47 protein-coding genes (2 of these 47 only partly in view) are annotated in these 57,671 nt (G+C 65.3%); 27 read left to right on the top strand and 20 right to left on the bottom strand.

Translation table 11 applies throughout. The features are described 5' to 3' along the window. Positions 1-190 carry the end of a Ppx/GppA phosphatase family protein gene (locus LG299_RS14335; RefSeq protein ID WP_404431394.1) on the top strand. The gene continues 737 nt to the left of window position 1, outside the view, so 190 of the gene's 927 nt are visible here — the last part of the coding sequence; its start codon lies beyond the left edge, outside the window; it ends in the stop codon at positions 188-190. Between the two features lie 36 nt (positions 191-226). Here the strand turns inward: LG299_RS14335 and LG299_RS14330 are convergent, their stop codons facing one another. From LG299_RS14330 to LG299_RS14310, 5 genes are all read right to left on the bottom strand, one after another. Further along, positions 227-1,177 (bottom strand): family 43 glycosylhydrolase, encoded by a 951-nt coding sequence (locus LG299_RS14330; protein WP_404431392.1) that lies wholly within the window; start codon positions 1,175-1,177, stop codon positions 227-229. A gap of 59 nt (positions 1,178-1,236) precedes the next feature. Beyond that, positions 1,237-2,187, bottom strand: coding sequence for a carbohydrate ABC transporter permease (locus LG299_RS14325; RefSeq protein WP_404431390.1), 951 nt, complete (start codon positions 2,185-2,187; stop codon positions 1,237-1,239). A gap of 3 nt (positions 2,188-2,190) precedes the next feature. Continuing rightward, positions 2,191-3,132: a carbohydrate ABC transporter permease gene (locus tag LG299_RS14320; RefSeq protein ID WP_404431388.1), complete on the bottom strand. Its 942-nt coding sequence runs from the start codon at positions 3,130-3,132 to the stop codon at positions 2,191-2,193. A 63-nt stretch (positions 3,133-3,195) separates the two neighbouring features. After that, positions 3,196-4,485: an extracellular solute-binding protein gene (locus LG299_RS14315; RefSeq protein ID WP_404431386.1), complete on the bottom strand. Its 1,290-nt coding sequence runs from the start codon at positions 4,483-4,485 to the stop codon at positions 3,196-3,198. Positions 4,486-4,553: 68 nt separating this feature from the next. Further along, a complete protein-coding gene (locus tag LG299_RS14310) occupies positions 4,554-5,612 on the bottom strand; it encodes a LacI family DNA-binding transcriptional regulator (RefSeq protein WP_404431384.1) in 1,059 nt (352 codons plus the stop codon). Positions 5,613-5,782: 170 nt separating this feature from the next. Here LG299_RS14310 and LG299_RS14305 point away from each other — a divergent pair, with 170 nt between their 5' ends. Continuing rightward, the gene (locus LG299_RS14305; protein ID WP_404431382.1) at positions 5,783-6,004 is read left to right on the top strand and encodes a hypothetical protein; all 222 of its coding nucleotides are present in this window, start codon (positions 5,783-5,785) and stop codon (positions 6,002-6,004) included. 9 nt (positions 6,005-6,013) lie between these two features. Here LG299_RS14305 and glmM read toward each other — a convergent pair whose 3' ends face one another. The 5 genes from glmM to LG299_RS14280 all read right to left on the bottom strand — a co-directional run bounded on the left by glmM (position 6,014) and on the right by LG299_RS14280 (position 11,424). Next, complete coding sequence (glmM, locus tag LG299_RS14300) at positions 6,014-7,375, bottom strand: phosphoglucosamine mutase (protein ID WP_404431380.1); 1,362 nt, start codon at positions 7,373-7,375, stop codon at positions 6,014-6,016. A 14-nt stretch (positions 7,376-7,389) separates the two neighbouring features. Next, the gene (gene rpsI, locus LG299_RS14295) at positions 7,390-7,869 is read right to left on the bottom strand and encodes a 30S ribosomal protein S9 (RefSeq protein WP_404431378.1); all 480 of its coding nucleotides are present in this window, start codon (positions 7,867-7,869) and stop codon (positions 7,390-7,392) included. Between the two features lie 35 nt (positions 7,870-7,904). Further along, the gene (gene rplM, locus LG299_RS14290) at positions 7,905-8,351 is read right to left on the bottom strand and encodes a 50S ribosomal protein L13 (protein ID WP_404431376.1); all 447 of its coding nucleotides are present in this window, start codon (positions 8,349-8,351) and stop codon (positions 7,905-7,907) included. Positions 8,352-8,544: 193 nt separating this feature from the next. Further along, the gene (locus LG299_RS14285) at positions 8,545-10,470 is read right to left on the bottom strand and encodes a hypothetical protein (protein ID WP_404431374.1); all 1,926 of its coding nucleotides are present in this window, start codon (positions 10,468-10,470) and stop codon (positions 8,545-8,547) included. Between the two features lie 75 nt (positions 10,471-10,545). Beyond that, on the bottom strand, positions 10,546-11,424 hold the full coding sequence (locus LG299_RS14280) for a lysostaphin resistance A-like protein (protein WP_404431372.1): 879 nt from the start codon (positions 11,422-11,424) through the stop codon (positions 10,546-10,548). Between the two features lie 68 nt (positions 11,425-11,492). On the opposite strand from LG299_RS14280, the gene LG299_RS14275 reads away from it, so the two are divergent. Continuing rightward, complete coding sequence (locus LG299_RS14275; RefSeq protein ID WP_404431370.1) at positions 11,493-12,092, top strand: low molecular weight phosphatase family protein; 600 nt, start codon at positions 11,493-11,495, stop codon at positions 12,090-12,092. Between the two features lie 128 nt (positions 12,093-12,220). Then, positions 12,221-13,672: a polysaccharide biosynthesis tyrosine autokinase gene (locus tag LG299_RS14270; RefSeq protein ID WP_404431368.1), complete on the top strand. Its 1,452-nt coding sequence runs from the start codon at positions 12,221-12,223 to the stop codon at positions 13,670-13,672. A gap of 96 nt (positions 13,673-13,768) precedes the next feature. On the opposite strand, the gene LG299_RS14265 is transcribed toward LG299_RS14270, so the two are convergent. From LG299_RS14265 to LG299_RS14255, 3 genes are all read right to left on the bottom strand, one after another. Next, positions 13,769-15,328, bottom strand: coding sequence for a M28 family metallopeptidase (locus tag LG299_RS14265; protein ID WP_404431366.1), 1,560 nt, complete (start codon positions 15,326-15,328; stop codon positions 13,769-13,771). Positions 15,329-15,533: 205 nt separating this feature from the next. Next, complete coding sequence (locus tag LG299_RS14260; RefSeq protein WP_404431364.1) at positions 15,534-17,423, bottom strand: RNA polymerase sigma factor; 1,890 nt, start codon at positions 17,421-17,423, stop codon at positions 15,534-15,536. Between the two features lie 371 nt (positions 17,424-17,794). After that, positions 17,795-19,330, bottom strand: a complete 1,536-nt coding sequence (locus tag LG299_RS14255) for an HNH endonuclease signature motif containing protein (RefSeq protein WP_404431362.1) — start codon at positions 19,328-19,330, stop codon at positions 17,795-17,797. Between the two features lie 193 nt (positions 19,331-19,523). Here LG299_RS14255 and LG299_RS14250 point away from each other — a divergent pair, with 193 nt between their 5' ends. Continuing rightward, positions 19,524-21,623 carry a hypothetical protein gene (locus LG299_RS14250; protein WP_404431360.1) on the top strand — a complete coding sequence of 700 codons (2,100 nt, stop codon included), beginning with the start codon at positions 19,524-19,526 and terminating at the stop codon, positions 21,621-21,623. A gap of 172 nt (positions 21,624-21,795) precedes the next feature. Here LG299_RS14250 and LG299_RS14245 read toward each other — a convergent pair whose 3' ends face one another. After that, positions 21,796-22,653: a DUF2142 domain-containing protein gene (locus tag LG299_RS14245; protein ID WP_404431358.1), complete on the bottom strand. Its 858-nt coding sequence runs from the start codon at positions 22,651-22,653 to the stop codon at positions 21,796-21,798. Positions 22,654-22,838: 185 nt separating this feature from the next. On the opposite strand from LG299_RS14245, the gene LG299_RS14240 reads away from it, so the two are divergent. The 4 genes from LG299_RS14240 to LG299_RS14225 all read left to right on the top strand — a co-directional run bounded on the left by LG299_RS14240 (position 22,839) and on the right by LG299_RS14225 (position 27,770). Beyond that, on the top strand, positions 22,839-24,092 hold the full coding sequence (locus LG299_RS14240; protein WP_404431356.1) for an ATP-binding protein: 1,254 nt from the start codon (positions 22,839-22,841) through the stop codon (positions 24,090-24,092). A 177-nt stretch (positions 24,093-24,269) separates the two neighbouring features. Beyond that, the gene (locus tag LG299_RS14235; protein ID WP_404431354.1) at positions 24,270-24,692 is read left to right on the top strand and encodes a hypothetical protein; all 423 of its coding nucleotides are present in this window, start codon (positions 24,270-24,272) and stop codon (positions 24,690-24,692) included. Positions 24,693-24,776: 84 nt separating this feature from the next. Beyond that, positions 24,777-26,363: a hypothetical protein gene (locus tag LG299_RS14230; RefSeq protein ID WP_404431352.1), complete on the top strand. Its 1,587-nt coding sequence runs from the start codon at positions 24,777-24,779 to the stop codon at positions 26,361-26,363. Positions 26,364-26,498: 135 nt separating this feature from the next. Beyond that, entirely contained in the window at positions 26,499-27,770 is a 1,272-nt protein-coding gene (locus tag LG299_RS14225; protein WP_404431350.1) for a hypothetical protein, read from the top strand. 61 nt (positions 27,771-27,831) lie between these two features. Here the strand turns inward: LG299_RS14225 and LG299_RS14220 are convergent, their stop codons facing one another. Next, positions 27,832-27,981 (bottom strand): hypothetical protein, encoded by a 150-nt coding sequence (locus tag LG299_RS14220; protein ID WP_404431348.1) that lies wholly within the window; start codon positions 27,979-27,981, stop codon positions 27,832-27,834. Positions 27,982-28,322: 341 nt separating this feature from the next. On the opposite strand from LG299_RS14220, the gene LG299_RS14215 reads away from it, so the two are divergent. From LG299_RS14215 to LG299_RS14185, 7 genes are all read left to right on the top strand, one after another. After that, positions 28,323-29,741 carry a sugar transferase gene (locus LG299_RS14215; protein WP_404434900.1) on the top strand — a complete coding sequence of 473 codons (1,419 nt, stop codon included), beginning with the start codon at positions 28,323-28,325 and terminating at the stop codon, positions 29,739-29,741. 284 nt (positions 29,742-30,025) lie between these two features. Further along, positions 30,026-30,562 (top strand): WecB/TagA/CpsF family glycosyltransferase, encoded by a 537-nt coding sequence (locus LG299_RS14210; protein ID WP_404434899.1) that lies wholly within the window; start codon positions 30,026-30,028, stop codon positions 30,560-30,562. A gap of 1,443 nt (positions 30,563-32,005) precedes the next feature. Beyond that, positions 32,006-33,049 (top strand): hypothetical protein, encoded by a 1,044-nt coding sequence (locus LG299_RS14205; RefSeq protein WP_404431346.1) that lies wholly within the window; start codon positions 32,006-32,008, stop codon positions 33,047-33,049. After that, a complete protein-coding gene (locus LG299_RS14200; protein ID WP_404431344.1) occupies positions 33,039-33,986 on the top strand; it encodes a polysaccharide pyruvyl transferase family protein in 948 nt (315 codons plus the stop codon). The genes LG299_RS14205 and LG299_RS14200 overlap by 11 nt, the downstream gene beginning before the upstream one ends. Further along, on the top strand, positions 33,979-34,500 hold the full coding sequence (locus LG299_RS14195; RefSeq protein WP_404431342.1) for a serine acetyltransferase: 522 nt from the start codon (positions 33,979-33,981) through the stop codon (positions 34,498-34,500). Before LG299_RS14200 ends, LG299_RS14195 begins: the two co-directional genes overlap by 8 nt. Positions 34,501-34,615: 115 nt before the next feature. Next, the gene (locus LG299_RS14190; protein ID WP_404431340.1) at positions 34,616-35,785 is read left to right on the top strand and encodes an O-antigen ligase family protein; all 1,170 of its coding nucleotides are present in this window, start codon (positions 34,616-34,618) and stop codon (positions 35,783-35,785) included. Between the two features lie 302 nt (positions 35,786-36,087). Further along, on the top strand, positions 36,088-37,392 hold the full coding sequence (locus LG299_RS14185; RefSeq protein WP_404431338.1) for a UDP-glucose dehydrogenase family protein: 1,305 nt from the start codon (positions 36,088-36,090) through the stop codon (positions 37,390-37,392). A 10-nt stretch (positions 37,393-37,402) separates the two neighbouring features. Here the strand turns inward: LG299_RS14185 and LG299_RS14180 are convergent, their stop codons facing one another. After that, entirely contained in the window at positions 37,403-37,897 is a 495-nt protein-coding gene (locus LG299_RS14180) for a VanZ family protein (RefSeq protein ID WP_404431336.1), read from the bottom strand. A 105-nt stretch (positions 37,898-38,002) separates the two neighbouring features. Here LG299_RS14180 and LG299_RS14175 point away from each other — a divergent pair, with 105 nt between their 5' ends. From LG299_RS14175 to LG299_RS14140, 8 genes are all read left to right on the top strand, one after another. Next, positions 38,003-38,968: a nucleotidyltransferase family protein gene (locus LG299_RS14175; protein WP_404431334.1), complete on the top strand. Its 966-nt coding sequence runs from the start codon at positions 38,003-38,005 to the stop codon at positions 38,966-38,968. Between the two features lie 150 nt (positions 38,969-39,118). After that, on the top strand, positions 39,119-39,592 hold the full coding sequence (locus tag LG299_RS14170) for a hypothetical protein (RefSeq protein ID WP_404431332.1): 474 nt from the start codon (positions 39,119-39,121) through the stop codon (positions 39,590-39,592). Positions 39,593-39,654: 62 nt separating this feature from the next. After that, complete coding sequence (locus LG299_RS14165; RefSeq protein ID WP_404431330.1) at positions 39,655-41,055, top strand: polysaccharide biosynthesis tyrosine autokinase; 1,401 nt, start codon at positions 39,655-39,657, stop codon at positions 41,053-41,055. 43 nt (positions 41,056-41,098) lie between these two features. Continuing rightward, positions 41,099-42,883 (top strand): DUF4012 domain-containing protein, encoded by a 1,785-nt coding sequence (locus LG299_RS14160; RefSeq protein ID WP_404431328.1) that lies wholly within the window; start codon positions 41,099-41,101, stop codon positions 42,881-42,883. Positions 42,884-43,037: 154 nt separating this feature from the next. Continuing rightward, positions 43,038-43,583, top strand: a complete 546-nt coding sequence (locus tag LG299_RS14155; RefSeq protein WP_404431326.1) for an LPXTG cell wall anchor domain-containing protein — start codon at positions 43,038-43,040, stop codon at positions 43,581-43,583. Between the two features lie 153 nt (positions 43,584-43,736). Further along, positions 43,737-44,012, top strand: coding sequence for a helix-turn-helix domain-containing protein (locus LG299_RS14150; protein WP_404431324.1), 276 nt, complete (start codon positions 43,737-43,739; stop codon positions 44,010-44,012). After that, positions 44,005-45,267, top strand: coding sequence for a type II toxin-antitoxin system HipA family toxin (locus LG299_RS14145; RefSeq protein ID WP_404431322.1), 1,263 nt, complete (start codon positions 44,005-44,007; stop codon positions 45,265-45,267). Before LG299_RS14150 ends, LG299_RS14145 begins: the two co-directional genes overlap by 8 nt. Before the next feature lie 246 nt (positions 45,268-45,513). Then, positions 45,514-46,332, top strand: a complete 819-nt coding sequence (locus LG299_RS14140) for a hypothetical protein (RefSeq protein ID WP_404431320.1) — start codon at positions 45,514-45,516, stop codon at positions 46,330-46,332. 20 nt (positions 46,333-46,352) lie between these two features. Here the strand turns inward: LG299_RS14140 and LG299_RS14135 are convergent, their stop codons facing one another. Beyond that, positions 46,353-49,532: a hypothetical protein gene (locus LG299_RS14135; protein WP_404431318.1), complete on the bottom strand. Its 3,180-nt coding sequence runs from the start codon at positions 49,530-49,532 to the stop codon at positions 46,353-46,355. A gap of 307 nt (positions 49,533-49,839) precedes the next feature. Between LG299_RS14135 and lepB the strand changes: the two genes are divergently transcribed. Further along, positions 49,840-50,541: a signal peptidase I gene (gene lepB / locus LG299_RS14130; RefSeq protein ID WP_404431316.1), complete on the top strand. Its 702-nt coding sequence runs from the start codon at positions 49,840-49,842 to the stop codon at positions 50,539-50,541. Between the two features lie 53 nt (positions 50,542-50,594). After that, positions 50,595-51,929: a DUF222 domain-containing protein gene (locus tag LG299_RS14125; protein ID WP_404431314.1), complete on the top strand. Its 1,335-nt coding sequence runs from the start codon at positions 50,595-50,597 to the stop codon at positions 51,927-51,929. Positions 51,930-51,956: 27 nt separating this feature from the next. Here the strand turns inward: LG299_RS14125 and LG299_RS14120 are convergent, their stop codons facing one another. The 3 genes from LG299_RS14120 to LG299_RS14110 are packed head-to-tail and all read right to left on the bottom strand — an operon-like array spanning position 51,957 to position 57,001. Continuing rightward, entirely contained in the window at positions 51,957-52,679 is a 723-nt protein-coding gene (locus LG299_RS14120) for an endonuclease/exonuclease/phosphatase family protein (protein WP_404431312.1), read from the bottom strand. A 12-nt stretch (positions 52,680-52,691) separates the two neighbouring features. After that, positions 52,692-54,137 carry an ATP-binding protein gene (locus LG299_RS14115; RefSeq protein WP_404431310.1) on the bottom strand — a complete coding sequence of 482 codons (1,446 nt, stop codon included), beginning with the start codon at positions 54,135-54,137 and terminating at the stop codon, positions 52,692-52,694. Between the two features lie 47 nt (positions 54,138-54,184). After that, on the bottom strand, positions 54,185-57,001 hold the full coding sequence (locus LG299_RS14110; RefSeq protein WP_404431308.1) for a cell wall-binding repeat-containing protein: 2,817 nt from the start codon (positions 56,999-57,001) through the stop codon (positions 54,185-54,187). Positions 57,002-57,271: 270 nt separating this feature from the next. Here LG299_RS14110 and LG299_RS14105 point away from each other — a divergent pair, with 270 nt between their 5' ends. Then, positions 57,272-57,671, top strand: the 5' portion of a protein-coding gene (locus LG299_RS14105) for a hypothetical protein (protein ID WP_404431306.1). 80 nt of this gene lie beyond the right edge of the window; 400 of the gene's 480 nt are visible here — the first part of the coding sequence; the start codon lies at positions 57,272-57,274; its stop codon lies off the right edge, out of view.

The following is a 57,671-nucleotide window of genomic DNA, read 5'->3' as shown; positions in this document are numbered from 1 at the left end:
CATGGCCGCGATGCCGGCCGAGGCACGCCAGCAGCTGCCGGGCATCACTCCCGAGCGGACGTTCCAGATCGTCGGCGGTGCGGTCGTGCTGCACGCGGCGATGAAGGCGCTCGGGGTTGACGCGCTCGAGGTGAGTCCCTGGGCGCTGCGCGAGGGAGTTCTGCTGCGCTACCTCGAGACCGTGGACTGAGGTTCGCCCTCAGCCTGCCGGGGCCTGCTGCCCGAGCTACGCCCCCTGGACGACGAGGCGGTCACCCTCCCACGCCACCGGCATCGGATCGATGATTCCCCCGAGGAAGGCGCCGTGCTCGTCCGCGTGCCGGAATGCGAAGAGCAACCACTGGCCGTCCGACCGCCGTTGCAAGAGGCGACCGACGTACAGACTCTCGTCGGTGAGCGGGTAGGCCGCGTCGATGTCGAACGGACCGGTGAGGCTCTGCGCCGGGACCGCCCAGGTTCCGCCGGCCTGCCCCCGACGGGACTCCATGGCGTGCTCGTCGAGGCAAGAGAAGATGAGCACCGGACGCCCGTCGATGACCTCGACCTGAGTCACTTCCAACTGCCCGAATCCGTGCACGGTGGGCACACTCAACGGCGGGCGCAGCTCCCACTCGCGCAGGTCCGCCGACCACGCATGGCCGATCACTCCCCGCCCGTTGATCGGGCCGTGCGGCGCGCGCGCGGTGATCAGCATGTGCCAGCCGTTGCCCTCCGGATCGGCGAACACCCACGGGTCGCGGAACGCCTCGTCTTGCCAGTCCCCACTGTCGAGGGTCTCGTACCAGGGCCCCGCGGCCTCGAGAATGGGTTCGCCGGTCTTGAACCACCTCTCGGCGTCGGAAGAGGTGGCGTAGCCGATGCGCTGTACGTTCTTGCCGTTCGGGGCGAGCGAAGACCCCGTGTAGAACATGAACCACGTGCCGTCAGGATGCCGGACGACCGAACCAGTCCAGGTGGCGAGATCGTCGAAGGCCGGCGCATCGCTGCGCACGAGCGCGTCGGCGACCTGTGTCCACTCGACCAGATCGGTCGAGATGGCATGGCCGATCGAGGCCCGGTAGTGCCGCGCATCGGGGTCGTGCAGTGCGCGCGAGGCGTAGAGGAAGAACAGGTGGTACTGGTCGCCGTCGTCAGCGAACCAGAAGTCCCATACCCACGATCCGGGCAGGTCGAACATCGGTGATCCTTCGGGTCGGGGGTGAGCGGACGAAGATGCGGGTACGGGATGCTGCGGCGTCATCCCTTCACTCCGCTCGAGGCGATGCTGCTGACGAATGCCCGCTGGAAGATCAGGAACACGATCAGCACCGGCAGAGTGATCAGCGACGTGTACGCCATGACTTCGCCCCACGCAGTGTTGAGCTGGAAGAAGTACTGCATGCCGACCATGACCGGCCGCAGCTCTTCCTTCTGTACGACCATCAACGGCCAGAGGTACTGATTCCACGCGGGCAGGAACGTCAGGATCGCCACGGTCGCGAACGCGGGTCCCGACAGGGGCACCAGGATGCGGCGATAGATCGTGAACCAACTCGCGCCGTCGATCCGCGCCGCTTCGTCGAGCGACTTCGGGATGGTCGAGAAGTACTGCGTGAACAGGAAGATCGAGAACGCGTTCGCGATGAACGGCACGATCTGCACTTCGTAGGTGTTGAGCCAGCCGAAGTCGTACTTGACCATTCCGCCTTCCAGAACGAGCGTCGGCAGTTGCGCGACCCAGTAGACCATCGGCACGGCGATGGTCTCGAACGGAACGATGAGCGTCGCGATGACGACGGCCAGAACGATGAACCGGCCCTTCCATGCCAACCGCGAGAGCGCGAACCCGGCCATGGAGTTCACGATCAATCCGAGGCCCACGGTGAGTACGGTGACGAACACCGAGTTGAACAGGAACTGCGCAACAGGCACGCGGTCGAAGACTCCGAAGTAGTTGTCGAGGCTGATGTCGCCGACCGGGAGGAAGGCCATCGGCGAGTCGATGTCCTGCAGGATCTGCGCGTCGGGTTTGAGACTCGAGACGAACATGAACACGAGCGGGAAGAGGAAAATGATGCCGAACAGCGACATGCCGAGGTAGAGCAGTACCTTGCCGCGTAGGCGGTGCGCCTTCTCGCTCTGCGGTGTCGCGGGTCGGCGACCACGACGGGAGCCTCCGGCGGTGGTGAGGGTTTTCGTAGTGGACATCTCTCAGTCCTTCTCTCGCGTCAGGCGACGCTGGATGAGCGCGATGGCGAGCACGGCGACGAAGAAGATGAGCGAGATGGCGGCTGCGTAGCCGATCTCCTGCTGTTCGTAGCCCTTGCGCACCGCGTGGAAGACGATGGTTGAGGTCGAGCCGTTCGGGCCGCCCTGGGTCATGACGTCGACCTGAACGAACAATCCGAGGGCGGCGATGGTGATGGTCACCAGGACGAACACCATCGTGGGACGCAGGCCCGGCCAGGTGACGTTGGTGAACTGGCGCCAGGGGCTGGCGCCATCCATTCGGGCTGCTTCATACAGCTCTTCGGGAATCGTCTGCAGGCCCGACAGCCAGATGATCATGTGGAAGCCGACGGCTTGCCAGATCGACAGGACGATGATGGCGCCCAGGGCCGTGTCCGGGTTGTTGAGCCAGTCGGTCCCCTCCCACGCACCGAAGGTGACCGCGTCGATCATCGAGTTGATGAGGCCGTCCTTCTGGTACATGAACTTCCACAGAATCGACACCACGACGATCGAGGTGACGACGGGAATGAAGAAGATCACGCGAAAGGCGGTGACCCCTCGCATGCGCCGGTTCACCAGCACCGCCAGGAGCAGTCCCAGGCCCGCCTGAACGGGAACGACGACGAGCGCGAAGAGCACCGTGTTGCCGATCGACTGGACGAACACGGGGTCGGCGGTGAAGGCGCGGATGAAGTTGTCGAAGCCCACGAACCGCGGCGGGTTCGGCGAGATCAGCCGCGCGTTGGTGAACGACAGGGTGAAAGCGAGGATCACCGGGATGATGAGGAACAGGATGAGGAGTGCCGCAGCGGGTGCGATCATTCCCAGTCCTGCCCAGGTCTCACGGCCCCGGATGGAGCGGAAGCGACGGGAGGCGCGCCGAGGTTGTTCGGCTGCGACCGTCGGAGGTGTGACAGTCATGGCATGTCTCTCTGAGAGATGATGCGCCGGCGGGGACGGATGAGCCCCCGCCGGCGCAGCGGGTTACTGGAAGCCGTAGCCGTCGTTCGACGCGATGTTCGCATCGATCTCGGAGACGGCACGGTCGAGCGTCTGCTGCACGTCGGAGCCGTTCATGATGTCTTTCGCGGCCGTTTCGAAGGTGCTCGAGATGACCGCGTAGGCCGGTGTCTCGGGACGCAAGACGGCGTACTCCTGCGAGAACTCGACGAACGGGCGCAGCGCGCCGTTGTCACCGAAGTACTGCGAGGCTTGCGCAGCAGCCTCGGTCGCGGGAATCACGACCTGCTTGTCGGCGAACTCGGTGATGTACTCGTCCTGGAAGCTGAACTCCAGGTAGGCGCGGGCACCGTCGGCGTCGTTGCACTCCGACGAGATGCCCCACTGCCACGAGCCGCCGCCGATCTTGGGACCGTTGCCCAGGTCCGGCGGGGGCAGGATCAGCAGGTCGTCGCCGACCGCGTCGAGCGCAGTGACGGCGTTCCAGACACCCGTGTAGCTCAGCGCGACTTCGTCGTCGATGAACTCCTGGTTGCCGATCGTTCCACTGTTGCTCGCGAATCCGTCGGCGAAGAGTCCGGCGAACCATTCCCCCCATGCGACTGCGTCCTCACCGTTGAGCGCACCGTCGGAGGTGAGCATGGTCGAGCGGTCGATGAGGTCGCCGCCGAAGCTCTGCAGGAACGGCGAGTAGGCGTAGGGCCACCACTCTCCGGCGTCTTCGGCGCCGATGTCGAGGGGCGTCTCGTAACCGGCGGACTTCAGTGTGGCGAGTGCTGAGTTGAACTCATCGGCCGTCCACGGCTCTTCGACCGTCGGGACCCGGATGCTGTTTGCCTCGAGCACCGACTCGCGGGCGAAGATCGACAGCGCGGCGTCCCAGTATCCGGCCGAGTAGATCTCGCCGTCCCATACTCCGACGGCGGTCGGCAGCAACGAGTCGGTGAGTTCAGTCGGCAACTCGAGCGGCTGAAGATAGCCGGCCCATGCCCAGTTCGGCATGATCGGGCCGTCCAGGTCGAGAAGGCAGGGAAGATCGCCGGATGCCGCGGCCGCCACGATCGCGTCGTTGTAGGCGCCCTGCGGGAACGACTCGTTCACGACTTCGTACTCGTCCTGCGAGGCGTTGAAGTCCGAGATGATACGTTCATAGACCTCGAGCTCGGCCGGGTTACCGGCGGAGTGGGTCCACATGGTGAGCGGGATTCGACCGTCGGCAGTCGTGGACTCGCCCTGCCCGGCCTGGCCGCATCCGGTCAGGGCCAACGCCCCGACCACTCCCATCGATACGAGTATCGGCGTTGTTCTGCGCATTTTCTGTGGTTTCCTTTTGTTGGTGACCGACGCGCGCGGCGGTCACTTTCGGAGACTGCCTATGGCAGTCATTCGGTGTGTGAAGCCCGTCGCCGGTTCGGTTTGGCGACTTGCGCCGGCGGCGGGCCTACGGAGTCTCGCCTGATGACGGGACACTTCATTTGGTGGGCGGCGTCCTCATCCCCCTCTGCGCGGACGCCGAGCGCAACCTCCATCGCCCATCGACCCATGTCGTAGTGCGGTAGCGCGATGGTGGTGAGGGGAGGATCCTGCTCCGCGGCGATCAGCTGTTGGTCGTCGTAGCCGATGACGGACAGGTCGCGCGGAATCTCGAGGCCGCGACGGTGGGCGGCGATGTATACGCCGACGGCCATGCGGTCGTTGAAGCAGAAGATGGCGGTGGGTCGCTGATCTTCGGGAAGGCCGAGCAGCTGCTCGAAAGCGGCGCGCCCACCGCGAGCGGTCGTCGCCCCGTGCACGTGGAGCGCCGGATCCACGGGGATCCCGGCCTCGGTGAGAACTTCGAGGTAGCCCTCGTGCCGCAGGGTGGAGGCGATGGGGTTGTCGTCTGTGTCGATGTAGGCGATGCGCCGATGCCCCGCAGCGACCAGCTCGCGCACGGCCGCGGCGCCCCCGGCGCGATCGTCGGGCACAACCGAGCGGAAACCCCCGTTCTCGGGCCGGCAGTCGAGAAAGACCGAGCCTTCGGGCAGTCCGACCGGTGCCGGCACCACCTGGTGCCACATGCACGCGTAGATGAGCGCGTCGACCTGCTGCGCCTGGAGCGCGCGGATGGCGTCTGCTTCGATCGCGGTATCCCCACCGGTGTCGATGAGAAAGAGGAGGTGCCCGTTCTCTCGCGCTGCGTCCTGCGCGCCAGCGAGCATGTCGCCCGCGAACGGGGTCGTCGCGATCTGGTCAGAGATGAGCCCGACAGTGCGCGTCTGTTGCGTGCGCAGCCCCCGCGCGACCGAGCTCGGCGCGTAGCCGACAGCTCGCGCCGCTTCGCGCACTCGCTTGCGGGTCTCTTCAGAAATGCGGGACTCGACGTCGTTCATCACAAGCGACACGGTCGTGACCGACACGCCTGCCGCCGCGGCGACGTCGGAGATCCGGGCCCTGACCATTTCTCACATCCTTGTGATAAATCGATTTATCTCGTGTGAGAGATTATCGTCCCGACGTCGGGGCCGCGTCAAGACCAAGTTTGAATTCTCCCCGCACTCCGCCTGTAGCACGCCGGGGTCCTCGGCGCCACCCACTGTCACGAACCGCGGCCGGTGCCTAAAGTCGAGGCATGACTGACAGCACAGTGCACGGCGACGACGACGCATCCTTCGAGGGTCCCGACATCGAGACCCCGACGGGCGAGGGCTCCGACACCGACGCAGCCACCGATCCGGACGGCGAAGAGAAGCCCGGCGGGCTCGGCAAGGACGGCACGATCCCGAACCATCCCGACGGCGTGGCCGCCGGCCACACGGGCGAGCAGTCCACGTTCGAGCCCGAAGAGGGCTGAAGAGCCCCGCTACAGCGCGAGACGCTCGCGCACGACGGCCGCGAGTTCGTCGGCGTGCCGCTGGGCGACGTCGGCGGAGGATGCCTCGACCATCACCCGCACCATTTCTTCGGTGCCGCTCGGGCGGAGCAACACACGCCCCGAGTCGCCGAGCTCGGCTGAGACCGCGGCGACAGCCTCAGCGACACCCGGGTCAGTAGAAGCCAAGGTCCGATCAACTCCGCGCACGTTGATGAGCACCTGCGGGTACACGGTCATGATCGAGGCCAGCTCGGTCAGCGTCTTACCCGTGCGGGCCATCTCGGCCATGATGTGCAGGCCGGTGAGCAGGCCGTCGCCGGTCGTGGCGAACTCGCTCATGATCACGTGACCGGATTGCTCGCCCCCGAGCGAATAGCCGCCCTCGTCCATGGATTCGAGCACATAGCGGTCACCGACCGCGGTCTGCAACACGGTGATGCCGTGATCGGCCATCGCCCGGTGCAGTCCGAGGTTGCTCATGACGGTCGCGACCAGGGTGTCTTTCGCGAGCGCTCCACGCTGCTTCATCGCCACCGCGAGGATCGCCATGATCTGGTCTCCGTCGACGATGTTGCCCGAGGCATCCACCGCCAGACAGCGGTCGGCGTCGCCATCGTGAGCGATCCCGACGTCTGCGCCGGCCGCAACCACGGCTTCGGCGAGAAGGTCGAGGTGGGTCGAGCCCACACCGTCGTTGATGTTGAGACCGTCGGGGTCGGCGCCGATGACGGTGACCTGAGCGCCCGCGTCGCGGAAGGTTTCGGGAGAGACTCCGGATGCTGCGCCGTGCGCGCAGTCCAACACCACATGCAGGCCTTCCAGGCGATGCGGCAGGGATCCGAGGAGATGCAGGACGTAGCGGTCTTCGGCGTCGGCGAAGCGCGAGATGCGTCCGACGTCGGCGCCGGTCGGCTGGAGCTTGGGCCCCGCCATCGCGGCTTCGATGCGCTGCTCGACGATGTCGGGCAGCTTCACTCCCCCGCGGGCGAAGATCTTGATGCCGTTGTCGGGCGCCGGGTTGTGCGAGGCCGAGATCATCACACCGAAGTCGGCGTCACGATCGGCGATGAGGTACGCCGTGGCCGGGGTCGGCAGCGTGCCCGCGTCGAGCACGTCCACCCCGGACGAGGCAAGCCCCGCTTCGACGGCAGCGCTGAGGAAGTGCCCCGACACGCGGGGGTCGCGGGCAACGACTGCGGTGAGTCGCTTGCCCGAGGCCTTGCGGGCCTCGGCAGTACGGCCCTGGCCCAGGACGACAGCAGTCGCCTGGGCCAGGGTGAGTGCGAGATCGGCGGTGAGGACCGGCCCATTGGCGAGGCCCCGCACACCGTCCGTGCCAAAAAGCGGCATCGGAGCGGAGCCGATCAGCGCTTCGAGTACTGAGGAGCCTTGCGGGCCTTCTTCAGCCCTGCCTTCTTGCGCTCCTTGATGCGTGCGTCACGCGAGAGGAAGCCGGCCTTCTTCAGGGTCGGGCGGTTGTTCTCCTCGTCGATGCCGTTCAGCGAACGAGCGATGCCGAGGCGCAGCGCGCCGGCCTGACCCGAGGGGCCACCACCCGAGATGCGGGCGATGACGTCGTACGCGTCAGTGAGGTTGAGCACGGTGAAGGGGTCCTTCACGAGCTGCTGGTGCAGCTTGTTCGGGAAGTAGTCCTCGAACGTGCGGCCGTTGATGGTGATGACGCCCGTGCCGGGGACGATGCGCACGCGGGCGATCGCCTCCTTGCGGCGGCCGACGGCTGCACCCGGAACCGAGAGCACGGGGCGCTCGGCAACGGCTGCTGCGGTCTGGTCGACGGGGGTCTCGGTTGAGTAGTTGTCGGGGGTCTCTTCGATGTTCGCCACGAGTGTGTCCTTAGTCTTCGGAGTCTGAGCGGCGCTTACTGGGCGACCTGGTCGAGGGTGTACGTCTTCGGCGTCTGCGCGGCGTGGGGGTGCTCGGCACCGCGGTACACCTTGAGCTTGCGCAGCTGGTCAGCGCCCAGGCTGTTCTTGGGGAGCATGCCGCGGACGGCCTTCTCGACGGCGCGCTCGGGGTTCTTCGTCAGGAGCTCGTCGTAGGTGACCGACTTGAGTCCACCCGGGTAACCGGAGTGACGGTAGGCCTTCTTCTTGGTCAGCTTCTGACCGGTGAGGGCGACCTTTTCGGCGTTGATGATGATGACGAAGTCACCCATGTCCATGTGGGGGGTGAAGGTCGCCTTGTGCTTGCCGCGGAGCAGGGTTGCCGCGTGGCTCGCGAGCCGGCCGAGAACGACGTCGGTGGCGTCGATGACCAGCCACTCACGCTGAGCTTCGCCAGCCTTGGGGGTGTATGTGCGCGTCACAATAGTGCTGCTTTCTTGATTCGAACGGAGATGTTCGTGAATCCCACTCCGGGGTGGTTCGCTCTTCGACGAAGGTCGAACACGCCAGTGGAGGGCTCACGTTCGCGGTGCCCAGCCAGCAGGGCGCAGGCACCAAGGATCCAGCATACGGCATGCGGATGCTGCGCCCAAAACGCGCGCGGCGGTGTGACTGCTACGGGGTATCGCCCGGCGGCGTGGTTCCGTCGCCCGGCGGGGTCGTGCCGTCACCAGGAGGTGTCCCGCTGTCCGGCGGAGTTGTCTCGGGCGGCGCCGGATCCGTCGTCGGGGTGGGAAGCGGCGCGGGGCCCACCGGTGGGCGGTAGGCGTTGCGGGCCTCTTCGACGGCGCGCTCCTGGTCGGCACGCAGGGCGGTGACCGCTCCGGCGTAGGCCTGAAGCTCAGCATCCCCCGACGCACCCGTGGCCTGTGCTGCGCCGACAGCGAGCGCGGCGCCGGTGACAGCATCCCGGAAGCTCTGCTCAGCCTCATCGTTCTCTTCGACGATGCCGGCGGCGGTCGCAGGCAGAGAGGCGCCGAGCGCCTGCTGTGCGGCGGCGAGCGCGGTCACTTTCGCGGTGATGCCGGCGGTCGCTGCTTCGACGGCAGCCACGGCGCTCTGCACCTCCATCATGTATGCCTCAGCGGCTTCGGCCGCGGCGGCGATCGAAGAAATGTCATCGGCAGTGGCATCCGAGAAGTCGGGGCTGTCGAACTCTTCGGGAAGGACCGGCGGCGGTGCGGCGGCGAGCGTCGCGACGAGGTCGGCGTGGGCCGCGTTCGCCGGGTCGAGGGTGACGGGGTCTGCCATGCCGGCGACCGAGGCGAGGGCCGGGCCCGCGCTGTCGGCAGCCGCCTGTGCTGAGACGAGTGCTTCGTCGTATGCCGCGACGGCGGTGTCGAGCCGCCCCTGCGCGCCAGAGATTCCCGACGTCGCGTCGGTGAAACCTGCGACAGCGGCGGTGACGCGGTTGTTCGCGGCGATGTTCTGCGAGACCACGACGGATCCGACGACGACGCCGGCGATGAGGACGACGGATGCCGCGACCGCCCACCACGTGCGCTGTGACCAGCCCGCCATGCCGCGGCGCGGCGCGGGGGCGAACTCTCCGCGGACCGGTCCTGCCGCGCGCGATTCTTTCGGAGCTTTCGCGGGCTTGGGTTCTTTCGGCTGCTTCGGTTCTTTCGGCTGCTTCGCGGGCTTCGACTCAGACGCAGGGGCGAAGGCTTGGGTAGCGGCCGTGGCGGCGACGGCCGCAGCCGGGAGAGCAACGGTGGGCGCGACGGGTGCGGGCTGGTCGTCGACCTGGTGACCGCGCAGCAGGAGTTCCCAGTCCGACGGACCCTCGGCCAGTGGGGCCGAAGCAGGTGCGGGCGAAGCAGGTGCGGGCGAAGCAGGTACGGGCGTCTCGAAGGACTCGGCGGACGGTGCCGGGACTGGCGAGAAGGGTTCGAACGCCAGTTCTTGGAAGTCCCCCGTGGGTGCGGATGACTCAGGGACGACGGATGCTGCCGCCACCCCGAAGGCCAGCGCCGCGGTCGGCTCGGCCGCACTGTCGGGTTCTTCGAGCGGGGGTTCCCAGACCGGCACGAAGATGTCGTCGACGGGCTCGGCGACCTCGAACCGCGATCCAGGAGCGGGGGTTGCGGCGTGCTCGACCGGGGGCACCTCGGCGGCCTCGGCGGCAGCGGCGCGCTGCGCCCGCATCGGCGCGAAGACGGCTGCTGCCGGTGAGGGCTCGGGCGCAGGCTCCGCCACGGGCTGCGGCTCCGCCACGGGTGCAGGCTCCGCCACGGGCGCAGGCTCTGCCACCGGCGCAGCCTCGACCACCGGTGCGGGCCGCGGCGCGGGCGCGGGCACCGAAGTGCCTGCGGCGGCGCGTCCGAAGAGGGCCGCGAGGCCGTCGTCGATGGGCGGGCGGGCGGTACCCGCGGGCGCAGGGGTGGTCGCAGCATCCGGAGCAGTGAAGATCGACTCGGAGGCCTTCGAGGTTCCGAAGAAGGCGGCGAGCGCGTCAGCACGCTCTTGCTCGGGGGTGCGCGAAGCACCGTCGACGCTGTCCTTCGCGCCGTCGGCGTCGGGTGCGGGGACGGGTTTCATGCTCGCCATTCCTCACGTCGCGGCAGGGGCGGCGCTCAGTTTACACGGGCGAGTTTCTGCCCGGCCATGCGCGCGCTACCCCGCGTAGGTGCCGATCAGGGCGAGCACGACGTACGTGCCGTTGTAGACCACGTGGGCGAGGACCGCCGGCCAGATACGGCCCGTGAGCAGCACGAGCGAGGCGCAGACGAGGCCGACCACCGTGAGCGAGATCACCTGATCCACCGCGAGCGCACCGCCGAGGGCGTGCACGAGTACGAAGATCCCGGTGCTGGCCACGGCCGCGACGGCGGCCGCGACGATCTTGCCGACGGGCCGGCGCAGCAGGGTGTACAGCGCGACGAGGATGACCCCGCGGAAGAAGAACTCCTCGATCACCGGAGCGATCAGCACGGTGGCGATGACGTCGTTGAACAGCCACCCGTTCGGCAGGCTCCCGCCGATGGTGGGGTACGACGGGAAGGCTCCGGTGCCGCCGGTCGCGGCATCCACCCACCCTTGCACCAGGCGAAGAAGCAGTCCGATTCCGAGACCGAAGACGAGGTCTTGTGCGCGAAAGCCCAGGAGTCCCGCGGGGCGCGAGCGCACGAACGCGTAGACGATGGCGATGAGCATCGCGACCCACAGCAGGACGGTCGCGACGAGCGGTGCCCAGGACGCGCTGACGAAGGTGACGAGGGCTGTTCCGCCGAGAACTCCGACGCCGAGGGCGATGAGCGCGAGCGCGAGGACGCGCTCCCGCCACCGAGCGACCGTGCGTCCACCCAGGCGCCAGTCGCGTCGGCGCGTGCGCTCGGGCGACTCCCCCGCCTCAGGCTCGGCCGCACCGCCGACGGCGGACTCGCCATCCACCGATTCGCCATGCATCGAAGCATCCGACGCAACGGCAGAATCGCCGAACTCACCCCGCCGCGTTCGTCTCAGCGGAGCATCCGCCGCGTCGGGGGTGCTCACAGGGGGCTCCGCGGCATCGATAGAATTGGGCGACACGCGCCCCACGCTACCGCCGAGAGGTTACGTCCGTGTTCCAGATCCTCACCGTCTGCACGGGCAACATCTGCCGATCCCCCCTGGCAGAGTTGCTGCTGCACACGCGCCTCGCCGACCTCGATCCGACCGTGTCGAGCGCGGGGACGCGCAGTTTGGCGGCTGCGCCGATGACTCCCGAAGCGCAGCGGTTGGCCGCACAGCTCGGCGTGGCCGACAAAGACATCCCCACTCACCGCTCGCGCTATCTCACCGAGGGGCACCTTGCCACGCCCGACCTGATCCTCACGATGACGCGCGATCACCGGCGTCATGTGGCCGAGCTCGCCCCGACGCGGCTGCGGTCGACGTTCACGGTGCGCGAGTTCGCGCGCCTGGCCGAAGGCCTCTCTGATGACGCGGTGCGCGAGACCGTGGCATCCGTCGCCGATTCTGATGCGGATGCTTCCACCCGCCTGCGCGCGGCCGTCAGTGCGGTGGCCGCCCGGCGCGGAATGGTGCAGCCTCCGGCCTCCCCCGACGACGACGACGTCATCGACCCGTATCGCCGATCGTGGGCGACCTATGAACTTTCAGCCCAGCAGATGGCACCGGGTTTGACAGAAGTAGAGCGCATCGTCCGTGCGGCTTGCTGACCGACTTCTTAACACGCTCGTCACGCCGTGGCGAGCAGGGCGTAACCGTTTACTAGCAGGATAGAAACCAAGCTCGGGTTCCCCCACCGTTCACGCACCTCGAACGTAGCCCGCAAGCGAGAGGCATCATGGAGCTCACTGACTACATCCGGATCCTGCGTAAAAACTGGATCATCATTCTCGTCGCCACGGCGCTGGGGCTTGCCCTGGCAGCGCTGTTCACCTGGACTCGCACCCCCGTGTACCAGGCGCAGTCGACCGTGTTCGTCTCGACGCAGGCCGGTGGCACGGTCGCCGAAATGCAGCAGGGCCAGAACTTCACGCAGTCGCGTGTGACGACCTACGCAAACCTCGTGACGACCCCGATCGTGATGAACCCCGTCATCGCGCAGCTCGATCTCGAGACGACGGCGAGCCGCCTGGCGACGTCGATATCGGCGTCGAGCCCATTGAACACGACGCTGATCACAATCACGGTCGAAGACACCGACGCCCTGCGCGCGGCCGAAATCGCCAACGCCCTCGCGGCGAGCCTGACGAACGCCGTCGAGTCGATCGAGACTCCGAACGACTCTGACACGTCGCCCGTGCGGCTGACGCGCGTGAAGGATGCGCTGCCGCCGTTGGCTCCGTCGAGCCCGAACCCTCCGCTCAACCTCGTGTTGGGTGGCCTGATCGGTCTCGCTCTCGGTATCGGTATCGCCGTGCTGCGCGCCGTGCTCGACACGCGCGTGCGCACGCCTCAGGACGTCGAGGTCGTGACCGATGCCCCGCTGATCGGTGCGATCGCGTTCGACCCGAAGGCCAAGGATCGCCCGCTCATCGTGCACGCCGACCCGCTGTCGCCGCGCGCCGAGTCGTTCCGTGCGTTGCGGACGAACCTGCAGTTCCTCGACATGGGCGGCCGCTCGTCGTTCGTTGTGACGTCGTCGGTGCCCAGCGAGGGCAAGTCGACGACCACGATCAACCTCGCGATCGCGCTGGCCGATGCCGGCAAGAAGGTTGCGCTGCTTGACACCGACCTGCGCAAGCCGAAGGTCGCCGAGTATCTCGGCATCGAGGGCGGCGCGGGTCTGACTGACGTACTGATCGGTCGCGTGCGCGTGGGCGATGTCATGCTCCCGTGGGGTGATCGGTCGCTGTATGTGCTTCCGGCGGGAAAGATTCCGCCCAACCCGAGCGAACTGCTGGGCTCTACGCAGATGGCCTCGCTTCTCGAGGTGCTCGAGCGCGACTTCGACGTGGTGCTCTGTGACGCTCCGCCGCTTCTGCCGGTGACGGATGCTGCGATCCTTGCCCGAGCAACGTCCGGAGCGCTTGTCGTGGTGTCGGCCGGTCGCACGAACCGCCACCAGTTGTCGGGTGCGATTGACGCGTTGCAGACCGTGGGGGCGAAGGTCGCCGGCGTCGTGCTGTCGATGGTGCCGACGCGGGGTCCGGATGCTTACGCCTATTCGTACGGCTATGGCTACGGCGGTACCGGCCACTACGGGTACACCCAGACGCGCGCGGCCCGCAAGGGTCGCGCGGCGAAGGCTGCGGCTGCGCCGAAGGCTCCGTCCGAGACCGCGGGGCTCTGAGCGACATCCCATCCGGGTTCGAGTAGCACCACCCCAACACAAGAGGCGGGCGGAGCGCATCAGCGCCCCGCCCGCCTCTTTGGTTGAGGCTGAGCCCTACTCGGCGTCGGCCTCGTGGTCGTGATCGTGGTTGTGGTCGAGTCCGCCGTCAGAGCCGAAGGTGCCCTCCGGGCCTGCAGCATCCGGAAGATTCAACCCACCGGGGATCGAGCGACCGACGACGCCATTGACGAGCTCTGTCGAGTACGAGTACGCGAGCACCGCGAGGGCGATCGCGTCGGAGTTGACCTCGAGCGCGTGCGCGTTGACATTGCCGATCGTGTCGCACACCAGGTGGTAGCAGGGGTCGAAGGACGCGCCTTCGGTGCCACCCCAGATCGATGCCTGTTCTTCCGACTTGACGGCTTCCGCTCCGGTGAACAGGCCGCCCGAGGGGATGCCCGCCGCGATGAATGCGGAGTAGTCGCTGCGACCCGAGAACTCGGCGTCTTCGTACGGTTCGCCGACGCTCGTGAAGTAGCGCTCGAAGAGGTCCTCGATCTGGATGGATCCTTCGGGAACTGCGACCGGGGCGTCGAAGCCCGACTCGTCGCCGTCGTAGATCATGAAGATGTAGTTCGGCGAGGCGATCATGTCGAAGTTCAGGTAGAGCCCGATGCGATCGCGTTCTGCCTGCGGGAGGCGCTGAACGTACGAGTCCGAGCCGACGAGGCCGACCTCTTCAGCGGCCCACCAGGCGAGGCGGATCGTGTTCTGCGGCTTGAGCTTCGAGAGGTTCTGTCCGATTTCGAGCAGGGCCGCGGAGCCCGAGCCGTTGTCGTTGATGCCGGGTCCTGCGGGCACCGAGTCGAGGTGCGCGCCGGCCATGACGACGTTGTTGTCGTTGCGTCCGGGCAGCTCAGCGATGATGTTGCGCTGCGGACGGTTCACGGGCGCCGCGACCGCGACGCGTGCGACCGAGTTGGCCTGGAGCAACGAGGTGCCGATGTCAGGGCTGACGCCGAGCGCGGGGATCGTGATTCCCGTTCCGACGTTGGGGAACAGCACGTCGGCGACGTTGTTCACGATGACCACGGCGCTCGCGCCGGCAGCCTGGGCATTTGTCGCCTTGAGGGCGAAGGGGCACGTTCCACGCTGGACCAACGCGATAGACCCGGCCGGGAATCCGGCGAAGTCGGCCGGTTCGCACCCGCTGTTGCCGCTGTCGTAGTCGACAGGCACCACGTTTGCGGTGACATTGCCGAAGCCGGTGCCTGAGGCGGCGTAGGAGAAGAACGACGCCGAGATCGGCTCGATCTGCTGCAGGATCGGCGGGGCGATGTAGTTGTAGTCGAAGACGTCTTCGGTGACGGTCCATCCGGCTTTGCGCATCGTGTCGATGACGTAGTCGGCGGATGCTTCGTAGCCGGGCTGGCCTACCGCACGGTTGCCACCGTTGGCATCGGCGATGGCCTGGAACGCTTCGAGGTGGTCGGTTACTCCGTCGGCGCTCACGCACTCGAGCAGATTCGCGATGGTGTTGTTGTTGCGGTTTTCACAGGCCTTTGCTGCGGGTGCTGCGAAAGCGCCGGTGGGGATAGCGGTGAGCGCGAGCGCGACCACTGCTCCGGCTGCGATGGCCGTGGCGCGGAGCCTCGGCTTTGCGGATGAATACATCGTTCTCCTTACGGCGTCGTCATCGACGTCGATAGGGCGATCGGATTTGTGGCCGATCGCGGTGGGGGACCGAAAGTCGCGGGTGGCGACATCCAGTGCTGACGTTAGGGGCGTGCGGCGCGGATCGCGAGGATTACGTTGGTCAGACGCGCAACTCTCACCATTCCCTCATCTTCGAGTGCTCGCTCCACCCTTCGCACCGGTCTCACCCCGCGGCGACAAGGGTCACGCGGGTGGTCGTCTCGACGCCTCGCGCGCCGGTGAGCGGGTCGACGTAGGCGAGGGTGATTTCGTGCGAACCGAGTCGCAGTTCGGGCACCGTGAGTTCGCCCACGCCGTCGGTGAGAGTGGTGCTGTACACCGTCGGGTCGTCATCGATCCGCATGTCGATCGTGTGCCCGCCGAGCCCTTCGAGAGCGAACGCGACGGACCCCATGGATCGCGAGTGTTCGGTCGACACGTTGTCTCCCGGGGCGCCGCCGACGACCGCCGGCACGGCGAAGGTCATCGCGCCGAGCGTCACGACCTCGTCGACCGCGCCGTCACGGCTGTGCACGACGAGCAGCTCCATGCCCTGCCGTGCAGCGACCCGAGCCGCGCTGAGACCGAAAGCGCCCACCTCATCGACGATCGATTCGGCAAGGGTGGTTCCGTGCTCATCTTCGAGACGGATGCGGGCACCCGGCGTGCCTGTTCCCTCGAGCGTGGGCAGCACGGCCAGCGGCGAACTGAGCACTGTGGTGACCGCGAACGCGGGGGCGATCGGTGCCGAAGGGGTGTTCTCGCGCGGCCCGATCGGCTCGGTCTCACCCACCACGGGTGGGGCGGGTGCGGTCGATACGCGTTCGACGACAGCAGGCTCGACAGGCACACCGGGAACGACCGGAACGACAGGTGCAACCGGCTCAACCGGAGGCGCGACCGGTTCGACAGCAGCCTCAACGACAGGCTCCGCGACGACCGGGGCGAGTTCGACGACCGCGGGCGCAGCGCCGGCGGCCGATTCGGCGTTCGACCTCTCCTGACTCGGCTCGACAGCTCCGATCAGCGCGAACACGGCGGTGGCGAGCACGACGGCCGAGGTCACCAGTCCCGAGCTCACCGCGATGGCGAGTCCCGTCGACTTCGCGGGGGTCGTGACGGCAAGCGCGTCACCCGTGTGCAGTGCGGCTTCGAGAGCGTGCGCGGCGGGGGCGGAAGCATCCGTCGACGAAAGGATGTGGGCACCCGCTTCGGGACCGGTCGATCCGATCGCAGAGACTCCATCGCCCGCACCGAAACCAGCAGCGACGGCTGTGCCCGTCTCTGCGCCGAACATCGCGGCCGCGCCGGCACTGCCGAGGACGACGGGCAGAAGGATCGCGCGCAGTCGCGTCGAGACCTGCTCGATGTCGGCGGCGACGATGCGGCAGGCGGCACACGACGAGAGGTGGGCGCTGAAGCGCGGGCGGTCGGCGCGGGCGAGCGCTTTCTTGCCCTGCGTGACGACGCGTGTGCACACCCAGCGGCACTCTTCGGGGCGCGAGGGGTCGGCGATGTGAGCTTCGAGCCAGGCATTGCGAAGTCCGTCGCGCGCACGATAGATCAAAGCCGACACGGCGTTCGCAGTCATTCCCATGAGGGGGGCGATCTCGCGGGGCTTCATTCCTTCGACTTCGGTGTACCAGAGCAGTGTGCGCCAGCGTTCGGGCAGCGTGCGGAAGGATTGCGCGAGTGTGGATCGTTCGTCGATCTGCTCGAACGGGTCATCGGCGACGATAGTGGCGGCGCGTTCGTCGAGGTAGTCAACGGTGACGTCGGTGGCCTTGCGCCCCCAGGTGGCGGCCAGGTTGCGGATGGTGGCGTAGAGGTAGGGGCGGAACAACTCGGTCGGGCCACCGCCTGCCTGCAGGGTGCGGAGGATCGACACGAATGCCTCGCTGACGATGTCGTCGGCATCGAACTTCGAGGTGATCGCGCGTGCAGCGGCCAGGCCAGCCCGTTCGTGGCGCTGCCACAGCACTCCGTAGGCGCGGCCGTCGCCGTCGCGGACGGCCTGGAGGAGGTTGTGGTCAGACAGCTCGTCGGTGTCGTCGAGCGCGTTGATCAGCGTCATCTCGGGTCCCTTCTCGCGGGTTCGTGAACCCCTACGGCGAAGAGACGCAGAAATGGTCGCATCATTACGCGATGTGACCATTTCGTAATTTTCGGATGCTGCGGCGCACACCCGCGCGGGCTGGTTGCTGCGGGGCACACAGCCGCGCGGGCTGGTCGCTGCGGGGCACACACCCGCGCGGGCTGGTCGCTGCGGCGCAACCACCCGCGCGGGCTGGTCGCTGCGGCGCACACACCCGCGCGGGCTGGTTGGTTGCGTCGGACTGCCGCCACCGCGGTCAGGGACGAGTCCGGGAATTTCGCTGTTGCACCCAGATGCAACGGCGAATGGCTGGCCGCGACGCCAACCCGGAACATCACGTGGTTGAGGTTTTATGACGCGGTCGCAAGACTTTCTTGAGAATTTCTCCATCCGACCCGCGACAGAGCGTCGGGCGGTGTCGGCGGCGGCGGATCCCACGCCCACGCGATCGCCGATTTCGACGCCAGAATCACTGACGAAACAGGCGAGTCGGGCGGCGGCTCAAGGACAAACGCCCCTTTGCCTTCTCGCGTGATCCGGAAGCCTTGGTTGTGCAGCGCCATGTGGTGAAACCGGCAGAGCAGTATTCCGCGGTCGATGTCGGTGCGGCCGTTGTGTTCGCACCAGTGGTCGATGTGGTGTGCTTCGCAGTACGAGGCGGGGACGCGGCATCCGGTCCACATGCATCCGCCGTCGCGTGCGGCCAACGCGATGCGCTGTGAGGTCGAGTAGAGGCGCAGTTCGCGTCCGACGTCGAGCGGGTTGCCGCCGGCGTCGACGGTGATGTCGCGGTAGCCGGTGTTGCAGAGCGCTCGGTCGATCTGCGATCCGGCGATGGCGTTGCCGCCGTCGTCGTAGTGCCCGACGGCGAGCAGTCGGCCGAAGTGGTCGCGGGGTCCGACGAGGTCTTTGACGATGACCATGCGCACGCCGGGTTGGCGCGCTCCGAAGACGGCGGATGCTTCAGCCAGCGCCCCCGCCATGAACATGCCCATCACCAGGTCGTAGGCCAGTTGTTCGTTGGTGCGGGGGTCCGAGGCCAGAGCGGAAGCGGCGGCGACCTCTGCGGAGTCGACGAACCGCGGCCCACCGCGGCGCGGCCGCAGAGCGGATGCCTCCACCGAGGCAACCCACTCCCCGCCTTCGTCGTCGCACACGATCGTGATCCGGCGCACGCCGTCGGCGTCGACCCAGGTGCGGAACGATCGCCCGAGGTACCGCCGCTGGTGCCGCTCCTCTGCCCCGACCGCGTCGAGCGAGTCGCGCATCTGCCGGGCCGCGCGCCCGAGCTCTTCGACAGCCACCTCACCCGCGAGGCGGATCAGCTGCTCGCCCGCGATTCCCCACGCCTCGACAGCTTCAGAGTCGGGCTCCGAGCCACCCACAGGCACAGGAGGTTCGCCGAGCCCGCGTCGGATCGCGTCGTGCTGGGCAGTGGTCAACGTCCCCCTCAACAGCGCATCAGACACAACCGCAAACCAAGACCGCATTGGCTCAGAAGAAGTAAGCGTCGCAGCATCCGCCACCGAAGACTCATCGACGACACCCTGAACCAGCGATTCACCCACGCGCACCGCGCGCACGGCGTCGGCGCGCGTGCCGCCCGAGACCGATTGCACAAGGTCGACGGCCGTCCGGTGCCCCCGCACGGCGGCCGCGCCGGTGTGCCCGAGATCGCGCGTCGAGCGCTCGGCGATCACGCCCGCACCGACCGCGACGAGGCACTGCAGAGCGTTGATGACGCGGGATGCCTCAGCCACCCCCTCAACGACAGCATCAGTGTCGGATGCCCTGAGAACACTGGGCAGATCTGCCACCTCGACGTCGAGCAGAGAGCGCCCGCAGCGCGTCTCGAAGTGCTCGAGGAGGGTGAGCAAAGTTGCCATACTTGATCCTCGCAGAGGCCTCCGACATTCCGACATAGTTACCACGCAGATGTGAACAACTCGCGAAATCCGCTCCCTGTGGAGGAACCGACAACACCGCCAAGAAACAACCCACGCAGCTCAGCCCCTTGACCCCCTTCCCCACCACCGCCACGATGAGCGCAGGGGACAGACATCCAGCAGGGGAGCTGCGATGACGAACGAAGGTATTGCGCCTACCGAGAAGCCCGCGCCGAAGATCGCGGTCGGGCCGGTGATCGTGCTGTTCCTGGGCTTTGCGTTCGCGATCCTCGCCTTTGCCCTCTGGGCGGCCACACCCGTCAGCAGCCCTGAGCCAACCCCGTCACCGACGACCAGCGAGTCCGCCACCCCGACCCCAACCCCGACCCCAACCCCAACCCCGACCCCGACCCCAACCCCGACCCCGACCCCAACCCCAACCCCGACCCCGGGCGCGGGCGAGATCGCTACGTCCGCTGAGACCACACCCACACCCACACCGAGCCCTACTCCCACCGCGACTCCCCACCCGACGAAGGCTTTCGGACTGTCGTGGGATGCGTTCTGGACCGACGGCCTGCTTCCCCTTGCAGGCGTGCTCGCCTTCGCGACGGGCGCCGCCCTTGCCTTCTTCGTGCTCGCGCGGCTCTTGATGGAGCTTCCGGTCATCCGCACGCGACGGTCGTCAGCGTCAGAGCGCAGCATGCTCGCCTGGGCAGGCTGGATCCTTCTGCTGGGATCGCCGCTCGCGATAGCCGCCCTCGGCTCCCAGACCGCGAAGCCCACGACCGAAACCCCCGACGGTCGCGAATTCAACCTGCTCGTCATCCTCTGCCTGATCGGCATGGGTGTCATGGGCGCTCTTGCCGTTGCCCTCTGGCTTGCGGCCCGACTGCGCCTCGACATCACTGTGACCGCTCAGAAAGAGACGGCCCTCGAAGAGCCTGGTGAAGTGCTCGAACGGGCCGACGTCGTCGCGCAGGTGTTCCGGCTTACGACCCCATCCCGCCGGGTCGAGGTGCCGTCGGGGATGGATATCCCCAACCTCACGAAGTCCCTCGGCGAACTCTCGAGCCACCCTGTGATGAAGGGCCTTCAAGCCATCGTGCTCTTTGTGACCGGCACCGTTCCGTGGAAGGTCACGGTGACTCAGCATTCGCCGGCGGAGGCATCCGTTCTCATCTCGCGACATGGCCGCCTTACCGAAGAGAAGCGCGTCTCGATGCTGCGATCGCCGTACGCGTCGGTACCCGTTATTGGAGCAGTCTTCGGCCTCCCGCCCGAAGAGCCCGATTCCCAGGGTGGCATCGCGAGACTCACCCAAGACCTTCCCTCACCGGCGTCGACGGATGCCTCACCGTCCGCTGAGACGACGCCGAAGCCGCGCGACCTGCTCGCGACCGCAATCGCCGCCGAGATTGTGATGGCGTTGCGGTCAAGCGACGCCTACGACTTCGACCGGGCGCTGATGGGGGCGACGGTGCCTTCGAGCCTTGCGCTGCGCGACATGGCGCTGCAGTGGTTCTCACAACCCGTGAAACCCACGAACGAAGAGCCCGACAAGCCCAGCGACGCCCAGGTGGTGCTCGAGAAGGCGACGAGCGTCGATCCCTTCAACCGCGCAGCTCGCTGGGCGCTGGATTGGGTCATCTATCGCGACGCCACAAAGCTCGCCGATATCGAGCCCTACCTCGGTCGCCTGCGCAGGCGACTCAAAGATCGCCACCACGAGCTCGGTGGCTCGTCGGCCTTCGACGACGCGTTCTATTCGACGACGCTGATGACGCTGGCGGCGATGACCCGCAACGCGGCGGCTCTGCAGGATCCCGATCTTCCGCACTACGAAGAGGGCTTGACCAGTGCGCGAAAGCTTCTCGATGACTGGCTGCACGCGGTCGCACCGACCGCCGAGAATCGCGTGCGGCGAGCGCGGGCGAAGATCGACGTGCTGGCGATGGATGCCGCGCTCGGCGCTCCTCGAAAACACAAGGATTTCTCGGGCGACAGCGCCGTCTTCGCCTCCCCCGAGCTCGCGTACTCGTTCGCGTGTTACCTCACCCGCTGGGAGGGCAAACCCTTCAACGACCCCGATGTAGCGCGTTTGCTCGAACGGGGAGTGCAGACCGAGTTTCAGAAGTACTTTGCTCCGAAGGACCCCGAGCTGCGCACCGCGCGCGACGAAGACGGGTTCGCCGCGTGGCACCCGAAGCTCCGCACCGCGAAAGAGCCACCACCCGCTGCGGAAGACATTCCGGATCCTGGCACGACAGCAGAGCCACCCAAAGAGAACTAGCGACACTCCCGCACGACACCTCTTCGGTAGACGTATCGAACCTGGTCGAAGGCTCGAACGTGAAGATCTCGGACCCGATCTCGCGTCGTTCATCAAAGAGATCGCCCCCACGCTCTAGCTGTACTGACCTAGATCGGCGGCTGACAGGGCGGCGGTCGTTCGCGGCGAACGTCTACCCAGAACGTGAGCCCGAGAGCCGCGAGGAAAAGCGCGAACTGCAGGTCAATACCCACACGACGGCGGGCATCGGAGTGTCAAGCCATCCCAGGCCTCGTCCGCCTCCGAGTGCGCCCGTCCACAATTGGGGCACGCCGAGCAGGTTACTGAGGTGTTGTCCGGGGGTGAGCGCAGCACGCGACTGGTCCAAGCCGCTCGAGACGGCGAGCCCCTGTGTCGATCCCAGATAGAACAGTCCTCCGATCAGTACGATCGCGCCGGCTGCGATCGCCGGCACCAGTGTCGCGCGGCGTCTCCTGGAAGCGAGCAGGGCGACGATGATCACCGCGAAGACGGCGAACGCGCCTGCGTCGGCGCGAGCGCCTGCGCCGATGACCGATCCGAACACGGCCATCACCGCAAGAGCGACGCTTCGGCGGCCCGCCGACTGCGTCGCACCGTACAGCGAGACCCACGTGATCGCGGCAGCGACGAACGCCCACGACGACGGGTTCGTCGAGGCGAGCACGAACAGCCCGAGCGGCACCGCTGTGCCGACCACCGAGATGATCAGTGCCGGTCGTAGGCGGCGAGGAAGAAGCCAGAACGTGGCCGTGATCAGGGCTACCGCGAAGGCACTGTTCACCAGACGAATGGAGAGGACGGATGCCGCGACATCGGTGGTCGCAAACACCGACATGGTGGCGTAGAAGATCGGCGGATACAGGCCGTTGGTGTTGAGGCGTTCTATCGCGACCAGCCCGGGGGCAGCGCTCTCCCAGCAGTCGGCCGGCAGATCTGCCACCTCGACGTCGAGCAGAGAGCGCCCGCAGCGCGTCTCGAAGTGCTCGAGGAGGGTGAGCAAAGTTGCCATACTCGATCCTTATAAGGGCCTCCGACATTGCGAGATAGTTTCCATCCGTCGCCCGCAAAGATTGAGTTGCAGAAGGTACACTGGAAACATTGCAGAAGGTACACTGAATACGTTGCAGAAGGCGCGCTAGGGTCAATGCACCACATGCATCGAACGCACCGGACCTCGCAGAAGGGATGAGAACCATGCCCTACCTCACACGCGCCGTAGACGATGTCATCGCTGGCCGCCTCACAGCACTCGGCGGTGTGCTTCTCGAGGGCCCCAGGGCCTGCGGCAAAACCTCTACGGGACTCCATCACGCGGCCAGCTCGTTGCGTCTCGACGCCTCCCCCGAGCTGCTCATTCTTGCCGAGAGCGCCCCTGACCTTTTGCTCGATGGGCCGACGCCGCGACTGATCGACGAATGGCAGCTGGCGCCGAGCCTATGGAACGCCGTCCGCCATGCCATCGACGATCGCTCCGAATCGGGCCAGTTCATTCTCGCTGGCTCGGCACGACCGGCCGACGACATCACGCGCCACTCGGGGGTGGGCCGAATGGGCCGAGTACGAATGCGGACGTTGAGCCTCGCTGAGAGCGATCGATCGTCGCGAGAAGTGTCGCTCGCCGCCCTGATGGCGGGCGTTCCGTCTGTGCAGGGCAGGTCGATGCTGACCTATGCGGATGTTGCGGCCGAGGCTGTCAGGGGCGGTTGGCCCGCTCTGGTGTCGTCCACTGTGCGCGATGCGCAGATCTTCAACAGGGAGTACTGCGAGGAGCTCTACAACAGTGATATTCCGTCGGCCACTGGTGTTCACCGATCACGTCCGCGATTGCGACGCACGCTGGCCGCGCTATCACGAAACATTTCGACTGAAGCAACGCTCGGCACTCTCGCGGCAGACGTCGCCGCAGACGGCAGTTCGGCAGACACACGCACGATTCGTTCCTACCTCGACGCGCTGAGCCAGGTGTTCGCGTTCGACGAGTTGTCGGCCTGGAGCGTTGATCTACGTTCCAGGTCGCGGCTGCGCACACAGTCGACGATTCACTTGGCAGACCCCGCGTTGGCGTGCGCTGCGTTGGGCATCGGCCCGGATCGCCTTGCCCGAGACCCACGGTTCTTCGGGTTCGTCTTCGAATCGATGGTGATCCGCGATGTGCGTGCGCTCGCCACGCGTTTCGACGGACGTGTTTATCGCTACCGCGACAACACCGGTCTCGAGGTCGACGCGATCATCGAATCAACGGACGGGTCGTGGGGTGCGATCGAGGTGAAGCTCGGCCAGAACGGCGTGGACGCCGCCGAGGCTGCGCTACTCAAGCTCCGCGACGAACGCGTAGACACAGATCGCGCCGGTGCGCCGATGTTTCTCGCGGTCGCAACCGCGACCGAGTACGCCTACACCCGGCCGTCGGGAGTGCACGTGGTACCGCTCGCAACACTCGGGCCGTAGCGGCAGCATCCGGCCCAGGGCGATTCACGCACGCCGACCACCCGAGCGATGCCCCCGCGCGCATACGCCCCCCTTGTACCGCCGCCCGCCAGGGTATATACCCACACTCAAGGGATTCGTCGCGACTGGGCCGGCGAACCCGACAGAGCGTCACCAGCGTCGAGCTGAGGAGGCAATGTGCCCGAGCCAGCTACGTGGCGCGATGCTCGCCACACGACGCGTCGTGCGATCACGCACTCGCCGGGCGTACACCTCTTTCGCCAGGCGATCTTGACATCCCTCATTGCCGTCACCTTCGTGAGTTCTTTCGCGGCGATGGTCGAGCTCGACCGCCTCATTGCACAGGCGATCTCAATCGAAGGCAAAAGCTGGACTCTTTCGTCGATCATCGGCATTCAGCCCTGGCTCGGACTCAGCGCTTGGCCGGGGTGGGGCAACACCTCGTTCACAGACCTTGAGACGATCATTCTCTTCCATGTCTTCGCAGACATCGTCTTCATTGCCGCGTACGCCGTGACGGGCCTCTACCTCATCGGCAAATACGTGCCGAGAACACCGCAGCCGAAGACGACGAGTCGCGCAAAGAAGCCGACCCCCTAAGAGCGGGCCCGAAACTGGACGATCGACCTCCGCAAAAAGGAACGGGTTCTCTATCTTTCGCTGGGCGCGCTGGTCGCGTTCGACGTGCTCGAAAACCTGACGATCGTCGTCCTTGCCGGCGACCCGAATCCCGCGCCGGTGATCATGTGGCTGCAGATCGTCTTCACTCTGCTGAAGTGGATCGCATTCATTGCCCTGGCGCTTCGCACGGTCTTCGGTGACACGCTCGGGGCGCCACTGCGAGAGTCGATCCAGACGCTGTGGGCGGGCATCTACGGTCAACGCCTCGGGGTGATCTTGGTGGTGGCGGTGGCCGCGATGACCGTCTTCACCGGGTCAGGCGTCCAAGATCAGCTTCCCGACGTCTATCGGGGTTGGATCCGGTACCCCGCGGTGGGGACGAGCGGAGCATTCCGCATCGACCTCGTACAGGCGGGGTGGGCGACGCTCGTCGGTCTCGTCGTCGCGGTCAATCTCTTCCTCCTCGGCCGGCAGCGCGGACTCCGCTATTACCTCGGCAAGCCCTCCGCGCCACCAAATCTCTCTGCGTGGACGTATGTCGCGCTGGGCATTGCGCTGTTGGCCCTCATCCTCACGTGGATGATCGACGCGGTCAGTTTCGACCCCACCACACTCGTGGTTTTCGTGGCGGTGCTCATTGTCATTCCGGCCAGCTCAAAGGTCTTTCAGGCAGTAGCCCGCAGTCGCACGCCCGAAGGTGCGAAGGTGAAGTTTCCCGACCCATTCATCACGACTGAGTCCGAAAAGAGGGCAGGAATCGTCTTCGACGCGGGTGACTTCGTCGTCGGCGCATGGATCGCCGTCACCTTTCTCGGCCCCTTCGTTGCGCTGATCACTCCGCTCACGCTGAACATTGTCGGCGCGTTTGCCACCACAAGATTCGCGCTCAGCGCTTCTCACTTTGCCGGGTGGGCGATTCTGTTGTGGGTGTTCGCCTGGGTCGCGCCGGCTGTCACCTGGACACTTGTGCGGCGCTACGCACCGATACCTGAAAAGATCAAGCCGTCGACGCTGCCCGAGGGGCAAGACCCCGCCCCCGCCGAGAAGTCAGCACCGGTCGCGCCGGACGCCGCAAAACACAACACGCCCGACGAACCGGGCGACCGGGCGAAGGACGAGGACGGGCACTCCGCCAAGGAGGTGCTGGACGCAGCGAAAGAGATGGTCCACGATGCGACCACCGCGGTCAAGCAATCCATCACTTCGGCGTTCGTGACGGATGCTGAGAGCTACAAAACCTCGTCGGGCGGAAGGACCTTCAGCGGGGCCTTTGCCCTCGTGGGCGTGATCGTCCTCATCCTCTTCGCGCTCTTCCCTTTCACCGCCGCGAAGATCGGGACTGTCGCGGTGTTGCAGGCGCTGCTCGGCGCGTGGGCGGCCGTGCTCGGATGGCTGGGTTTTGCGCCTGGGGATGCGTCAGCCCGCAGAGGTGTTTCAGATGTTGCGGTTGCGCGCCACTCCGGTCATCACTCTCGCGGTCGTTGTGCCGTTGTTGATCACATCGACGCTCGACTCGCCCACGCCGCACGCGGTCGCGTTCACCGAGCCGTCGGCGGGCGTCGCGACGGCACTCGACCGTCCGTCGCTCACCGATGCCTTTGCCGCGTGGGCCGCGGAGGCATGCGAATCGACGATCGAGGTCGATGTTGACGGCGTTGCGACCGACGTTCCGGTGAAAGTGCTGACGCTCGTCGCTGCGCAGGGTGGCGGCATCCGGGCAGCGACCTGGACGGTCGACGTCCTGCGCGAATTGCCTCGTGCCAGCGACTGCGCAGCGAGTCGGTCATGTTGTCGGCGGGGGCAAGTGGCGGCAGCGTCGGCTTGGCCTACATCGCGCGGGCGAGCGGCGATGATCCTCTGCGCGTCTCGATCGGCAAAATATCGGGCCCTGATCCTTTGGCGACGGACGCAATCGGCTTGCTCGCGAACGATCTTGTCGCTGGCATGACGGGGCTCATGATCCCGAGTAATGGCCTTGAGCAGGGGCTGGACCTCGCGTGGCGCGACCGCGCGGCGTTGCACGCCGAAGTGTATGGGGCTGCGGCGAGCACGCCCGATGGCGGTCTCGGGGCGCTCTTTGATGCGGAACCTCACACGCCGACGGGCTACGTGATCTTCAACGCCACCGATGCAGCGACCAACTGCAAGGTGCTCATCAGCCAGGTCGATGTCGCCGAACGCGAGGCACCCGCAAGCGAGAGCGATGTGCAGGTGTGCACCGGGGTGAGCGCCGAATTGTCGAACACGATCGATCTTCTTGATCATCTCGGCGAGAACTGCCCAGCGAGCATGACGTGGGCGACGGCGTCGCTGCTGTCTGCGCGCTTTCCGTTCGTGAGCCCTTCGGCTCGAGTGCAGACCTCTACCGTCCCTGATGACTGCACGCCCAAGGGTGAAATGCAGCTGCTCGATGGAGGCCTGATCGATAACAGCGCGTTGGGGACGGTGAGCGATGTCTTCAGCGAGTTGGCCGTTCTGGTGCGCGAGGCGAATGCCGACCCTGCGGCCACGTCTGTGATCGTTCCGGTCGTCCTCTACGCGGCGAACGAGCCGGGTGCTGATGTCGTGCGTGATCTGTCGAACACTCGACCCGAGGTTCTTGCGCCGGTGGCGGCGATCGGTGGGGCCGAGGCGGTGCATTCCTCACCGTCGGCCTGGTTGACACGACTGTCGACTGTGCTGGACGACGTGTGCGCGGGCGCGAACGCGGCACAGTGCGCCGCGACCCTCGAGACGCTTCGCGACGATGTGCCCGGCAGTCTCGTCGTGGTTTCGCCGTCGACGAATCCGTCGATCACGGTCCCCTTGGGCTGGACACTGTCATCGTTCTCGCGCAGTCGCCTGCGCATCGAGTCTGATGTGCAACGGCGGTGTGGACGCGACCAGTCTGTGGTCAATCATGAATACGACTACACCGACGACGCGCGTGCGCTCAAAGTCGACAATGCCGCATGCAAGTCCAGTGGCGACTACGGCCGCTTCGGCACGTTCTTGAACCTGTTCGACGAGGCTGGCCCAGCTCCATCGCCCTCCCCAACCCCCTCCCCTACCCCGTAGTGGCTGCGGAGCCGCATCGGTGACTTGACCAGAGCAGAGCCAGCCCGCGCCGTCCCCCACCTCACCCCACCCCCTGCACCGCAACAAACACACAGATCCCCAGAATGACGGCCACGCTCACGGCGATGCCCCACACCGGCATGCCGCCATGCTCGACGGCCCACCACGGCGTGACGTTGTTCGTCCTGCGGTACCTCCGACGTGTGCTCATGCGGGTCACGCTAGGGGCCTCATGTTTCGAGATCGCCAACTTTCCGAAACATGGGTGCGAACAACCCCCCCACCCCGTAACGAACCCCACTCTTCACATTCCCGACACATTGACCCGTTACGCTCGTACGTGGGGAGGCCGACAATCGGCAGAGAGGATGGTCAGTGACGTCGCACCTAAAACAGGTCGACGCGACAACGACGTCGCTGAGAGATTCCACTCAACCGAATATCGCAGCCACCGCCTCTGAGGCGGCTCAGGCGCGTGTTCCGGATGCCGCGACCCCGCGATCATCCGCCACCACAGCGAGCCCCAAACAGGCGGCGAACTGGCGCGCGATCATGCAGCGCCGCATTCTGGCCACCGACCTGCTCGTGCTGATCTGGGTCGTCTACGGCACCCAGATCGCATGGTTCGGCCTCGGCGCCGCCGACGTCACGATGCGCGCAGACACGCGCATCACCGACCTGTCGTACTGGAGCTTCTCCGGAGCCCTCGTGCTGCTCTGGATGTGGGCCCTCAGCCTCATCGATTCGCGCAGCGAGCGCGTGATCGGCACCGGGTCGATCGAGTACATCCGCATCGTCGATTCGAGCGTGCGCCTGTTCGGCATCATCGCCATCGGTGCGTTCCTTCTGCGCGTCGACGTCGCCCGCGGCTTCTTGCTCATCAGCCTGCCCGTCGGCGTGCTCATGCTCATCGTCAGCCGGTGGCTGTGGCGGCAGTGGCTGATCTCGCAGCGCCAGCTCGGCAAGTACAGCGCGCGAGTTCTCTTGGTCGGAAGCGAGACCTCCGTCGCCCATCTCGCGAAAGAGCTGCAGCGCACACCGAGCGCCGGCTATGTGGTCGTCGGAGCATGTGTGCCGAACGGGCGCGTGGCCGCCACCATCGAGGGCACCGAGATTCCGATCATGGGCAGCGTCAACGCCGTCGATCGCGCCATCCTTGCCACCAGCGCCGACACCGTCGCCGTGACGAGCACCGACGAGTTACCGCCCGACAAGGTCAAGCAGATCTCGTGGGGCCTCGAGGCCGGCAAGCAGCACCTCATACTGGCCCCGAGCATCGTCGATATTGCGGGCCCCCGCATTCACATGCGTCCCGTCGCCGGACTCCCCCTGATTCACGTCGAGACTCCGCGGTTCAGCCGGGGTCAGCGGGTCACCAAGCGCACGATGGACCTCGTCCTGGTCGGCGTCGGAGTGATCCTCATCAGCCCGATCCTCGCGTTCTTGGCGATCAGCATTCGCCTCTCCAGCGATGGCCCGGTCTTCTTCCGTCAGACTCGCATCGGTTTGCGCGGCAAAGAGTTCTCGATGATCAAGTTCCGCTCGATGGTCACGAATGCCGAAGAGCTTCTGGCTGATCTTGAGAAAGAGCAGCGGGATGCCGGCAACGAAGTGCTCTTCAAGATGAAGAACGACCCCCGCGTGACGCCGATCGGTCGCATCATGCGCAAGTTCAGCCTCGACGAGCTGCCTCAGCTCTTCAACGTTCTCGGCGGCTCGATGTCGCTTGTCGGCCCTCGCCCCCCGCTACCCAAAGAGGTCGCGCTCTATGCCACGCACGTGCACCGGCGTTTTCTCGTCAAGCCCGGCATCACGGGCCTCTGGCAGGTCAGCGGCCGCTCGTCGCTCTCGTGGGAAGACTCCGTCCGCCTAGATCTCTCGTACGTAGAGAACTGGTCTTTGGTGGGGGATGCCGCGATCCTCGCGAAAACCGCCAAAGCCGCCCTAGCACCGGGGGAGACAGCACATTGAAATCGTCGAGCAACACCCAAGCTGACGTCGAAGTTGGAGCTACCAACTCACCCCGCCCCCCAACATGGAAACGCGAGGATATCGACTCGCTACGGGTCTCTGTGACACCCCTTACGGCCTATCAACTCGTCCAAGTAGTTGCCCTAGCGCTTCGCTCGAATGAACCGCTTCTAATCACGGGCCACAATCTACACAGCGTGTACCTCTTTCACTCGGACGAAAGTTTTCGTAGCACCTACACTCGGGCGAACGTGATATTGGCGGACGGCCGTCCGATACTTGCGATGTTGAACCGACAGCGCCGGCGGCAAGGGCAGGGCAGGCTTTCGTCAACGCACAGAGTCGGGTCCACAGACTGGGTGATGCAAGCCATGGAGCTCGGTGAAGTGCGCAAAGTTTGCGTGCTTGGCGGTCGAGCGCAGTCGAATGCCGCTATGGCTGCCCGCGGTCGAGCTGCAGCTCCCGGGACAGAAATTCTCAGTATCCCGGCGGACCCCTGGTCCGACGACGACTTCGATAAAGTATGCGAGCAACTTCGCGATTTTGCTCCAGACCTTTTGCTTATTGGAATGGGTATGCCCCTTCAGGAGCGAGTATCAGACGAATTGGCGGGCCAACTGAGGATCCCCGTCGTCGCTCTAGTTGGCGGAGCAATCGATCAGTTGTCGGGCGTGCAGCGAAATGCGCCGCGCTGGCTTGGTCGTCTTGGTGGTGAATGGCTTTGGAGGCTTGCGACCCAGCCACGTCGTCTCGCCTATCGCTACCTTGTCGAGCCGTTCGCACTTGCGAAGTTGCTTCGAGATAAGCGGGGTGCCGCGTGAACCGTGATACCGAAGGTAGACGTCGAGATCACTATTGGGGCCACGAAGTCGACGAGCTTGTGCGCAGTTCGTTTGAGGCAAGCGCATGATCTCGATGGCCAGGCGCCGAGCTTCGCTGGGTTCAGATGGGCTCTCATCAAGACCCTCCGCTATCGTCCTGAGTTCGGTTCGCTGGGACTTCATGTGGCAACGGCATCAATCACTCGCCCAAGCGTTGATAACACTTGGGTACTCTGTTGATTTCGTCGAGCCGCACCCTCGTGGGCTTGCACACATCGCAGGGTGGGCAGTCTCAAGAGTTTCTCGATCAATCAGAACGAGAGGTGTCGGCGGTGCGGTTCACCAGCCTCGCGGTTGCGTTGCGGTGCACGGATGGGCAAGTCTTGGGTTCTCCGCTCGAGCGTCTGCCCGACGGCTCCTGGCGAGGCATCCGTCGCCCGCGCTTGTAATAGTCCACCTGCCGTCTCGGAGAGTTCGGGCGCTTTCACGGATGCTCGACCCGAGGACTCTGATCTACGATGACGTACTCGACTGGTCGACAGTCCCCTCAAATTGGCACCCACCGCACCGCTGGACAGAGACAGTTCGGGGCCTCCTGTCCGATGGTGCGACAATCTGGACCGACTCTCCGCATGTGAAGGCAGAGTGGGCTCGAAGTGGAGTGGACGCTCATCTGTTGCTTCCTGCCGCGGACGAACCCTTCCTCGATTGGAGTTGGGGCGAAGCACCCCTAGCCACATCCATCGGATATTTCGGCACCGTGCGCTATGACGAAATCGATGTTGAGTACCTGGGGCGCTTATCCGAGCGCCACGCGGTGACGATAGTTGGGGATGTGGATGACGCATCCTCCTCGGTTTTGGCCGGAACTAGCGTGACTGTTTTACCCCGAGTGGCGGTTGCGGATCTGCCGCCAATTCTGTCGGAGTGGTCTGACGTCGTCTTGCCTTATCGCGAGTCTCCGCGTGCACCCACACTGATGCCCGCGAAGATCGTGAACGCGCTCGCCACAAATCGCCGTGTGTGGGTGGGTGGCCTACGGCTTCCGGACCATTTCGCAGCGCAAACGTTAGCGCTACCTCAGCGCGCCGAGAACTTCGACCCGGCCGGATCGATTCAAGGCCGGTCGCGACTCGAGACCTGGCCTGACTCTGTCAGAGCGGCGCTTGGCCCTGCATGCGCAACTTGAGGTTCCGGCGGTCCTGGATTCATCCCTCATCGCTGTTCTACGCGTCCGCTGCCATCACTTTGGTTGGCGGGCTTGCTCGAACAAAGCTGGTCGCCTCGGGTTTGGGCGTAGACGGTACCGGCCTGTTCGGGCAAGCGTCCGTCGCAGTTGCTGCGCTTAGCATCATTGCCTGTTTCGGGCTTTGGGCACCCGCCGCACGGGAGTTCGCGCAGGACACGCGCAGGAAGAACGCACTTGTAGGCACGGCGAGCATTATGACGATCGTCAGTGTCTCCTCCATCTCGACCGCACTTGCCGTGCTGCTTTTCGGATCAGCGGGAAGCGAGTTGATCGGGCTGATACCCCCGTTCACACCACCAGTGATCGCCGTTGCAGCCCTCGCCTCGGGGATCGCAGGCATGGCGAATGTTTGGTGGCGGGCGAACAATCGAGGACTTGAGTGTCTTTTCGTTACCACTGGGACCAATGTCCTAGCTACCGCCGCAGTCGCCGTCGGCGCTCTTCGCAACGACATGAGTTGGGTCGCAGGCTCATTCGTTCTAGGGTTCGCGCTCCCGGCGGCCTATTTTGTGATCGTCAACATCTTGCCGAAACTACGAGGCTTGCTAGCCGCGAGGTCAAGGCTGAATGCAACAATCTCAGCCCTCCTAGTGTCGGGCGCAGTCGGCATAGTTAGTACGGCGGGGCGATCGGTGTCGGACTTGATCGCTCGAGCATCCCTGGTATCCGCGGAGGGCGTTTCAGCCAACGGGCTTGCCCAGCCGTACTACATCTATACAAGCGTCCTGGTCCCGCAAGTGATATCGATAATGATCGCGCTGATCATCACCGCGCATGTTACCGGCTTGAAGGACCCCGAGCGAGAGATCCTGAAGGGCGTCGTTGCCTTGCTTGCCTTCGCCGCCCTGGTAAGTCTCTTCGCCGATCAACTCATCGGCCTCGCGTTCAGCAGTGACTTCGTGGACGGGACACCTCTTCTTGTAGCTGGCTCTTGGGCGGACGTCTCGAAGTGGCTGGTAGTGATTCTCCTGGCCTATCAACTCGCCTTAGGCAAGAACACAGCCGTTCTGTTCGTATCCGTCGCATCTCTCGCGATGCGAACCGGACTTGTTTATGTGCTGATCCCCGCTCTTGGGATGATCGGGATCGCGATCGCGACCGCGATCGAGTCCGCAGGGTGCGCAATATTCTTGATCGTCATGACAAAACTGCGGCGGCGCACGAAGCTCGCCCTCGGTATAGCAGTTGTTGCGTCCCTCCTCGTCGTACTGATTGGTGCATGGTCTTATGGAAACTGAATTGCTCGGGACTTTGGGCCGCACCTACCGTGACGGCCTTCTACAAGCGCTGGAAGGAGTGGACCGTGTGCTTTGGATTGACTTCCCAGACCACGCGAACATTGGCGACTCCGCAATATTCCTTGGCCAGATGGCTGCAACCGCTGACAGAACTTTCGAGAAGTCCGCAGTCCTGCCCATTCGCGCTGCAACCGCTAGGACCCTCGCGCGAGCAGCAGAGAAGGGGTTCGTGCCAGTTCTTGAGGGTGGCGGCTTCTTTGGCGGGATGTACGAGCCAAACGATCACCTTCGCAAGACTGTGGCGAGCGCGTTCAGCCATGGACGCGTAGTTCAAGCGCCGCAATCAGTCGCAGTCACAAACAAGCCGCTCATGGAGGAAGTGGCTATCTCCCTCCGGGAGGTCAAAGACCTTCGGCTTTTCGTACGCGATCAGGCCAGCGTCGAAACACTCCAAGGTTGGGGCCTGGAGCCGATGCTGCTCCCGGACGCCGCGCACTGCCTGGGCGCGCTACCAGCTCCCAGTCCGGTTGAAAGAGTCGTCTTGCTAGCGCGCGAGGACTCGGAATCGCGTGGGACCGCTCTTCCTGACGACATTCGCACAGTCGATTGGCCGAGAGAGCGTCAGACCGCGCGAAGACTTCGCCAAGCCATGGCCGAAGTTGCTGGGCGCACCGGTGTGATCGGTCTACCTTTCGACTACGAGTCGATCGCGCGTCAGCGACTCAACAAAGGACTTCAGATTCTCTCGCGCGGGGAGGTGGTGATTACTGACAGGCTTCACGCGATGATCCTCGGTCTTCACCTAGGTCGACGGGTGATCGCCATCGACAACAGTCTGCAAAAGCTGCGCCGTTATCATCAAACGTGGTTGTCGTCATTGCCCAACGAGTCGCTGACGTTGGTGGATTCGTTCTCGGAGGCGATCGAGCATGTCTAGGAAATCACCGTTCCACGTAGACGTCTTCCAGGACTGGGATGCGAATCGCGGGTACCCCAAATCACAGATCGTCATGCTGAGCTTTCGCGTCGCCAACCGACAGCACCGCCCAGACCGGATGACGGTTCGCTATCGCATCGCGGCGACCCTGTACAAAATCTGGTCGGAATGGTTGCTCGGGATCGAACTACCGCCTTCGACCCGCGTCGGCGCGCGGCTACGTCTACGCCATGGGGTTGGGCTCGTCGTCAACCCTCACACGTTGATCGGTGCGGACGTTATGTTGCGCCACGGTGTAACGCTCGGCAACCGTCACCACGAAAGCGACTGTCCGCGGATCGAGGATGGCGTGGAGATCGGCGCAATGGCGATCGTGATTGGGCCCGTTCGCGTCGGCGCTGGGGCACGCATTGGGGCGGGTGCCATAGTAGTCGACGACATACCCGACGGGATGTCGGTTGTCGGCGCCAAAGGTCGACTGCTGCTACGACAGGAGCAGCCGAATGCGGAGTAAACCATCCATAGGTGAAGCACCGAACTACGGGACGGTGCTTGTCCGGGCAACTTTCGCCTACCCTTTACTCTGGCTAGTGGGGCTGGGAGGGGTTTTCTGGATAGTCCTCGGGGTGATGAGTGTCCCCTTCCTCGTTCGGCAACGGCTGCGCGGCACTCCACTGATCGCCATCGGCGTTGCAACGGGGTTGCTCCTCTCTTCATTGATCGGGATCATCTACTTCGGCGTCGTACCCGAACGCATGGTGGGACTGGCAGCGAACATCATGGTCTGGCTGACGGTCGCTGCGGGTCTGGCTGTCACTCCAACAAAGCGAACGTTTACGCAACTCACTCGGGCCGTTCTTGTCCTATCCGCTGCTCAGGGAGCAATTACCCTAGTGGCGACGCTTCTGCATCCAGCGAGGCTCCCTGTACCTTTGCTTGCTCCGATCGCCGAGAGTCTTCCATCGGGTTTCGCTGCATTCGCCCGCAACTCGCTCGTACTCTTCAGTTGGCTGGACGGCGAGGCAATACGATCGGCAGGCCTAAACGCGCAGCCGACCTGGGCGGGTGCGTTCGCGGCGATTGCGTTGATCATCGCGACGTACGCCGTGGTCACTGAACGCGGGGGATGGCGAGCCCTCGCGTTGGTGAGCGGGTTGGCATCGATCTACTCAATACAGATGTCACTCAGCCGCGCTACGTGGATCGCGCTCGCGGCCGCGCTAGTAGTCATGCTCGTTGTCTCGATGCGATCGCGATTTAGAGTCTGGTATTTCACGTCTGTGACCATGCTCAGCATCCTGGTCACTGCTATCTGGATTACGAGTTCGTCCCGCATACTTGCCGCCGTCCAGGACATCAACTCTCAGAGGGAAGGCTCCGCGACGGCACGTGGAGACATTTACGAGCAGACCTGGAGCTACATCCGTGAGCTTCCCATTCCCATATTCGGGTTTGGGATCAAGCCGGGTGACGAGACACTCGTGGCCAGCGTAGCGACGCACTCCACCTACCTGGGGCTGATCTTCCGCGGCGGGTTCATCACGCTGGTGATGTTCATCCTTCTTCTTGCGTGCCTGCTTGTCCTCTCATTGCGAGCAAGTGCACCGCAAGCGGCAGCGATCGTGGTTTTCGTTGGACTTTGGTGCATCTTCGAAGACATTGACCCCGGTCACCTTGTACCACTTGGCATCATCTGGGCATTGTGGTTCGCTCGCACAAAACAGAAGAGCGCGCCAGAATTTGCCACACGAATACCCCCACAATCGCGCGAGCGGACTGCATCCTCTTCGCGGCACTGAACCGCACCAATGAGGCGATCGGAGGACAACACCCTGCACATTGTCTGTGTTCGACGGTCTGAGCTGTGGGCAGTTTTGCCGCGAGCGTCCCCGAAGCTGGCGGCACGGTCGCGGTTGCGATGTCCGTGGATGCTCGGATTGGCGCTAACTGTTTGCACCTGAACGTAAACGGTGCAACTAGCTGGAAGTCCCCGAGCGCGATCTGCAGTCCGCTAGTATCCCCTTCTGCGATCAACAGGTACCGACACAGTAATCTCGTGGATCACGATGTACTACAACCAGGTGCGCAGATCAGGAGAGTCATGAAGATTTCAGTGATCGGATGCGGATATCTCGGAGCCGTCCACGCCGCCGCGATGGCCTCAATCGGCCATGATGTCGTCGGTATCGACGTCGATGAGCGCAAGATCGCCTCGCTCGCAACGGGCGAAGCGCCGTTCTTCGAGCCCGGCCTGACCGAAATCCTGAGCGAAGGCATCGCTTCAAGGCGCCTGCGGTTCACCACCGACATGGCAGAAGCGCAAGGCGCGGCTGTGCACTTCGTGGGAGTCGGTACTCCGCAACAGAAAGATGGCTACGCCGCCGACCTCACTTACGTGAACGCGGCGATCGACGGGCTGCTGCCGTTCCTTTCGCCCGGCGACATCGTGGCGGGCAAGTCGACGGTGCCCGTGGGAACGGCGGCCGACCTCGCCCCGCGTGTCGCGGCGACGGGTGCCACGCTCGTGTGGAACCCCGAGTTCTTGCGCGAAGGCTTTGCGGTGCAAGACACTGTTGACCCCGACCGACTCGTGGTCGGAGTGCCCGAAGGCGACGATCGCTCCGCTGACATCCTCCGTGAGGTCTACCACCCGGCCGTCGCCAAGCGCACGCCGTTCATTGTCACCGACTACGCCACAGCCGAACTGGTCAAGGTCGCCGCGAACGCGTTCCTCGCAACCAAGATTTCCTTCATCAATGCGATGGCAGAGATCGCCGAAGTTACCGGAGCGGACGTCACGCAGCTCGCCGACGCCATCGGCCATGACGCCCGCATTGGCCGGCGATTTCTCGGAGCTGGCATCGGCTTCGGAGGCGGGTGCCTACCCAAAGACATCCGCGCGTTCGCCGCGCGCGCCGAAGAACTCGGCCGAGGCGAGTCGGTCAACTTCCTCCGCGAGGTCGACGCGATCAACATGCGTCGGCGCGACCGCGCCGCGCAGCTCGTGGTTGAGGCACTCGGCGGCTCGGTGTTCAAGAAGAACATCACCGTGCTCGGCGCCGCCTTCAAGCCGCACAGCGACGACATCCGCGACTCCCCCGCGCTCGACGTGGCGGTGAAGCTGCACGGCCTCGGCGCGTGGGTCACCGTGACCGACCCCGAGGCTCTCAAGAACGCCGCACGCGTGCACCCGCAGCTCACCTACGTCGACGACCGTGACGAAGCCCTTCGCGGTGCGGACGCGGTGCTGGTTGTCACCGAGTGGGACGAGTACAGGCGCGAGCTTGCACCTGAGCATGCGGCGTCGCTCGTGAACGGAACGATTGTGATTGATGGTCGCAACTGCCTCGACGCCGCCGCCTGGCGTACCGCCGGGTGGACTTACTACGGGATGGGGCGCCCATAGGCGCGGTTCGCTACTGCCGGCGTCGACGCCACCACTCGATCCCCGCGACGATCAGCAGACCGATGCAGGCTCCGGCGAGGTTGGCGAGGATATCCATGACACTCGGCGTGCGCCGCTCGAGCATGAGCGCCTGCATGGACTCGATCGAAACGGTCGCCACGAGCGCGATCGGCATGATCAGGTAGCGGCGCGTCAGGAGGAGCGCGAGCAGCGCGCCGAGCGGGACGAAGAGGAGGATGTTCGCGCCGAACTCGATGCGCGCATAGGTGAGGAACGGAAAGACCCTCGTGATTCCGCGCAGCAATGGACCAGCCCCACCGTCGACGGGCATGGGCCAGATCGCGATTAGGGCGAGCGCACTCGCATAGATCGTCAGCACGAGGCGCGCGACTCGCATCGTCTGCCCCGAGGTGTGGCCGGTTGCGGTGTGGGCCGATGCCCGAGCCGCCACCCCGTGCGCGGGAAGCGGCGGCTTCGGCGGAATGAAGACTTTGCGCTCGTCCATCTGGCCTCCCCTGTAGGGCGCCGCGACGGTGCCTGCGCAGTGTAGGGCGAGCCTACCCGACCGTCCGATGCGGACTGTTTCACGTGGGTGCGGTTGACTGGGACAATGACCAGCGCACCGCTCGGCACGTCTCTCCCCGAGGCGTTGTCGCTCGGTGATGCCATCGATCTCGGTGCGGCGTGGGTGACGAAAGTCGCTGCGGATCGAGGCATCCGCATTCTGATCATCAAAGGTGCGGGTCTAGCACATCACGGCCTCAGGGCCCCGCGCATCTCTGCCGACGTTGACGTACTGGTCGACCCCGCGCGATTCGACGACTTCTGCGAGCTACTGATCGACGAAGCCTGGCGCATCCGACCAATCACCGCTGTCGGTGCGGAGTGGAGTGGGCACTCCGTCACCTTCATCCGCGACGACTGGCCCTGCGATATCGACGCGCACCGGTACTTTCCGGGGTTTCTTGCTGGTGCGCAGACGGCCTTCGACGCGCTGTGGCGTGACCGCACGACGATGCTGCTTGCGAATAGATCTGTCCAGATTCCTGACCGGAACGGCAGCATTCTCGTCGCCGCGCTCCACCACCTGCGCGATGGTGCGTCGCGATCGACGATCGGCGGCGAACTCGACCAACTCGTGAGCGTCGAGATGACACCCGACGAACTCGGCTCGCTTGCAGCGTTGGCCGTCGAAACGGGTGCACTCGGCCCTGTGGCGCACGTTCTCGAGCAACTGGGCCTGGAGCCTGCCGCAATTCCGCAGATCGAGGACTCGCCGGCGCTGCGTGCATGGAACTCGCGCATCGCGGCGGACGCCAGTGGCCCGTACTTCTGGCTGCTTCTGCTGCGCAACACTCCCGCACGCCATCGGCCCAGCCTGATCGCTCGAGCGATCTGGCCCTCGCGCGCGGACATCGAGATCAACAACCCTGGGACACCTGACTCGAGGTCAGCTCGCGCGAAGGTACGGCTCACGCGAATCCCGAAAGGGCTGCGATCACTACCACGTGCAATTCGGGCTTTGCGAGCAAGCCCCCCCGACCATGATTCGATGACGAAGGTTTCAGATAGGTAAACCATTCGCGCTCAGTTCGCGGCCTACACACACGCTCTGCTACGTTCGAGATGCGACGGCGCGATCTGCACCGTCGTTTTTCGCGCACCATGCTCCGCCTCCGCATCACCCGGATGTGGAATCACCTATGAGCCTCCTGGGGGAACTCACATGTCCGAAGCAACGCGCCACAACTTTGCACCCGAGGGATCGGGTTCGGCAGGCCTCAGCCGCCGTCAGGTCGTCAAGGCCGGAGTCTGGGCAGCGCCCGTCGTCGCGCTTGCCGCTGCTGCGCCGGCCGCAGCCTCATCCAGTGGACGGATCGTAGTGACGTCGATTTCTGCAGGCTCCGATACAACATCACCGTGGACGGTCGTGGTGCGTGTGCAGTCGAACGAAGCCGCGAGCGGAACGCTCACCTTGACACACTCTGGAGGCAACCTCACGATCAGCCCCGAACAGGGCGCAATCTCACTCCCCAGCGCGGGCGTTCAGGACCTTACCTTTACCGTGACGAAGAACGGCAACCAGGCGCGTGTACTCACGGTTACGCCCGTCGTGTCTTCGATTCCTGTTGCGAACAGAGTCGCACTGGCAGTGAGCGTCAATGGCGGCTCCACCATCAACGCGACCCAGTCGTTCTGATTTCGTCAGACCTCCGCTGGTCGTCCTCCGCCGCGCTGTCGGCCAGAGCGAACTAGAGCTATATGGAACTTCGTGACTACCTGCGCATTTTGCGGTCGCACTGGCTAGGCATCGTTCTGTTGACCCTCCTTGGAGTCACAGCAGCATGGGGGTGGAGCGCGCTTCAGCCTCGGGTCTACACAGCCTCAACGAGCGCGATCATCAACGCAGCCGGCGAGGGCGGTGACGCGGGTTCACGTCTCATCGGCAACCAACTCGCGGCGAGCGTCGTAAAGTCGTACATCGACATCGGCCAGTGGCGCTCGGTCGCGGAGTTCGTGGCTGACGACCTCGACCTCGAGGCCTCGCCCGAGGCGCTCGTAAGTCGTGTGGACGTAACCAACCCGCTCGACACGGTCATCATCCGCGTCTCAGCCGAAGGCTCCAGCCCCGAAGAGGCACGCGACCTCGCCGAGTCGTGGGTTCGCGGGATGATCAGCGAAATCGAGAACATAGAAGGCACCGGAGCTGATGCCGCAGTCACCGTCGTTCCCGGCGACTCGGCCCGCCTACCCACCGCGCCGTCGTCGCCGAATACCCGCCTGAACCTCGCGCTCGGTGCGCTCATCGGCCTCGCGCTCGGCATCGGCTACGCGGTGTTGCGGCACGTACTCGACCAGCGGGTCCGCAGTCCGCGCGACATCGAACGCGAAACGGGGGTGTCGGTCATCGGCACGCTGCCCGCGTCCAAAGAGCTCGAGAACGAGCGCAAGGTGCTCAGGTTCTCGGGACGCACCGACGCAGCGAGCCCAATCGCCGAGGCCACTCGTGAACTGCGCACCAACCTGCGCTTCGTCGACATCGACAACCCACCTCGCGCGATCGTGGTCACCAGCCCCATCCCCGGTGATGGTAAGTCGACTATCGCGGCGAACCTCGCGGTCAGCATCGCCGCGTCGGGAGAAAACGTCGTGCTCATCGACGCCGACCTGCGGCGCCCGATGATCTCGTCGCTGTTCGACCTGCCCGAAGGCGCCGGCCTCACCGATGTGCTCACCGAGCGCGCCGAGATCGCCGACGTCGCGCACGTCATCGCCGGGACGCCAAACCTCGTCATCATCGGCGCCGGGCGCACTCCCCCGAACCCCAGCGAAGTGCTCGGGTCGAAGAAGATGCACGAACTCATTGAGGGCCTCACCAAGCACGCGTTCGTCGTCATCGACTCTCCGCCGCTGATTCCGGTCACCGACGCCGCCGTGCTTGCCACCAACGCCGACGGCGCGATCGTCGTCGTCTCGGCTGGCAGAACGACCTACGACATGATGCACAAGGCCCTCGCGAACCTCGAGAGAGCCCGCGCCCGCCCCCTCGGCGTCGTGCTGAACAAGGTGCCTCGCAAGGGCGCCGACGCGAGCTACTACGGCTACCAGTACCAGGGCGAGTACTCTGCCCGAGAGGCACCCGCCAAGGCGGCGAAGAACTGAGCACGCCACATCGGTCTCTCCGCGGCAACGTAAAGTTGCTGCGGTGACTGAGCACGCACTGCCCCGCCCCCTGCGCATCGCAGGGGGAGTCGTGATCATCGCCCTCAGTGTCATGTTGATTGCTGTCATCGGCGCACTCGCCTGGGTCGGCGGGCGCGGAATCGTCGCCGCCGACAACCTGCGCAGTGCGCAGGGCATGGCGAGCGACGTGGTCGAACAGATCGGCGACCCCGCCGCAGCATCCGAAACCATCGCCCAGATCTCTGAGCGCACGGCCACCGCGCACGAACTCACGAGCGACCCGGTGTGGCGCGCTGTCGAGACACTCCCCTGGCTCGGCCCGCAGCTCTCGGCTGTGTCGACCATGGCCGCTGCTGCAGACGAGATCGCTGGAGATGGTCTCAATCCGTTGGTCGAAGTCGCTGCGACGATCAACGCCGATGCACTGCGCCCAACTGGCGGAGCCATCGCGCTCGAGCCGTTTGTCGCTGTGCAAGACGCCGCGGCTGATGCCGCAGCATCCATCGGCGGCGCTGTCGACGCTGTCGATCGCATCGACGAGACCGCGCTGCTCGCTCCCCTGCGCGACGTGGTCGGCGAAGCCCAAGAGGTGCTGACCGGCGTCGGCGACGGAACCGACGCGCTCGCCCGCGCGGCGGTGCTGATTCCCGCGATGCTCGGGGCCGACGGACCGCGCAACTACCTCGTGCTCTTTCAGAACAACGCCGAATGGCGCTCGCTCGGAGGAATCCCAGGCGCGATGGTCTTGCTCAACACCAACGGCGGCGCGATGCAGATCGTCGCGCAAGATGCCGCGAACGACTTCGCTCGGCTGGATGAGCCGGTGTTCCCGCTTGACCCCGAAGTGCAGGCGATCTACGGCGGTCGGCCTGGCATGTATATGCAGAACGTGACGCAGGTACCCGAGTTCTCGACAACGGGCCCGCTCGCGAGCGCGATGTGGGCGAAGAAGCATGGGCTCGAAGTAGACGGTGTACTCGCCATCGATCCGGTTGCTCTCTCGTACCTGCTGCGTGCGACCGGGCCGATCACGCTGCCGTCCGGCGACGTGCTGACCAGCGACAACGCTGTGCAATTGCTCCTCAACGACGTCTACTTCCGGTTCGCCGACACCGCCGATCAAGATCAGTTCTTCGCGAGTGCCGCGCAAGCCGTGTTCGCGGCGCTCACGAGCGGGAGCGCGAACCCTGCGGCGCTGCTCGAAGCCCTTGCTCAAGCGGGCAACGAACGTCGGGTTTTCGTGTGGAGCGCGCGCGACGAAGACCAGGACGTGCTGGCCGACACCACCATTGCCGGCCCGCTTCCGCCAACCGACGACATCGTCTCGACCTTTGGTGTCTTCCTCAACGACGGCACCGGCTCGAAGATGGACTTCTACCAGAGCGTCGACACCGTCGTCGGGTGGCGCACCTGCGAACCCACGCGCGGCGCGCAGGCCACCGGCACGGCGATCCTCTCCGTTTCGCTCCGCAATAACGCCCCGCTCGATGTCTCGACGCTGCCGGAATACGTCACGGCGAACGGATGGTTCGGTGTCACACCCGGGAGCGCCAGCACCGTCGTCTACGTTTACCTGCCCGAAGGGGCAGAGCTTGCAGAAGCCACTCTCAGCACGGGCGACGGGTTCGGCGGAGGCATCCATCAACAAAGACAAGTGCTCACCTACGAAGTGGTGCTCGCCCCCGGAGAATCAGCCACTGCCGAGTTTGCTGTGCATTTTGATCAACCAACGGGTGAAAACTTGGTGGTATGGCAGACACCGACAGTTAACGGGAACGTAACGACGCCGATTGGCGCTTGCCTGTGAATTCACCGTATAGTCGAAACACGGGCGCTGGAGCTCAAAGCAACTGAACTGCTTCAGTGCCTATTTCTTTGCCTCCAGAGCGCGTAGATACACCCCCCGCAATATCCCCCGCAGTATTCATCGCCCTCAACGGCCCGCACGAAAGAGTCCCGTTATGAAGAACTCGATCCGCATCTCTGCCGCGGTCGCGCTGGCCGCGGCTGCAATCCTCGCCCCTGCCGCAGCGCAGGCCGTCATCTACCCCCCGTCCGGTGCCTGCACCGTCACGCCGGCGACCGTCACCCCCGGTGGCACCGTCGCATTCGAGTGCGACGACGAGACGTTCGGCGCAACCGAGTCCGTCACGATCACCGTCGAGGGCGCTACCGGCGCAACCGTCGGCTTCGTGAAGTTCGCGGTCACCTCGAGCGGCGGAGCAACCTCCACCGCAAGCGGCGCACTCGCACCGGTTGACATCGCATTCCCGTCCGACGCATCTGGTGTGTACAACATCAGCGCCGTCTCGGAGACGTCTTCGGGCGGCACCTCGTCGGTCTCGGTCACCTCGGGTTCGACGGGTGGCGGCTCGCTGCCGGCCACCGGTGCTGACAACTCGGCACTTCTCGGAGTCTGGGTCGGCGGTGGAGCACTCGTGCTCGCCGGTGGCGCACTCGCCGTCGCAGCCACGGTCCGTCGCAACCGCAACTCGGTTGACGCCTGATCTATTTGTTGTATCGAAGTCGCCCCCGGCCTTTCGGCCGGGGGCGACTTCTTTGTGTTGGCTCAGGAGGGTGTCCGCATTTTCGGACACGTGCGGTTGTCTCGATTTTCGGACATGCTAGGATGTCCGGAAATCAAGACATTGGAGTTCAACGTGTCGCACGCACCGAAGGTAGAAGCTGAGATCCGGCGGCCATCAGACCTCGGGCCGATCATCGCTCGCGTGCGCGAGGCGCAAGGGATCAGCCAAGCGCAGCTTGCGGAGTCAGCTGGATTCTCTCGCACGTATCTGGCCGGACTGGAATCAGGCAAGCCCGTGATTCAGCTCGCTCGGCTCTTCACGGCGCTTCGGACTCTCGGCATCCGCGTGAACATCTCTTTCGACATGCCCGCGCCACACGATCACGACGAAGCGCGCGACAATGACTGACGAACTCGCCGTCTATCTGCACAACACGCACATCGCGACTGTCACTCGATCTTCGGGACGACCGCGCTCTGTTGTCGAGTTTCTGTGGGACACGGACGGAGATCTCGGCGATACGCGCCTAACCGAGTGCTTTGCACTGCTGCCCGGCCTCTCACCAGACCGTCGCCGCGCATCAAGGTTTCTCGGTGGCTATCTCCCCGAGGGGAATCAGCGTCAAGCCTTGGCCGCCAAACGAAAGATTGCCAAGGACGATCTTTTCGGATTTCTCAGGGAGTACGGCGGATCGATCGCGGGCGCACTGAGCTTTCGCACTGCCGCTGACAATGCCAGCTACGAGGTGATGACACCGGCGATGTTGCGTCGAGCGTTCACGGAAGCCCTCGACGGCCACAACCTTGGCGCAAGAGATGACAGCCGATCGATGCTGCAGGGATTTCAACCGAAGGTACTCGTCGCCAAGTTCGATGATGACGGCTGGTACCAGCCGCACGGCAGTGCTCATTCGACTCACATCCTCAAGCCGCCGCGCGGGGGGGCTAAGTCGCGACTTTACGACGAGTTCTACGGCCACGAACTTGCGCGCGCGGTCGGCCTTGCGAGTTTTCACAGCGCGATGATGAAGTCGGGAACAACCCCCTATCTCGCCATCGAGCGTTACGACCGAGAAGTCAGCGACGGCATCGTCAGGGTCATTCATCAAGAAGATGCCGCGCAGGCGATGGCACTCGACTGGACGACCGACGGGGCGAAGTTTCAAGACCGCATCCGGCCACACGACCGCGACAACGCGTCGGCTTACTCCGTTGCCGAGCTGCTCGCGGGCCTGGACGACAATCCGGTCGAAACATGGCTTGAGCAACTCGTGTTCCGCACGCTCGTCGGCGATAACGACGGTCACGCGAAGAACGTCTCAATTGTTCACGTGCCTGGCCGCGACAGGGTCGCCGACCTTTACGACGCCGTGCCCAACCTCTTTCAAGAAGGCCGGATCGACTGGACGATGGCGTTGGCCGTAGACGGCGTCTTTGATCATCGCAACATCAGCGTGGATCATCTTGCACGCGAAGCGAGATCGTGGGGAACTGGTCTGCGGCGGTCGACGATAGAAGCGACGATTCAGGGAACGCTGAGCCGTTTTGCGGACGCACTCAACTCGGTGCCCGTGCCCCGGAACGGATCGCCAGGAATGGTCGCCGCTATCGAATGGAACCTCGAGCGGTTGAGCGCAGGCAAAGAGATCGGCGTGCGCAGGTGATCTTCGGGCGGGGTGTCGGCCGCGCGGGGCATTTTCATTTGGGTGAATAGAACCTCAGGATTGGCTCAGGGTGTGTGATTCTGGCGGGGTTTGGCGGCTGAGTCGTCGGGCTGACCGATAGCGTGAGGATCGACGACGGCGCCTGGGGGCGCCGTTTTCGTGTGTGCGGGCTTTTTGCCTGCGCTGACACTGGTCACCCGAAGACCAACCCGGTCACCCGAAGACCAACGAACCTGGGGGTTCACAATGGACAATTTCGCGCGCCCTGAAAGGGCTGCATCCACCGCTCGATCGATCGACCGTCGCACATTGTTGAGGGCGGGGGCTTGGGCGGCGCCCGTCGTGGCGGTGGCCGTTGCCTCGCCTGCGGCGAGCGCGAGCGACACTCCGGTGCAGGCAGCTGCCGGGGTGGCGGTTGCGCCGCAGGTCCGGCTCTATGGCGATCACGGTATCGCCGTCGACTCAGCACGGTTCCAGTACGACTACGCCGCGTGGAACCTGCAGGACGAAGCATCCGGCCCGACCGCGGTGATGATGACGTTCCGCGTGGTTGTGAAGAACGCCGCCGGGGTGATCGTCGCCACCCTCGTGCCGCAAGAGACGGCGTCGATTGCGAAGTACCAGGACGTTGAGCGTAAGGGCCAGGTCGCCGGGCTTCCCGCTGGCACTTACACGGTCGTTTCGGAGATCATCTCGAACGTCTTCAGCCCCAACCCGACCGGCGGGCGCTTCTTCAGCTCGCCTGCGACAAGCACGTCGGTTGAAGTCACGATTGCGGCCACCCCGCCAGCCAAGCCCGTGCTCTCGAACAACAACTGGGACAACAACGGCACCTTCACGGTGACCGCCAACCTGTGGAGCGGGGTCAACGCCAGCGGGTGGGAGCTCACGGAAAATGGCATCACCGTCGGGAGTGGGGCTCTCACGCCGAACACGCCGCAAGCGCAAGCGGTCGCGGTCAACATCACCGGCCGCCCGCTGGGGAGCTACACGTACGTGATGAAGTTCACCAACCTCGACGGCACGACCTCTTCTGACCCGATGGTCGTGAACGTCACGGTGTGACGCGCTCGCCACGTGTCGTCTCAGGGAAGTTCACACAAACGCGAGGCACCCGCGACCGCGCTCTTGCCCTTCTCGCATTCCGACTCGACCTTCAACGCTTGCTCGAGCGAGTCGATACTGTAGTTCGACAGCGCCCACCCGAGTGGGGGGACCACCGTCGGAGTTGTTCCCGGGGCTACGACCACAACGCCGTTCCTGATGTCCTTCCGCGCGGCGCTATTCGTCTCCTCACAGTCCGACGGCTTCGCGGGGTACTTCCCATCAACCATCGGCAGCGCGGGGCACGCGTTCGCCAAGCTCGCAGAGATGCGCTGCAACCAGGTCACATCAGTCACCTGTTGCGCCGCGGCCGCGAAGCCAACGAGCGGCACGAGCGGTTCTGCCGTCAACTCCCCCAAGGGCTTGACGATGTCAAACCCACTCGAATTGCGCAGGTAGACAACGATCGGAAAGAGATAGTTCTCGCGGCCGGGTTCTGCGTTCGCTGATTGGATCGATCGCATGATCGCTGGCCCCAGATCCGCAATTGTGCCGAGCGCCGAGCCCTCCGAGTAGCCGCCGTCAATGAGCTGCGCGTCGCGCGGACACCCCGATGCCGTGGGCATCTGGCCGGCGGGCGTGACGATCGGGAAGCGCCCTGACAACATCGCCGCCGAGGCCCAGTCGAGCGAGGTCTGGCACTCGTCTCCCAGCCACCAGCTCGTCGCCGGCGCATCGCCCGCGGACTCGCAATCCGGAGGAGCGGATCCCGTCTCGAACACATCCGAGCCGACAAGGACGCGGCATCCCGAATTCGTATCGGTCGAGTTCAGGAGCATGAAGCCCGTGCGCTCGTTCGAAGATGCGTCGTATGGCTCCTTCAGCTCATCAGCTGCGGCAATCCACCCTCTCTCGATGAGGGCGGCGCGATCGCGCCATTCAAAACCATCCGTCTCATCAAACGAGGGCACATGAATGCCGAGGGCCGACGCGATCACATCTCCACTCAGTAGTGCCGCGGCGGCAGAGCCTACGACGCCAGGGCCGGCAAGCCCCGCCCACGCCTCATCGGCCTCCCGTACTTTCCCATCTCGCGTTGTCTGCAACGCAGGTTCACCGTTCACCGCACCGGTTGCGGTGAGCACAAGCCCAACCGAGCCGCCACTCACCCCACTTGAGACAAGCACGCTCTCGGCGATGCATGGGTGCTTCTCTTTCAGCTCATCCAATGCCCGCGCAGTCCAGTACGCGGCGCGAATGCCACCGCCCTCGGCCGCGATGAGCACGACCGGTTGCACCAGCTTTCCGCCGATCGTCGCGGTGCAATCCAGTTGAGCGATTCTGTCCGCCAGTGTGTCGATAGTCGGCTCCTCAGGCGTAGCATCGTCCTCCTCCTCCTCCTCCTCCTCCGACGGTGTGACGGCTTCGATCTCGCGGACAGCATGAAGAGTCGGATCCCAGCCTTGCGATGAGACCACCGCGGCATAAATGAGCGGCAGGGTGATGGCTAGCGTGAGCACTGGAGTCGCTTCAAGCCGCATCCATCGAAACAGCGCAAGGGGTCGATAATCCTGGATCGCGACGGTGAATGAGCCGAGGAGCGCCGTCCACGCTGTGATGATCAGGACGGTGAGTGCGACGGGTCCGATGCCGGAGGCGATGTGCATCGGATACAGCGCAGTGAGGATGAGGATGACGATCGCCGCGGCGCAGATGATCACGAGCCAGAAGACGTGCCGTCCGAACTGATCCGTGCCCGCCGCCCGCGACTCGGTGGGGTCATTCCGCCTCACCAGTGGTTTGAGGACTCGCCACGGCGTGCCTCTGCTCAATCCCCAAAAGAGGAAAGGCGATGTGATCGCGATCACCGCACCGATGATGAAGAGCAGCAACGCCAACCCGAACCCGACAGTCTCATCAGGCCCGAGAAACACCGGCGCTGCCATCGAACGGACCAGTCCTAGACCACCGACGATAAAGACGGCGATCGCGAGCGCATCACCGACGAGCCAGGTGTATACCGCCCGCGGCTTGTCTGCCTTGATCGGTTTCGTCGCCCACTCGCGCTTGCGAAAGATGATGGAAGGAACGACGACGATGGCGAGGATGACCCAGAAGAATGCGGCGCTCGCTGCGACGGACTCGAACAGCGGACGCCCGTTCAGCAGAGCGACCGCAAGAGTGATGAGCCACACGCCAATCCACGCGGCTGGGGCAATGGCCCACCAGCCGAGGGTGTTGCGCACCTCTTCATCCGCCGTCGGGATCTTGCCCGCCCAGCGCGAGATGCCGCGTCGCGTGCGGGCTCGCCCCAAGGCGAACGCAGCGATCGCAGCGAGCAGAATGGCGCCCATCGCGGCCAGGAAGAACACCACGCCCATAGGCGATCCGATCCACCCGCGTTGGATATCGGGTAGTTGATCGAGCACCCCATCCTGCGGAATACACGCCAGCACAAAGAGGAGAACCACGAGCACCGTAGAGAGCCGATGAAGCCACAGCGCGTGCCACGTGCGGGCGATGATTCGACCCAACGCGTGGCGCGTGCCGTCGTTGCGGAGGATGGCTGCGACCAGCACCGCGAAAACGATCCACTTGATGAGCGCGACACCGAGCACAGCCCAACTGGCGACCTCGAGCAGTGTTTCAGAGGCTTCTGCGCCAGCTCGCACGAGCCCCTGTGCGCAGAGGAGCAGAACGATCTCGACGACCTCGACTGCGACAAGAGTCCACAGAATCCATTCGCTCCCCGAGAATTCACGAGGGTTTGCACTCGTCCACCCTCTGATGAAAATGAGGAGCACGACGACGTAACAAACAATGAAGATCACGTCCAGGACGATCGAGCAGATCACCCATGTCGCGACCTCATCGTTAAGCCCGCTGGACGCCCATTCGGCCCAGGCTCCCCTTGCGGTGAATCCCAGCGGCCCCCCGACCGAACTCAACGAAAAGCTGGTGCGGCCTGCGCCGGTGACGGCCGAGATCAGTCGATCCACCTCGCCGAGCGCGATCAATGCCGCGACGGAGAGTGTGCCGAGAAAGAGAAGCCACATCACGCGCGGACGGAGCAAGTCGACCCTTTTCGAGACCGAGGTTGCCGCTGCCGCTATAACCGGGTCGCCTAGCGTCTTGGGCGCCTCTGGCTCGGGAGCGGTCGTGTTCGCCGCTGACTGTTCTGCTGGCGTCGCTGACGCGTCGGCGCTCTGATCGGCGCTCACGATTCACGCGGCCGTTCTCGGTGTTGGATGAAGCACTTCGTCCCCAGACTCGTCTTCGTGCGCGCGATCAGCGATGAACGAGCGCCGCGGCCCCAGACTCAGCCGCTTGGCGTCATGGTAGACCCGGGCGTCTGGTGACGTCTACGGGTGCCTGCTAGCGTTCCACCATGCGAGCGGAACTCGGTGCCCCAGGCTTCCCGACCTTTGCCGTCCCGGCTGGGGCTGCGCCGATTACGCTCGCGCTCGTGAACGAGTACCGCGACTAAGACCGTCCGTCAAAGTCGGCGCGGGCCGGTAGCGTGAGAGTGTGACGTCCGAGGCATCCGCACCCCCGCGCTGGCGCCGCATTCTCGGTAGCGGATGGTTTCACCTGTTCGCCGCCATCATCGTCACCAGCCTGGTGCTGAGCTTCGTCGCCAAGCCGTACTGGGTGCCGTCGGGCTCGATGGAACAGACGCTCGAGGTCGGCGACCGCGTCATCGCCAACCGCCTCGCCTACCTCGGTTCGGGGCCTTCGTCGGGCGACATCGTCGTGTTCGAGGCCGGACCCTCGTGGGAGATCGGCGTGCCCGATGCGCCCGACCCGATCCGCGGCGCGCTGCGCTGGGTGGGCGAAGTCACCGGCTTCGGACCCTCGGGCCCGCACACCCTCGTCAAGCGCGTCATCGGCGCACCCGGGCAGACGGTTTCTTGTTGTACCGAATCGGGCGCGCTCATGCTCGACGGAGCGCCTCTCGACGAGCCCTACGTCTACAACGACCTGAGGTTCGAGGCGGGGGTGCTCGACTGCACGACCGAGCCGCGGTCGACGCGGTGCTTCGACGAAGTGACGGTTCCGGATGCCTCGTACCTGATGCTGGGCGACAACCGGGCGGGCTCATCTGACTCGGCCGTGCTGTGCCGGGTGGCGGGAGTCTCTGACGACTGCTGGCGCTGGGCCGAACGCGACGACGTCGTCGGCAAGGTGTTTGTGACGTACTGGCCGTTCTCGCGGTGGGCGACGTTCTAGATCTTCGTATATTTGTTCTATGCAATGTCGGTGCAGTGTGGTAACTTTGTTCTATGCCCACCACCCTCGACGCGATCGCTGAGACCGTCGAGCGCGTGCGCGCGATCTGGCCGGGCGAGAGCGTCGAGTCGTTGACGCGCGAGCAGATGATCGCGGTCAATGACGAACTCGGGCGGCTCCGCCGATTGGTCGATGCGGGGCACGCGCAGGTCGCGTCGCGCATCGCCCGCGAGTCTCGCCCCGAACTCGGGCCCGACTCGCTCGCCAAAGAGCAGGGGTTCCGCAACCCGACCGCCCTCATCGCCGCGACAGGCGGCACCACGACCGGTGAAGCCGCCCGGCTCGTGCGCGTCGGCGAAGCGACCGAACCGCGCATGACGCTCACGGGCGAGGTAGCACCGGCGCGGCATCCGCATGTGGCGTCTGCGATCGCTTCCGGTTCGATCGGAACGGCGGCCGCATCGGCGATCATCGCGATGCTCGACCGCATGGCTTTTCGGGCAGGGCGTGAAGCGACCGATGCCGCCGAGCACCGCCTCTGCGAACAGGCACCTGGGCTCACTCTCGATCAGCTCAACCGGGTGATTCTTCAGGCCGAAGCCGTGCTCGACCCTGCCGGTGTCGAACCGCGCGAAGACGAGTTGCGGCACGAGAAGGCACTGCGCTTTCACCACGAAGCCAGCGGCGCGATCGTCCTCACCGCGCGCTTCGACCCCGAGGGCGGTGCGCCGGTGAAGGCCGCGATCGAGGCGTATGTGCGGCAGGCGTTGGCCGCCGCGCACGACAATCCAGATCCGGATGCTTCGCGCCCCACCATCCCGCAACTCCAGGCCGACGCGCTGACGCGCATCGCCGAACACCTTCTCGGGTGCGAGCACCGCGACCTTCCGGTCGAGGGCGCCACCGTCGTCGTGCGGGTCAGCCTCGACGACCTGCGCGACGGCACCGGCCACGCCACGATCGACGGCATGGACGCCCCGATCTCGATCTCGACCGCCCGGCGCATGGCCGCCGGTGTCGTCATCCCCTGTGTTCTCGGCAACAACAGTGAGATTCTCGACTGGGGACGCGCGAAGCGCCTCTTCACTCCGGCTCAACGGCTCGCACTCGTCGAACGCGACCAGGGCTGCGCTAAATGTGGAGCACCACCGTCACATACGAAGGTCCATCACATCAGGTGGTGGGCCAGAGATGCAGGTCCCACCGACCTCAGCAACGGAATCCTGCTCTGCGAGTCGTGTCACCATCACATCCACGACAACGGATGGGAGATCCGCATCGACGGCATCGGCGTCGACGCGCACGTGTGGTTCATTCCGCCGATCCACGTCGACCCCGACCGCACCCCGCGCCTCGGCGGGCGCCGAAGGTACGGCTTCGCGGCCTGACCGGCACACTCTGCGCCGGGGCGTGCTCTACAGGCGCGAAGAACTCTCAGGCGAAGCATCCGTCACAACAGTGCTCTTCATGTCTGGCAACCGCGCCGTGACGAGAATCGGCAGGTGATCGCTCAACCCCTGCGGAAGCGTCTTCACCCGACCGATCTCGAAACCGATAGACGTCGCGAAGTCATAGTGCCCGCGAAAGAACTTGTACCGCGTGTACGTGCGGGAATCGCTGAGGTTGAGCTCGTACCCCTGATCGCGGATGCTCTGACCCAACCGCTCTTTGAACACCGGATAGTTGTAATCGCCGACCATCAACGCCGGCAGACCCTCACCGAGCTTGGCCAGTTCATCGAGCGCCGTGCGAATCTGATGCCGACGTAGCCGGTTCAACGCTGTCAGCGGCGCCGCGTGAAACGAACCGATGATGAACTCGCGCCCGTCATCGATGTCGAACAGCCTCACTCCGAGCAACCGCTCTTCGGCGGGCTTCAGCACCCGGTCGTGCAGCGACTTCTTCAGCGACAGCGCCCGCACACCCATCGCCCGGTACGTGTTCTCGCGGTAGTACACCGCAAGCCCCAGCCGGTTGCGCTGCGTCGCCTCGGCGAGATGCAGGCCCCCGATCTTCTCGGGCAGGCTCGCCGTGTCGGCCTCTTGCAGGCAGAGCACATCGGCTCCGTAACGCTCGACGAGGTGCACGAGCTCGCCGACAGCACGATGCTTACGCAGGTTGTACGAGATGACCTTCATAACCCCGCCAGCCTATTCCTGCCCGGTTTCGTCGGGGTGAACGTCTTGCACATCCTCAGGGTCATCCCAGGTCGTCACCAGCCGCGACGCGACGAGTCCGTCGATGAAGACGCGTACCTGTTCGGGAATTGCGCCGGATGCCTCGACCCCCGCAACATCCATCGACCGAGAGACCAACTGGGTGAGGGTGACCGGATGCTCCAGCCAGTCCCAGATCAGCGCCGCCGACCCGGTCAGCACCTGTGGCTGCCCGAGCGGCCCCTCGAGCGCGAGCGCCACCACTCGGTCCTCACGATCGACCCACGCGACCTCGGGGTGCCGGTGGTAGCGCGGCTCGTCGGTGGTCAGCAGTCCCTCATCGAGCAACTGCCCGACCGCGAGCCGCACGGCGGTCACGGCTGCGTCCTCTTGACCCGTCGGTTCATCTGCAGGGGGCTCGCCGTAGGCGGCGAGCGCCGCCTCGGTCAGCGCCTCGAGCGTCGACCCGTTCGATTGCCCAGCCGCACGCCACAGCGCCGGGGCGATGCCGGCGATGACATGGACGGTCCCCCGCTTGTGCGCATCCACCGTGAGCACCGCCACACGATCGGGGTCCTCGAGGGCAAGTTCGTCCCGAGGAGTCACCCGGGTGAAGTGGGGCCCTTCGCTGGGGGCGACCGGTTGGGGGTTCGGGGCTTCGGGGGCTGCAGCATCCGCCATCACCGGCGCCACCGCATCACCCACGACCAGATCAGGGATGATCCCGGGCAGCTCAACCGCTTCGCGGTAAGTGACCGAGCGGATGCCGCCGGTCGCCGCCGCGACAGCCGCGATGAACCGCAGCGGAGCCTCGAGGTCGGGCAGATAGCTCGTCTGCGCGACGAGTTCGGCCAGCGCATCGCCGAGGTCGACCTCTCCGAGCACCGGGGGTCCGTCGTGCTCGGGCTGACGATCGAGCAGAACGATCGCCCGCACCCGCAGTTCGGCGTCGGGGATCGGCAACAGGCCGATCGACGACGGAGCCCGCTCGACCTTCGGCTGCGCGCGGTCTTCGATGATCGACAGCGGCTTGCGGTACACCCGCACCCGGCCGTCGAGCTCGATCCCGATCGTCTCGTCCGACAGATACCCGAAACTCTGGCCCAGCGCCCGAGAGGCCGTCGTCTTGCCGCGGCCCGACGGGCCGACGAACACCACGACATCGCCCGCATCGGTGGCGACGCCTGCAGCGTGCAGCATCCACAATTCTCTGCGACCCGCCTCGATCGCCGCGAGCGTGACCTGCTGCGAGAGGCGCATGAGCATGCTCGCCCGCGCGCCCGAACCGGGGATGACCGTCGTGACGGGCTCGCCTGCGTCTGCGTCCACGGTTGCGTCGGCCCACGCCGCGCGCACCGCCGCAGCATCGCCCTCGTCGAGAGCCGAAACGTCGATGCCGATCGTCGTGCCGACCGCGCTGACCAGAAGGGTGTGCGTCACACCGAAAGCCTAGGCGAGAGGTGTCGCCCTCTCGTATGGCGAGCAGATCAGCACAGGGTGAACTGCGCCAGCGCTGGACTGAGGGCACTCTCGCCGCCGATGAGCGTTACCTGTTCGGTGAGTTTCGCTCCCACCTGCTGCGCGACACCCGGCGGGGCACACGACGGCCTCACCACGAACAGCGGGGCCGACCGCACCGCGGCGAGCACCGCACCCGTGAGCGCATCTGCGAAGCCCGTACCGGTCGCCCAGACGTGTTCGGGCACCATCCCAGGGAAGGATGCCGCGTTGATCGCTTCGGATGTCTCATAGCGGTCTGCGCCGGCCCGACGAACGGTCGTCATTTGTTGAGCCAGCTGGGTTTCGATCGATGTGGAGACAACCGTCGGCCCGCCGACGATCACTGCGCTCGACGCACCGAGATCTTCGATGAGCGCCATCGTCGCGGCATCCAGCCCGAGGGCGGCGCCTTCGACCAAAATCACCGGGGCTCCGCGACCGCCCGCCACCGCCGACGCCGAAAGCGCATCGGGGTAGTTGCGACCGGTGGCGATGTACACCTCAGCGGGATTGGTGTCCATGAACACCTCACGGGCAACCGCGCGACCCGTCGCATATCGGTCGGCACCTGCCAGCCGTTCCACGGCGGCCCCCGGAACCACGGCACGAACCTGGCCGACGATCTCGTCGGGCACCACAGTCGTTCCACCGACGACGACCACACGGCCGGGGTCCAGCGCAGCGATACGGTCAAGCACGACCGCGGGAATCGGCCCGCTCGGCGGGACGAGCAGGAGCGGCCCACCCTCGGCCGCCGCTGCCGGTGCCGCCGACAGCGCGTCGGCAAAGGCGACTCCCGTCGCGAGGTAGACGACGGGTGCGTTGCCCGGGAACGCCGCCGCCGAGACCTCCACGGCGGTCTCGTAGCGCGTTGCCCCAGCCAGTCGCTCGACCGTGGGACCGCCAGGCACGACCGAGGTCGACACGCGTTCGACGGTCGTGAAGCCGGCCCGTGATGCGGTCACCCGCACCGCCAGCTGTTGTCCGATATCTGCCCCATCGACGACGTAGGTCGTCGCCCGCGCGCCCGAGATCGGCACACCGTTGCGCAACCACTGGTAGGTAAGCGATGCCGGCGCAGGAGTCCAGGCTGAAGCTCCCCCGCCGACCACCTCGAGGGATTGACCCCAGTACGCCACCTGCTCGGTGGTGATCAGCGGTGTTGCGACTCGTGTGAACTTTTCGAGGCCATCGACGAACGCGATCTCGACGGTCGCTGCATCCGCCGTCGTCGCCACGACCCGCACGGTCACCGCTCCGGTGTATGTCGTGAGTTGATGGCCGTCACCCAGCCACTGCGCCCTCGCGTACTCGGGGTGGGTGGCGTGCCGTTGGAGCACGGTCGAGTAGCCGCTTTCGCCTCCAAACTCCGATTGCACGCGGTACTGACGCTGCACCCTTACCCCGCGCGCATACTCGTCGGTGCCGGCGACCGCCGCGAACTGCGTATAGAAGCTCTGCGCGTCTCGCCCGGTGCCCGCCCGGTACTCGACGTACACCTTCTCGCCCGAGATCGGATCGATGACCTCTAGGCCTCGCACGCCGGCGTCAGCCGAGACTGCGGCCAAAGACACCGTCTGGGTGTCGCCCGCGGCGACGGTCACCCGCTGCAGGCCCGCGCCGAGTGGAAGAGCATCGAGCGCGACCTTGTTCGCCACAGAGAGCGCCGGCACGTTGCGCAACGTGGTGGCCACACCATCGCCGAACACCGTGAGTCCGCCGCCCATCACGTCGTAGCGATCGGCATACTCGGTGTCGACGCAGTCAGGGTCAAGGGGTTGCACGGCGCGGGCGTTGAAGGCGCTGTCGACCTTCGGCACCGTGCACGACCGCGCGTGCGAGTGCCGCAGCGAGATGTTGTGGCCGAACTCGTGGAAGAGCACGAGGTCCCAGGTCGTCGGCGAGAACGCAGACACGCCCGCATGGATGAGGCCACCGTCGTGGATTCCCCTACCGAGCGAGCCGAGCCCTCCCCCGCCGCAACGCTCCGCCGGGACGAGCACGACCAAGTGATGCGCGTTCGAGCCCGCCCAGTAGTACGCCCCAGGATTCGTCGGATCCGGATCGAGACCGAAGAAGCTCGCGGCGCGCGCCCAACCCTCGTACTCATCGCAGACATCCCAGTCCTGCCCGGGAGCGAAGACGGGGGGAAGTGCTCGCACCACAGAGCTGACTTGACCGTTGGACTGGGTCGACCAGAACTCACTCATGCGGTCGATCGCCGCGTTCACGTCCGCCGGAGTCGGCACCGCATCGCCCGGCATCCCGTACCAGATCACGTCGACCAGATGCTGCCGAGCCTCGACGGCCGCAGCCGTGACGGGCTGTACGTCACCGCTCACGACGACCAGCGGCACCTCCTGACGCGACGCGACCTCGGCCACAAGCTCGGCTGTTTCGGTCGCGCCCAACGTGAGGTCGTTCTCCACGACCTCCGCCTGCACGCCGTCGGCCACCTCATCGGGAACCGCGAGCGTACCGGTGAAGCTCTCGCCCGACGCCGCCTCACCGATGTCCACCCCCGTGATCTCGACCATCGTCTGCTCGTCGGTCAGGAGCGAGACGTGCGAAGGGCCAGGCTCGGAGGCCGGTACCTCGTCGCCGGCGAGCACAGTGATCGGCTCGGCCTCACCGGGAATGACGAGCAGCGTGCCGCTCAGTTCGATCTCGTCGGGCGGAGCGGGGTCAGTGGGGCTCACGCCGTCGACATCTGCCGCGGCCGGGAGCGGAGGCATCCCCACCATTCCGATGCCGAGCGCGACGGCAAGCGCCACTGTCGCCCATCGACTTCGCGCGCTCACCATGGGGTAGCTTCCTCAGCCCCGCCCGGAACCCCCGAGCGCTCCCACGCGCTCATCCGGCCTGCTGAAAGGATACGCGCTTCGCGCCGGGTCTCGGCGGGTCGGCTTCGCCAACCCGCGAGAACACAACCCCCGACGAAGACCCGGGCTAGGCGGAGTTTTCGTCGGCGGACTGGTTGCTCGCGGTGAATGTGCTGCGGTGATGTACGAAATCGCCGGATGCCGCCTCTTTAGCTGTCGAGACCCTCCTTCACCGACAACCGGGAGCCCGCCATGAGCACGATCACCCACCACATCCGCCGCCCCGCGCCCGAGAGCAGCCCTGACCGTGTGCTCGTCGCGCTTCCGGCACAGGCCACTCAGGCCACTCAGGCCACTCAGCCCGCTCAGCCCGCGGCCGAGAAAACAGCCGACCCGGCCGCCGAACTCCGCGCCGCCGTGGAACGCTCGCTCGAGGCGAGCCGCACCGCGCGCGAGCAGGCCGAGCGGGCGTATCGCCTGAGCGAACGCACCCGCGCCCACGCGGCGCACAAGCTCGAGCAGGACCTGCACCCGATGCGCCTGGACGAAGCGACCCGCGCCGCCCGCCGCGCGGACTACGCAGCCGCAGCCGCCGAGGCATCCGTCCGCAAAGCCGATCTGCAGCGCGCACACGCCCTTGAAGACGCCACCG

The sequence above is a fragment of the Microbacterium lacus genome, from assembly GCF_044794305.1.
In the GTDB taxonomy this organism is placed as follows: domain Bacteria; phylum Actinomycetota; class Actinomycetes; order Actinomycetales; family Microbacteriaceae; genus Microbacterium; species Microbacterium lacus_B.
Note: the sequence above shows the minus strand (reverse complement) of the source record. Positions and strands in the feature narration are given on the sequence as shown.

What these genes read in the sequence shown, in the direction of transcription:
- LG299_RS14330 (WP_404431392.1), bottom strand. Translation starts at nt 1,177, where the DNA reads ATGTTCGACCTGCCCGGATCGTGGGTATGGGACTTCTGGTTCGCTGAC.
- LG299_RS14325 (WP_404431390.1), bottom strand. Translation starts at nt 2,187, where the DNA reads ATGTCCACTACGAAAACCCTCACCACCGCCGGAGGCTCCCGTCGTGGT.
- LG299_RS14320 (WP_404431388.1), bottom strand. Translation starts at nt 3,132, where the DNA reads ATGACTGTCACACCTCCGACGGTCGCAGCCGAACAACCTCGGCGCGCC.
- LG299_RS14315 (WP_404431386.1), bottom strand. Translation starts at nt 4,485, where the DNA reads ATGCGCAGAACAACGCCGATACTCGTATCGATGGGAGTGGTCGGGGCG.
- LG299_RS14310 (WP_404431384.1), bottom strand. Translation starts at nt 5,612, where the DNA reads ATGGTCAGGGCCCGGATCTCCGACGTCGCCGCGGCGGCAGGCGTGTCG.
- LG299_RS14305 (WP_404431382.1), top strand. Translation starts at nt 5,783, where the DNA reads ATGACTGACAGCACAGTGCACGGCGACGACGACGCATCCTTCGAGGGT.
- glmM (WP_404431380.1), bottom strand. Translation starts at nt 7,375, where the DNA reads ATGCCGCTTTTTGGCACGGACGGTGTGCGGGGCCTCGCCAATGGGCCG.
- LG299_RS14285 (WP_404431374.1), bottom strand. Translation starts at nt 10,470, where the DNA reads ATGAAACCCGTCCCCGCACCCGACGCCGACGGCGCGAAGGACAGCGTC.
- LG299_RS14270 (WP_404431368.1), top strand. Translation starts at nt 12,221, where the DNA reads ATGGAGCTCACTGACTACATCCGGATCCTGCGTAAAAACTGGATCATC.
- LG299_RS14265 (WP_404431366.1), bottom strand. Translation starts at nt 15,328, where the DNA reads ATGTATTCATCCGCAAAGCCGAGGCTCCGCGCCACGGCCATCGCAGCC.
- LG299_RS14260 (WP_404431364.1), bottom strand. Translation starts at nt 17,423, where the DNA reads ATGACGCTGATCAACGCGCTCGACGACACCGACGAGCTGTCTGACCAC.
- LG299_RS14255 (WP_404431362.1), bottom strand. Translation starts at nt 19,330, where the DNA reads ATGGCAACTTTGCTCACCCTCCTCGAGCACTTCGAGACGCGCTGCGGG.
- LG299_RS14250 (WP_404431360.1), top strand. Translation starts at nt 19,524, where the DNA reads ATGACGAACGAAGGTATTGCGCCTACCGAGAAGCCCGCGCCGAAGATC.
- LG299_RS14245 (WP_404431358.1), bottom strand. Translation starts at nt 22,653, where the DNA reads ATGGCAACTTTGCTCACCCTCCTCGAGCACTTCGAGACGCGCTGCGGG.
- LG299_RS14240 (WP_404431356.1), top strand. Translation starts at nt 22,839, where the DNA reads ATGCCCTACCTCACACGCGCCGTAGACGATGTCATCGCTGGCCGCCTC.
- LG299_RS14225 (WP_404431350.1), top strand. Translation starts at nt 26,499, where the DNA reads ATGTTGTCGGCGGGGGCAAGTGGCGGCAGCGTCGGCTTGGCCTACATC.
- LG299_RS14220 (WP_404431348.1), bottom strand. Translation starts at nt 27,981, where the DNA reads ATGAGCACACGTCGGAGGTACCGCAGGACGAACAACGTCACGCCGTGG.
- LG299_RS14215 (WP_404434900.1), top strand. Translation starts at nt 28,323, where the DNA reads ATGCAGCGCCGCATTCTGGCCACCGACCTGCTCGTGCTGATCTGGGTC.
- LG299_RS14210 (WP_404434899.1), top strand. Translation starts at nt 30,026, where the DNA reads ATGTTGAACCGACAGCGCCGGCGGCAAGGGCAGGGCAGGCTTTCGTCA.
- LG299_RS14205 (WP_404431346.1), top strand. Translation starts at nt 32,006, where the DNA reads ATGACGATCGTCAGTGTCTCCTCCATCTCGACCGCACTTGCCGTGCTG.
- LG299_RS14200 (WP_404431344.1), top strand. Translation starts at nt 33,039, where the DNA reads ATGGAAACTGAATTGCTCGGGACTTTGGGCCGCACCTACCGTGACGGC.
- LG299_RS14195 (WP_404431342.1), top strand. Translation starts at nt 33,979, where the DNA reads ATGTCTAGGAAATCACCGTTCCACGTAGACGTCTTCCAGGACTGGGAT.
- LG299_RS14190 (WP_404431340.1), top strand. Translation starts at nt 34,616, where the DNA reads ATGAGTGTCCCCTTCCTCGTTCGGCAACGGCTGCGCGGCACTCCACTG.
- LG299_RS14185 (WP_404431338.1), top strand. Translation starts at nt 36,088, where the DNA reads ATGAAGATTTCAGTGATCGGATGCGGATATCTCGGAGCCGTCCACGCC.
- LG299_RS14180 (WP_404431336.1), bottom strand. Translation starts at nt 37,897, where the DNA reads ATGGACGAGCGCAAAGTCTTCATTCCGCCGAAGCCGCCGCTTCCCGCG.
- LG299_RS14175 (WP_404431334.1), top strand. Translation starts at nt 38,003, where the DNA reads ATGACCAGCGCACCGCTCGGCACGTCTCTCCCCGAGGCGTTGTCGCTC.
- LG299_RS14170 (WP_404431332.1), top strand. Translation starts at nt 39,119, where the DNA reads ATGTCCGAAGCAACGCGCCACAACTTTGCACCCGAGGGATCGGGTTCG.
- LG299_RS14165 (WP_404431330.1), top strand. Translation starts at nt 39,655, where the DNA reads ATGGAACTTCGTGACTACCTGCGCATTTTGCGGTCGCACTGGCTAGGC.
- LG299_RS14155 (WP_404431326.1), top strand. Translation starts at nt 43,038, where the DNA reads ATGAAGAACTCGATCCGCATCTCTGCCGCGGTCGCGCTGGCCGCGGCT.
- LG299_RS14145 (WP_404431322.1), top strand. Translation starts at nt 44,005, where the DNA reads ATGACTGACGAACTCGCCGTCTATCTGCACAACACGCACATCGCGACT.
- LG299_RS14140 (WP_404431320.1), top strand. Translation starts at nt 45,514, where the DNA reads ATGGACAATTTCGCGCGCCCTGAAAGGGCTGCATCCACCGCTCGATCG.
- LG299_RS14125 (WP_404431314.1), top strand. Translation starts at nt 50,595, where the DNA reads ATGCCCACCACCCTCGACGCGATCGCTGAGACCGTCGAGCGCGTGCGC.
- LG299_RS14120 (WP_404431312.1), bottom strand. Translation starts at nt 52,679, where the DNA reads ATGAAGGTCATCTCGTACAACCTGCGTAAGCATCGTGCTGTCGGCGAG.
- LG299_RS14110 (WP_404431308.1), bottom strand. Translation starts at nt 57,001, where the DNA reads ATGGTGAGCGCGCGAAGTCGATGGGCGACAGTGGCGCTTGCCGTCGCG.